Here is a 56,918-nt window from a genome sequence, read left to right as displayed (position 1 = left end):
AAGCTCAACCTGGCGCGCACTGAAGTGCGCAGCCCCAGCGATGGCCACGTCAACGACCGCACCGTGCGTGCCGGTGACTATGTGACTGCCGGGCGCCCGGTGATGGCCGTGCTCGATACCGGCTCGTTCCGCGTGGACGGCTACTTCGAGGAAACCCGCCTGCAGGGCGTGCATGCGGGCCAGAAGGTCGACATCCGCCTGATGGGCGAGGCGCAGCCGCTGCAGGGCCACGTGCAGAGCATCGCCGCCGGCATCGAAGACCGTTACCGCAGCGAAGGCAGCAGCCTGCTGCCGAACGTGACCCCGGCCTTCGACTGGGTGCGGCTGGCCCAGCGCATCCCGGTGCGCATCCATATCGACCGCGTGCCGGCCGGGGTCAACCTGATCGCCGGGCGCACCGCCACCGTTACCATCCAGCCGGACACCGCGCCGGCCACGCCGGCACAACCGGCACGGACGGCGCTGTGAACCGCCCGGCGCTGCACCGCATCGCGCTGGGGCTGGCGCTGACCACGCTGGCCGCGTGCCGCACCGTCGGCCCGGACTACGCGGTGCCGGCCGGCTCCGCGTTCCAGCGGCCGGAGGCCAATGCCGCCTTCCTCGACACCGGCAACCCGCAGGTCGCCGCTGGCGCCACGCTGCCCGCACGCTGGTGGGAGCTGTACCAGGACGACACCCTCAACGCGCTGGTGCAGCAGGCGCTGCGCGACAACGTGGAACTCAAGGTGGCCGATGCCAACCTGCGTCGCGCTGCTGCCGTGTACGAGCAGGCGCTGGATGCCGGTGGGTTCGAATACGAGGCCGAGGCCGGGGTGAGCCGCGCGCAGCTGTCGGCCGAATCATTCCTGCTTGAACACGAACTGCCGCCGATCAACCTGGCCGACGGCAAGTTCGCGGTGTCCTATCAGTTCGATCTGTTCGGCAAGCTCAAGCGCGCCTCCGAAGCCGCGCATGCCGACGAGCAGGCCACCGCCGCCGCGATGGACTTGGCGCGCGTGTCGCTGGTGGCGCAGGTGGCCGGCAGTTACGTCGACATCTGCCACGCCAACCACGAACTGCATGTGGCCGAGCACTCGCTGCAGCTGCAGCAGCGCAGCCGCGAGGTCACTCAGCGCTTGATCACCGCCGGCCGCGGCACCCCGCCGGAGCTGGCGCGTGCCAACGCCCAGGTGGCGATGCTGCAGGCCGCGTTGCCGCCGCTGCGCGCGCACCGGCAGGCCTCCGAATACCAGTTGGCCGCCCTGCTCGGCCGCACCCCGGGCCAGCTGCCCGACGGCGTGAGCGACTGCAGCCAGGCCCCGACCCTGGCCCAGGCGCTGCCGATCGGCGATGGCCGCGCGCTGCTGCAGCGCCGCCCGGACATCCGCCAGGCCGAGCGCAAGCTGGCCGCCGCCACCGCGCGGATCGGCGTGGCCACCGCCGAGCTCTACCCGGACATCCGCCTCGGCGCCTCGGTCGGTGCCGCCGGCCTGCTGGAGGATTTCGGCACGCCGCTGACCCAGCAGTGGTCGATCGGCCCGCTGATCTCCTGGACGCTGCCCTCCTCCGGCACGCATGCACGCATCCACGCCACCGAAGCCGGTGCCGATGCGGCGCTGGCCGAGTTCGACCACAGCGTGCTGCAGGCCCTGCGCGAAACCCAGACCGCGCTGAGCCGCTATGCCCAGGATCTGCAGCGCCTGCAGTTCCTGCAGCAGGCGCAGCAGCAGGCCGACCTGGCCGCCAGCCAGAACCGCCGCCTGTACCAGGGCGGGCGCACGCCCTACCTGGCCAGCCTGGACGCGGACCGCAGCCTGGCCAGCGCCGATGCGACGCTCGCCGAGGCGCAGGCGCAGGTCTCGCGCGACCAGATTCAGTTGTTCCTGGTGCTCGGCGGCGGCTGGAACGCCGACGCCGTCGCCACCGGCACGGCCGCGAGGTAAGCCATGCTGCTGCTGGACAGACAGGCCTGGTTGTTCTCGGTCAAGACCTTCCTGGCGGCGCTGGCCGCGCTGTACATCGGGCTGGCCGGCAATCTCTCGCGCCCGTACTGGGCGATGGCCACGGTCTACATCGTGACCCAGCCGATGCTCGGCCCGACCCGTGCCAAGGGCGCCTACCGCATCCTCGGCACCCTCATCGCCGGTGCGGCCACGCTGTGGATGCTGCCGCACCTGGTGGAAACCCCGCTGCTGCTGAGCGCGGCGATGTCGCTGTGGCTGTCCACCTGCCTGTTCATCGCCCTGCTCAACCGAGGCCCGCGCGGCTACGCGTTCCTGCTGGCCGGGTACACCACCGCCTTCATCGGCTTCCCGGCGGTGACCTCGCCGGACACCATCTTCGACACCGTGGTGGCGCGCAGCGAGGAGATCATCCTCGGCACCGTGGTGGCGGTACTGTTCGCCTCGCTGTTCTTCCCCGCCTCGGTGCGGCCGATGCTGCGCGCGCGGATCGGCAGCTGGATGGGCGATGCCGCCGACTGGTGCCGGCAGATCCTCTCGCGCGGTCACGCGCATGGACCGCGCAACCGCCTGGCCGCCGATCTGGTCCAGTTCGAAGCGCTGATCGAGTTCATGCGTCGCGACGACCCGCGCCACGCCGGGGCGGCGGTCTCGATGGAGCGCCTGCGCGAACGCATGCTGCTGATGCTGCCGGTGCTGTCCTCGATCGCCGACCGGCTCGGTGCGCTGCGCGCGGGTGGCCGCGCGCTGCCACCGGGGCTGGAGCCCTTGATCGCCGATCTGGCGCAGTGGCTGGAGCAGCCGGGCCGCTCCAGTGCCAGCGCCTACGCCACGCTGCGCGCGCGCATCGTCGCGCTCAAGCCGGCGGTGGATGGCGAGCTGGATCACCTGCTGCTGGTCACCCTGCTGCTGCGCCTGGAAGAGCTGGTCGATCTCTGGCAGGACTGCACCACCCTGCACGCCGCCATCGACGCCGGCACCGCGCCGAGCGATACCGCGCACTACCGCGTGCGCACCCAGCGCGTGGACCACGTGCGCCATGTGGACTACGGCATGGCGCTGTTCTCCGCGGCCAGTGCCGGTGTCGCCCTGATGACCTACTGCGTGCTGTGGATCGGGCTGGGCTGGGAAGGTGGTGGCAACGGCGCGATGATGGCCGCGGTGGCCGCCGCGTTCTTCGCCGCGCAGGATGATCCCGCACCGAGCATGCTGTCCTTCCTGCTCTGGGCCATCGTGGCCAGCCTGGTGGCCGGCGTGTACCTGTTCGGGATCTTCCCGGCCGTGCACGACTTCGGCAGCCTGGCTCTGGTGCTGGCGGTGATCTTCCTGCCACTGGGCCTGCTGCTGCACCGGCCCAAGACCGCGTTGATCGGCTTGCCGCTGACGGTGAACCTGGTGGCGCTGCTGAACGTGCAGAACACCTACAGCGCCAACATCCAGAGCTTCATCAACTCCGCCGTGGCGATGTTCATCGGCATCGGCTTTGCGGTGGTGATGACCCGGCTGTTCCGCTCGGTGGGTGCCGAGTGGACCGCGCGCCGGCTGGTGCGCCAGGGCTGGACCACGCTGGCCGATGCGGCCGAGGGCCGCGGCCAGCAGGATCGCCAGCAGTTCGCCGCGCGCATGCTGGATCTGCTCGGCCTGCTCGCACCGCGCCTGGCAGCCACGCCGGAAGGCAGCGACATCGCCTCGGTGGACATGCTCACCGAGGCGCGCATCGGCCTGAACATCCTGCAGCTGCGCCGCTCCCGGCACGGCCTGCCGCCGGCCAGCGTGGCCGCGATCGAGGCCATCCTGGACGACATCGCCGCGTACTACCGCGCGCAGGTGGACAAGCGCCGCCCCCTGCCGGCACCGCCCGGGCTTCAGGCACGGCTGGAGGCCTCGCTCAAGCGCGTGCAGACCGTGGAGGCGGGCAAGGCCCGCGACGAGGCCCTGATGGGGTTGATCGGGCTGCGCTATGCGCTGTTCCCCGAGGCACCGGTCATCGAGGCCGCCGCCGACCCCGCCGCGGCAGCACCGGGCCTGCCGGCGCCGCGCTGAACCGGCCCCGGCGCGCGCCGGCCGGTCCGCGCCGATCAGGGCTATCCTGACGCATGCATTTGCGCATGGATCAAGGTGATTCCCGATGAGTTACGACCTGATGGTGTTCGACCCCGCCGTCGCCCCGCGCGAGGCCGAGGCCTTCCTGCAGTGGTACGACGCGCAGACCGAGTGGAACGAGACGCACGATTACGACGACCCGAAGGTGTCGGTGCCGGCCCTGCAGGCGTTCTTCGCCGCGCTCGCCGAGCATTACCCGCCGATGGACGGTCCGCTGTCCGATGAGGAAGACGACCGCCCGGAAGTGACCGACTACAGCATCGGCCAGCACGTGGTCTACGCCTCGTTCGATGACGAGGTGGCCGAGAACGCGCACGGCCTGGTGCAGGTGCTGGCCAACACCCACCAGCTGGGCTTCTTCGATGTCAGCGGTGACGGCGCCATCGTGTTCCCCGATGGCACCGTGGTGATTCCGGAGTAAGACCGGACACGGGGCTAGAACAACTGCCCCTGCGCCGGCGCCGTCACGACGGCGTCGGCCACTGCGTTCCCCTCGCGGCCCTGCAGGCGAGCAGCCAGACCCGACAGCCGGCTGGCGTGCCGCGCCAATGCGGCCTCCAGCACCTCCGCACTGCCCAGCACATGCAGCGCCTGCCGCGCGCGGGTCATGCCGGTATAGATCAGCTCGCGCGACAGCACGCGATTGTCGCGTCGCGGCAGCTGCAACCAGACCTCATCGAACTCCGAGCCCTGCGCCTTGTGCACGGTCATCGCGAACGCGCTTTCGTGCGCCGGCAATGCACCCGGGTGGAAGCCACGTGGTTGATCCGGCGTTTCGCCGGGGAACCACGCGGTCACGCTGCCGTGGCGATCGATCAGGCAGATGCCGATGTCGCCGTTGAACAGGCGGTGCCGGTAGCTGTTCTCGGTGATCAGCAGCAGCCGGCCGTGGAAGTAACCCGGCGCCATGCCCGGCCGCGGCACACCTGCCAGCAGCGCTTCGATGCGGGCATTGAGCCCGCGCGCGCCCTGTGGGCCTTCGCGCACGGCGGTGAGCAGGCGGATGCGGCCGGCATTGGCCAGCGCAGCGCCGGGATCGGCGGCTTCGCCGAGGCCGCGCCAATGCCCGAGCAGCTGCTCGCGGTGATGCTGCAGCGGATCTCCCTGGTCTTCGTGGAAGTGCACACCGGCCAGCGTGCCCGTCCTCAGCAGTGCCAGCGCGGTGGCGCTGTTGCCGTCGCGCACGGCATGCGCCAGCGGTGCCAGATCGAGCGCGTCGGTCTGCCGGTAGCCCCGCTGCAGCTGCACGCGCCGACCGGCGAACCGGCGTGGCGGTGCCAGCGGTTGCAGGGCATCGGGGGCGAGCAGCGCGCGCAGCGCCTGGGCATCGTCAGCCTGGGTACCCAGGCCATCGCCGCTGGCACGCAGGATCGCGCTGAGCACATCGCCGGCTTCCACCGAGGGCAGCTGGTCCGGATCGCCGAGCAGCACCAGCCGGGTGCCATCGGCGACCGCCTCGACCAGCTTGGTCATCAGCGGCAGGTCGATCATCGAGGCCTCGTCCACCACCACCACGTCGTACGGCAGCGGGTTGTCGGCGTGATGCCGGAAGCGTGGCGAATCCGGGATCACCCCGAGCAGGCGATGCAGGGTGGTGCCGGTGCTCGGCATCGCGTCGCACAGCGCCGGTGCGATGCCCACCAGGCGCAGCCGCTGCACGGCAAGGCGCAGGCTCTCGGCCATGCGCTCGGCGGCGCGGCCGGTGGGCGCGGCCAGCGCGACCCGTGGCAATGCCTGGTCGACCTGCACCGCCTGTGCGGCAAGCAGCACCAGCAGCCGCGCGATGGTGGTGGTCTTGCCGGTGCCGGGGCCGCCGGTCACCAGCACCAGTGGATGGCGCAGCGCGACGGCCGCGGCGCGGGCCTGGTGATCGATCCCATCGTGGGCCTGCGGGAACAGTTGGCCGAACAGCGGGGCCAGGGTGCCGGGATCGGCGTCGGGCAGCGGATGCGTGGCGATGCGCTGCAGGCCCTCGGCAAGCCGACGTTCGTATTCGCGGTAGCGACGCAGATAGAGCAGGCCGTTCTCCAGCACCAGCGGCGCATCGCCAGCGACCACGTCCTCCGCGCCGGGTACCTCCACCCACGGCGACGCCCGCAGCTGCGCCAACCACGCCTCGGGTGCCGGCCAGTCGACATCGACCTCGATCAGGCGCTGCGGCTGGGTCGGATCCAGGCCGGCGTGTCCTTCCGAGACCGCCAGCGAGGCCAGTGCGGCACCGACCAGCACCGCGTCGGGCGTGTCAGGGCGCAGCCTGCGCAGGCTCTGCGCCAGGGCATGGTCCAGCGTGCGAAGCACGTTGCCACGGTACAGCGTGGTGAGCAGGCTCATGCCTCCCCCCGTGCACGCGCGGCCATGCGTGCCTGGGCGTGTTCGCCCCCGGCGAACAGGGCATCCAGGGCATCGACCAGGGCCGGATCGAAGCGATGCGCATACAGGCCCGGGCTGTCGTCGCGGCGGGCATCCAGGCCGCGGCAGAACAGATAGCGGATACCGCCCATGTCGCGCGCATAGTCGTACTGCGCGCCCAGCCGGAAACGCAGCCACCGGTGCAACGCGACGGTGTAGATCAGCGCCTGCAGGTCGTATTCGCTGTGCTGCATGGCGCTGGCCAGCCGGGCCGCGTCGTAGCCGGGCAGGCGATTGGATTTGTAGTCGAGCACGTACCAGCGGTCCGCACGCACGTAGGTGAGATCGATCTTGCCCGTCATCAGCCCCTCCAGCCGCCGGCGGGTGCCGAAGCCATGGCGGTCACGCACCAGCCCGTGCGCGTGCAGCAGGCTCAGCAGCGCTGGAACGGCGGTCGGCTGCATCGCGAAGTGGAACTCGATCTCGGCACGGCGTGCATCGGCCGGCAGGTCGTGCAGTGCGCCGCCTTCCGGCAGGGGCACGGTCAGGGTCTGGCCGACCAGCCCGGTCAGCATGGCCACGCCATCGTCCAGGTCTTCCTCGGCATAGCCTTCCGCGCGCAGCGAGGCGCGCAGGACCTCGGCTTCCTCGCCGGGTGCGGTCTCGCCGGCCTGCCAGCCGCCCCACTGCGCGAAGTCGGTGTTTTCCAGCGCATCGTGCAGCACGTTGCCGAAGCGGCTGCCCATGAAGCGCGGGTCGCTCTCTTCGCTGGCCACGGCCGGTTGTTCTGCTTCCAGGGTGAGGTCCACGCCGGCCGGCTCATCGGCTGCGGGTGCCGGCACTTCGGTCGCGGCCGCATCGGTGTCGTGGCCCGCGTCGGCATGCGCCAGCTGGGTGAAGCTGTACACCCACCAGTCGTGCGGCACGCGGCGGGTCAGCGCGCGGACCGGTGGCAGTTCGCCGTCGCGCTCGAAGGCGAGCTGCGCCGGGCGGGGTTCCACCGGGCCCTCGATCACGGCGATGTCCGGATGCGCACGCAGCGCTTCCAGGTCCGACAGCATCGGTGCCAGGCGGGTCTTCGCCAGCCCGGCCAGATCACCGGCGGCGATCCACAGGGCGTGCTCGGCCCGGGTCAGCCCGACGTAGAGCAGGCGCGCGTCTTCGGCGTCCTGTTCCTGGGTGCTGCGCGTGCTGGCCGCATTCCAGCTGTCGTCCTTGTCCAGTTTCCAGTGCAGCTCGCGGCGGCCGTTGGCGTACACCGTGCAGTTGGCCTCGGTGTTCGGTGCGCCACCCCCGATGCCGACGAACGGCAGGAACACCAGCGGATACTCCAGCCCCTTGCTCTTGTGCAGGGTGATGATCTGCACGCGGCGCGCATCCGATTCCAGGCGCAGCAGCTGCTGTTCGTCGTTCTGGTCGGCATGCGCCATCTGCACCTGCAGCCAGTCGAGCAGGCCGTGCATGCCCAGCGTCTGCCCGGCCGCCTGCTGCAGCAGTTCACCCAGCTGCAGGTAGTTGGTCAGGCGGCGCTCGCCATCCAGCAGGCCCAGGAGGCGCTCGGCGTGTTCGGCGCAGAGATCGGCGATCACCGCGAACGGGCCGCCGCGCTGCCAGCGCTCACGCCATTCCAGCAGCCGCACCTGGAAGGAGCGCTGCGCATCGCCTTCGCGCTCCAGCGCATCGATCGCCTCGGCATCTTCGCCGAGCAGCACGGTCGACAGTGCGGCGCGCAGCCGCCCTTCGTCGGCCGGCTGCAGCAGCGCCAGCAGCAACAGGCGCAGGTCGTGCGCTTCGGGCGTGGCATACAGGCTCTGCTTGCCCGCAGCGACGGCGGGAATGCCTACCGCACCGAGCGCCTGCTGGATGCGCGTGGCCTCCTTGTGCGAGCGCACCAGCACCGCGATGTCGCCGGGCTGCACCGGCACGTCGCGCAGCAGCGCGCGCCCTTGCCGGGCTTCGCTGAGGATCTGGTGGATCGCGGCCACACAGGCATCACTGGCCTGCTGCCGCGAGGGATCGGCCTTGAGGTCGCCGCCCTCGGTGTTGTGCAGCACGCGCACGGTCAGGCCAGGTGCGGGGAGACCGTCGCGCAGGAAATCCGCATCCATCCGGGTGCTGCCGGGGTGCACCGGTTCGAAGGCGATGTCGGCTTCGAGGAAGGCGCGCTCACCGGCGTTGGCGTACAGCGCTTCGATCGCGTGCAGCACCGCCGGACGCGAGCGGAAATTGCGGTCCAGCGCGGGCGCGGCATCGGCCTGGCGCTTGGCCTTGAGATAGGTGTGGATATCGCCGCCGCGGAAGCCGTAGATCGCCTGCTTGGGGTCGCCGATCAGGAACAGCGCCGGTGCCAGGCCCGCGTCCCGGGTCTCCTCCGAGTCGCCAAACACACGCTGGAAAATGCCCCACTGGCGGTCATCGGTATCCTGGAACTCATCCACCAGCGCGATCGCATACTGCGCGCGCAGCTGCTGCACCAGGGTGGCGCGGTGCGGGCCTTCCAGGGCATCGGCAACGCCATCGATCAGGTCATCGTAGGTCTGCACGCGGCCGATCCGCTTGAGCTCGGCCAGCCGCGCACGCGCTTCGTCGCGCAGATCATGCAGGAACGCGGTGGCCTGCTGGCGCAGCCACTGCTCGCGCGCATCGGCGGCATGCCACCAGCGCTGCAGCGCATCGAACAGTGGCGAGGCCGGGCACTGGCCTTCCATGCCGTCCTTGCAGAAGGCCAGCAGCTGCACCGGCAGCAGTTTGCCCAGGTGGCTCTTGTCGCCACGCGGCCAGTGCTGCGCGCTGCGGCCGGCCAACAGCTCGCCGAAGGCCTTGTCGAAACTCGGCCGTTTGGCACGACGGCCGTCGAAGATCTTGCGGTCGAAGGCCACGGCGATCTGCGCCTGGGCGTCTTCGACGTGCGTCTGGATCGCCTCGGCCAACGCAGCCGCGGTGAGCCGCAGTTGCGGGGCGGGATCGTCGAAGGTACGCGTGGGCCGCGCTGGCAGCAGCGGCAACGGCTTGATCAGCGTGGACAGATCGCCTGCCAGCGCCTCGGGCGAGGACCACAGCCAGGTCAGCGCATCGACCGTGGCCGGGTCGTTGGCATGCACGCGCCACAGGTCGGCGGCGAGTTCTTCGTGCAGCTCGCGTTCGCTTGGCAGCAGCGTCGGCGGATCGAAGGTGTGCCCGCTCTCCAGCGCATGTTCGCGCAGTACCCGGGTGCAGAAGCCGTGGATCGTGAAGATCGAGGCGAGGTCGATCTCGTCGGCGGCGGTTTGGAGCCGGCGTGCCAGCGCGGCGGGTGTCTCTTCACCGAGGGCGAGCTGGCGTTGCAGGATCACCCGGGTCAACGCGACATCGGGAGTGTCCTGATCGGTCGGCACCCGCTCGACCAGCTGTGCGGCCAGGGCCAGCCGTTCGCGGATGCGCTTGCGCAGTTCCTGCGTCGCGGCATCGGTGAAGGTGACGGCCAGGATCTGGCCGATGCGCCATCCCTTCTCCACCACCAGCCGGGTGAACAGCGTGGCCAGGGTAAAGGTCTTGCCGGTGCCGGCGCTGGCCTCGATCAGGCGCACGCCGTCCAGCGGCAGCGCCAGGTAGGGATCATTGAGCAGGTCGTGGTCGGTCATCGCAGGGCTCCTTGCTCGTCAAAGCCCGGGAACACCCGGCCTTCGCGCACCGCGGTGAACACCACGAAGCTGTTGTGCAGCAGTTGCCGGTAACTGTCGGCACTGGCGAAGGGGTCGTGGCCGCGCAGCGCGAGCTGGTAGCCGGCGCCGGTGGACTCGCCCCAGGTGCGGTCGCTGCCGTGCCACTTGGCGCGGCCCTCGGCCTCGCGCCTGGCCTCGGCGGCGGTGTACAGCACCCAGCCGGTGGACGGGCCGTACAGCAGCGGCGCGCGCAGCCCTTCGCTGCGCAGCTGCAGCAGGCGACGCAGCACCTGCTGCGCGCGCTCGGCGCCCAGCGGCGGCAGCGTGTGCGGACCCAGCCCGTCATCGCCTGCCTCGTGGAACTGCACCAGCGGCAAGACATCGCCGGCGGCATTGGCCAGCAGCCAGTCCAGGCCCTGGCGGATCGCGGCACGGCCGTTGAGCGGACCCGGGCGCAGGCGCACCAACCCGTGCGGATGTACTCCGTCCACGCGGCCGTGCAGGCGAACCCCGTCGATATCCACTTCGTAGCGGCGGCTGTCGGCCGTGGTACCGGCCTGCCACTGGGCCAGCGCCTGCGCGTAAGGCTCGGTCTGGGCCTGCAGCAGCGCGAACTGCCGTTCGCCCAGGGCGCCGGAGGGCAGCAGCGCCCGCGCACGCAGCCGTGGGTACAGCGGCGTGTCGTCCTGCCCGAGGGTGGCCTCGATCACGGCCTGCTGCAGCAGCACCGTGTCACCGCCGCGCGCGGCCATCACCAGCGGCTCGACGTCGTCGGCGTTGTCCACGTCATCGGGCAGGCGCAGGCCGAGCCGTTGCGAGAGGAACTGGCTGGCCGGATCGGTGAGGAAACGACGCAGCGCATCCACGCTCAGTTCCGGCTTGGCAGCGCTGCTCTCCATCGGCGGCAGCGGCGTGGCGAACCACGGCGCCAGCGCGCGACGTGCACCGCCGAGCGAGCCGGCGGCGGGGTGCCATTGGCGGCGATAGCTGAAACGCCGTGGCTCCTCGCCCCCGCCGAACGCTGCCGGAGCGAACGGCTGCAGTGAATGGCGCACGGTCATCCTGCGCGCCGCCGCCGGGGGATCCAGGTGGTACTCGGCCGCGGCATCGATCAGCTCGCTGACCAGCACCGAGGGTTCGCGCACGCTGCCATCGCGCGGATCGGCGCCCAGATAACTCAGGTAGAACACGTCCTGCGCCGAGGCGAACAGCTGCAGGAACAGGAAGCGATCATCCTCGCGCAGCGAGCGGTCGCCATGCCGGCGCTTGTCGGTGCCCAGCTCGGCGGTGAGCTGGTTGAGGCCGGCGGCCGGGTCGCGGCGCGGGAAGTCGCCATCGTTCAGGCCAAGCACGCAGATCACCCGGAACGGCAGCAGGCGCATCGGCACCATCCGGCCGAAGCTGACGCCACCGGTCAACAGCGGTGCACGCGTATCGGCCTGGGCGAGCACGCCGGCGAAATGGGCGCGCAGCACCTCCGGTGGCACGTCGCCTTCAAAGCCGGCGGTCTCCGCATCGCGGGCGAACTCGTTGATCAGTTTGCGCAGGCGCTCCAGCGCGCGCTGGCTGCTGGCCGCCTGCGGCGGTTCGGGCAGCAGCGCATCGATCAGGGCCAGCAGGCGCTGCCGCCACTGCCCGGGCGACATGGCCTCACCGAGCGCCCGCTGGTAGCGCGCCAGCACGCGCAGCAGGCCGAGCAGGCGGTCCAGCGCGTCCAGCGCACTGCCTTCCAGCTCCGGCCATGGCGCGACCCCGGCGATATCGCCGTCGCTGCCGCTGGCGTGGCCGAGCAGCAGGCGATCCAGCGCGAACTGCCAGGTAAACGCATCGTCCACCGGGGCCTGATGCCGGCCGCGATGGGCCGCATCCAGCCCCCAGCGCGCGCCGGCGGCCTGCAGCCAGTCGTGCAGGCGGTCGAACGCCGCGGCATCGAGGCCGGCGGCGTCCGCCAACGGTGCACTGGCGAGCAGATCGAGCACTTCGTTCAATCCGAAGCGCGAGACCGGCAGCCCGAGCAGGTGCACGAACACATCGGCCAACGGCTCGCCGGCCAGCGGGCTGGTATCGGCCAGCGCATAGGGAATGTGGTCATCGCCGCCGCTGCGGCCGCCGAACACCGCTTCCAGGTATGGCACGTAGGGATCGATGTCCGGTGCCAGCACCGCGATGTCGCGCGCCTGCAGCGGCGGATCGAAGCGCGGATCCTGCAGCAGGCCGCGCAGCTGGTCATGCAGCACCTGCAGTTCGCGCAGGCGGGTGTGGCAGGCATGAACCTGCAGGCTGGGGTCGTCGTAGCGCAGCCCCTCGCGCAGCTCCCCCGCCGGCTGCCCGCGGCGGTGGAACAGATCGCGCTGCAGGCGGTGCAGCAGGCTGTCGGACAGCCCGCCGTCGGCCATGTCCGGGCGCGCATCCTCTTCGGGATCGTCGTACGCGGCGATCTCACCGGAGGGGTGCACGACCTCGTAGCTGCCCAGCACCGCCATGAAATCGCGACCCGCCGCGCCCCAGGCCTGCAGCAGGCGGTTCTCGCCCGCCGCCTCCCCGAACGGATCGGGCGCGCCGCTGCGCAGCTTCTCGCCCAGCGTTTGCAGATCACCCCAATAGGCCTGGGTCGGTGTGGGCAGATAGAAGTGCATCGTGCCGACCCGCGCCTGGGTGGCCAGCACCCGCAGCACGTCCGGGGAGATGTTGAGGGTGGCGAAGGCGAACACGCGCGTCGGCAGGCCCTGCGGCAACGGCTGCCCGGCACCCTCGAAGCGGGCCAGGTAGGCATCGATGCGGCGCGCACGGTACTGCTCGCCGCCGGCGATGCGCCGCCACAGGATCGCCTGCGGGTCGTTCGGCGCTGCGCCCGCGTCCCAGCGCAGCAGCCAATCGCGACGCCACGCCTGGTACTTCTCGAACACCGAGGCCAGTTCGGCCGCCAGCGCCCATGGCTTGAGCGGATCGGCCGCGGAAAGATACGCCTGCAGCGCCGCCATCGGCGGCTGCGCCATCAACACCGGGTCTCGCAGGGCGGCATACAACCGCCAGCGCAGCCCCTCGGCATTGAGATCGTCATGTTCCCCGGGCACGTTGGCATTGAGGGCGCGGGCGACCAGCTCACCCGGCGTGAGGAACTCGAGGTTGGCGGCAATGCCATACTCGGCCGCCAGGGTCGATTGCAGCCAGCGGCGCATCGCAACCTGCGGGATCAGCACCACCTCCGGCACCAGGATGGATTGGCCCGGCACCGGCGTGCGCAGCGTCGTGGCAAGCAGCGCGGCCAGCACATCGAGCGAGTTGGAGTGGTACAGGCGAAAGTCTGAAGCAGCGTCGGTCATCGCAGGAGTGTGCCGTAGCCGACGCACGAACGCAGCGCTGCTGGCGGTGCGGACGGGAAAAGGCGCGGGCCACCACCGGCCCGACACGCTGTGTTGCAGGTGACGGCATGCCCGCCGCGGCACTGCCCTCACCCGCCCGTGCGACAATACTGCACGGTCCAGTTCGGTTATGTTCAGCCGTTCACCACGATCTTACAACGTTGGAATTTTGTTAATGGCGCCCATGACGGTTTCCGAAGAGAGTCTGGTGCAGTTGTCCAACGTCCGCATCGACCGCGGCGGACGTACGATCCTGCGCGACGTTTCGCTGACCGTTCCGCGCGGCAGCATCACCGCCGTGCTTGGCCCGTCGGGCAGTGGCAAGTCCACGCTGCTGGCGGCGCTGACCGGTGAGCTGCGCCCGGTGGCCGGCGAGGTCACCCTGTTCGGCCAGCCCATTCCGACCGGCGCACGCGCGCTGTTGGAGATGCGCAAGAGCGTGGGCGTGCTGCTGCAGGGCAATGGGCTGCTGACCGACCTGACCGTCGCCGAGAACGTGGCCCTGCCACTGCGCACCCATACCCGCCTGCCGAAGCCCGTATTGCGCCGCCTGGTGCAGATGAAGCTGCACGCAGTGGGCCTGCTGGCCGCTGCCGATGCCTGGCCGCGCGAGCTGTCCGGCGGCATGGCGCGGCGTGTGGCCCTGGCCCGTGCGCTTGCGCTCGACCCGCCGCTGATGATCTACGACGAGCCGCTGACCGGGCTGGACCCGATCGCCTCGGGCGTGATCATGAGCCTGATCCAGCGCCTCAACCACAGCCTGGGGCTGACCAGCATCATCGTCAGCCACCACGTGCACGAGACCCTGCCGATCTGCGACCAGGTGATCGCCATCGCCAACGGCGGCATCGTATTCCAGGGCAGCCCGGCCGCACTTGAATCCAGCCAGGACCCGCTGCTGCGGCAGTTCCTGCATGGTGAGCCGGACGGCCCGATCCCCTTCGATGCCGCACCACGTGCGAGGGTTGCCTGATGCCGTTCGTTGACGCTACCCGCTCGCTCGGTCGCGCCGGCCTGTTCTCGCTGACGGTACTGCGCGGCTCGCTGCCGACCGCCGATTTCCTTGCCGAGCTGACCCGCGAGATCTACAAGATCGGTGCACGTTCGCTGCCGATCATTGCCGTAGGCGGCGCGTTCGTGGGCCTGGTGCTGACCCTGCAGGGCTACCGCACGCTCACCACCTTCGGCGCCGCCGATGCGTTGTCCACGCTGCTTGGCCTCTCGCTGTACCGCGAACTGGCCCCGGTGCTGACCGCACTGCTGTTCATCGGCCGCGCCGGCAGCTCGATCGCCGCCGAACTGGGCCTGATGCGCGCCACCGACCAGATCAAGGCGCTGGAGCTGATGGCCATCGACCCGGTGGCCAAGGTCGTCGCCCCGCGCTTCTGGGCGGCGGTGCTGACCGTGCCGCTGCTGACCGGCATCTTCTGCTCGCTGGCGATCAGTGCCAGCTACTTCGAGGCCGTGCATGTGCTCGGCCTGGACAACGGCGTGTTCTGGTCGGCGCTGAGCAACAGCGTGGACTTCTGGGACGACTTCGGTGTGGCGATGCTGAAGTCGGCGATCTTCGGCGGCACCGCGGCCCTGGTCGCTTCCTATGTCGGCTTCCATGCCGAACCCACGATCGAAGGCACGTCGGTCGCCACCACGCGCGCGGTGGTCAACGCCTCGCTGCTGGTGCTGGTCTTCAACTTCGTGCTGTCCGCCATGATGTTCCAGTAGGTACCGACCGTTGGTCGGTACGGCCGTTGTCCCTGGCCAGCACCCCCGCTTGAGTACGCAAAGACTTCCCGCCCGGACACCTGTCCAGGCACCTGACAAAGAACAGTGAGATATCCCATGGCCATCCGCGGTCCCAGACTCGAATTTTCCGTCGGCGCGTTCCTGCTGCTGGCGCTGGCCTCGCTGCTGGTGCTGGCCGTGGCCTCCACCAATCAACGGTGGGGCACCGGCGGCAGCGGCTACGAACTCAAGGCGCGCTTCACCCAGATCGGCCAGCTGCGCAAGCAGGCGCCGGTCAAGATCGGCGGCGTGACCATCGGCCAGGTCTCGGGCATCGAACTGGATCCCCAGAAGTTCGACTCGATCGTGACCCTCAAGCTGGACGGCAAGTTCAAGGATCTGCCGGCCGACACCTCGGCCGGCATATTCACCAGCGGTTTGCTCGGCGAGAGCTATATCGGTCTGCAGCCGGGCGGTGACCCGGATGTGCTCAAGTCCGGCGACGAGATCGTCTTCACCCAGCCGGCGGTGGACCTGCTCCAGCTGGTCGGCAAGTACATGTTCAGCGGTCCGGCCAATACCGGTGGCGCTGACTCCCACGATGGCAACGGCGCGCCTGCGCCTGCAACGGAACCGCAACCATGAAAAAGACCCTGATCCCGGCGCTGCTGGCCTCGGCCCTGCTCGCCGCCACGCCCTCGCTCTCCTTCGCCCAGGCCGCTCCCGCTGCCGCTGCCGCCCAGCAGGGCCAGGCCAGCAAGGCGGTGATGGACGCCAGCACCCGCATCCTGACCTCGCTGCAGCAGCGCCGCACCGAGTTCCGGGCCAACCCGGCGGTGCTGCGTGACTTCATCAACAGCGAGCTCAACAAGACCTTCGACCGCGACTACGCCGCCCGCCTGGTGCTGGGCGTGCACGGCCGCGGCGCCTCCGATGCCGACGTCAAGCTGTTCGCCGATGCGATGGCCGACAACCTGATGCAGCGCTACGGTTCGGCCCTGCTCGAGATCCAGGGCAAGCCGACCTTCCGCCTGAAGAGCGAGTCGCCGCTGCCGGGCAACCGCGGCGTGCGCGTGTCCACCGAGCTGATCCGCGCCGGCAACGAGCCGACCCCGGTCGACTACCTGATGCGCAACGTCAACGGCCAGTGGAAGATCTTCGATGTGATGATCGAAGGCATCTCCTACGTGCAGACCTTCAAGACCCAGTTCGACGCCCCGCTGCGCCAGAAGTCGATCCAGCAGGTCGCCACCGAACTGCGCAACGGCAGCATGCAGGCCGGGCAGGCCCCGCGTGGCAAGTAACAGCGCCAGCGTGCAGCGCAACGGTGCCTCGCTGGTGTTCAGCGGGGTGCTCGACCGCGCGGCGGTGACGGCCCTGTGGCCCTCGCTGGCCGCGCTGGACGGCGTGCAGCAGTTGGATCTGGCGGCGGTGAGCAAGCTGGACAGTGCCGGCCTGGCCCTGCTGGCCGAGCTGGCCGCACGCCTGCGTGCAAACGGGACCGCGCCGACGATCATCGGCAGCCCGGACGGTTTCACCGACCTCAGTGCCGCCTACCGGCTGGCACCCACCCTGGATTTCCATGCCCTTTCTGCGGCGAGCTGACATGAACGTCATACGCACCCTCCCCCTCCTCGTGCTGGCGCTGGCCCTGAGCGCCTGTGCCGGCAAACCCGCACGCGACAGCGCACCGGTCAGCGTCGAGGTCGCCCCTGCGGCGGCACCGGTGGCCGATGTGGCCGACACGCCCGTGGTACCGGCCGACGCCGACGCCGTCGCCGACAGCACGGCCCCGGCCGCGCAGGCCGGTACCGACCCAGCGGCGGCCCCGGCCACGGCCGGCACCGCGCCGACCAACGCCGAGGACGACTTCGCTGCGTTGTACGGCGGGCCCGCCCCGAGCGCGGATGGCACCGAGCCCAGCGGCACCCCGTACGATCCGTGGGAACCGTTCAACCGCAAGGTGCACAGCTTCAACAACGTGGTCGACCGTGCGGTCGCACGCCCGCTGGCGGTGGCCTACACCAATGTGGTGCCGCGCTTCGCCCGCACCGGCGTAAGCAACTTCTTCAGCAACCTGCGCGCACCGGTGACGATCACCAACCAGCTGCTGCAGGGCCGTCCGGACGATGCCTGGGACAGCCTGGGCCGCTTCCTGATGAACTCCACGCTGGGTATCGGCGGGCTGTTCGATCCGGCCAGCAAGGCCATGGTGCCGCGTCGCAAGGAAGACTTCGGTCAGACCCTGGGCACGTGGGGCTGGCGCCGTTCGCGCTACGTGGAGCTGCCGTTCTTCGGCCCGCGTACCGTGCGCGATGTGTTCGGCCTGGCCGGCGACATGCCGCTCTCGCCGATCCGCACGATCGAAGAGGACAAGATCCGCATCGGCCTGCAGGGCCTGCAGCTGGTGGACATGCGTTCGCAGCTGCTGGCGGTCGATGACATGCGCGACAACGCCGTGGACGAGTATTCGCTCGTGCGCGATGCATGGCTGCAGCGCCGCAACTACCAGATCGAGAACGACCTGCGTGGCAAGCATGCGCGCGGCAAGGACGATCCGGACGCCCCGATTCCGGTCGATGCGATGCCGATGCCGAACTGGGGTAACTGATCCCCCACGAGAAAGCCCCGCCGAAGCGGGGCTTTTTTTGTTCCCGCGTCAGCCGATCAGGCCGCCAGCGCGGCGTCGATCGCGGCCACCAGGCGGGCATCGTCAGCCGGCACGTCCGGGGCGAAGCGCGCGATGACCTGGCCATCGCGGCCGATCAGGAACTTCTCGAAGTTCCACAGCACGCCCGGGGCGGCATTGACCACCAGCTCGGGGTACTTGGCCACGGCGCCCTGCAGCTTCTCGCGCATCGGGCCTTCGCCGGTGGCGCTCGGCTGCGCGGCGGTCAGCTGCTGATACAGCGGATGGGTGTCCTCACCGGCCACGCTGATCTTGGCGAACATCGGGAAGCTGACGTTGTATTCGAGCTGGCAGAACTGCTGGATGTCCGCTTCGCTGCCCGGTTCCTGGGCCAGGAAGTTGTTGGCCGGGAAGCCCAGCACTTCCAGGCCGGCGGCCTGCTTGTCGGCGTACAGCGCCTGCAGACCTTCGTACTGCGGGGTCAGGCCGCACTTGGAGGCGACGTTGACTACCAGCAGCACCTTGCCGCGGTAATCGGCCAGCGAGGTCGGCTGACCTTCGATGGTGGTGACGGGGATGTCGTAGACGGTCTGGCTCACGGCAGGTTCCTTGCGTTGGATCAGGGGAGGCACAGCATAGCCGTGCCGCGGGAAGCTCAGTCGACGCAGATCGTGCCCAGTGCCACGCCGCCATCGATGCGCTGGCGGCAGCCGAAGTTCTGGCTGACATCACGCTGGCAGACGCCGCGCGCGGCCGTTCCCGGCGCGACATCGCTCGTGGCCAGGCATTGGCCGCTGCAGTCGGCCTTGGCGCTGCAGACCTTGCCGGCATCGGCGTAGGGCACCACGCACTGCACGCGCTGCAGGCGGCCCAGCGGCTGCAGGCTGCCACCGGCGGCGGTGCATGCGGCGGCGCTCGGTGTGGCGGAGGTGGTCGCCGCGGTGTCGGCAGGTGGCGTACTGCTGCACCCGGCCAGGGCGAGCAGGAGGGACAGCATCAGGGTCAGGCGCATCGGCGTTCCTTGGAAGGCGGAAAAGAGACAGGGCAGAGCGTGTGCCGCGCAGCATGCGTGATCGCCTGCATGCATGGCGTCGGCGCTCACTCCTGCGCGGCGCTGGTCTCGTCGCCGGCCACGTCCTCGTCCTCGCCGCTCATGTCGCCGAGCAGGTCCTGGGTCTGTTCGCTGCCGAGCGTTTCCACGCTGCGCAGGCGGCGCTCGATGGTGCGCGTCTTGCGGCTGGCTTCACCGAGGCTGCGGCCCACCGTGCTGATCTGCTTCTCGGCTTTTTCCAGGATGCCGGCGAACTTGCCGAACTCACTTTTGACCGCACCGAGCAGGCCCCACACTTCGCTGGAGCGCTGTTCGATGGCCAGCGTGCGGAAGCCCATCTGCAGGCTGTTGAGCAGCGCGGTGACGGTGGTCGGGCCGGCCACCACCACGCGGTGGTCGCGCTGCAGCAGGTCGATCAGGCCGGGGCGGCGGATCACTTCGGCGTACAGGCTTTCGGTCGGCAGGAACATCACCGCGAAATCAGTGGTGTGCGGCGGGGCGATGTACTTGTCGCAGATCGATTTGGCCTGGATGCGGATCGCGCGCTCCAGCTGCGCGCCCTGCACGCGCACCCCTTCGACATCGCCCTGTTCCTGCGCATCGAGCAGGCGCTCGTAATCTTCGCGCGGGAACTTGGAATCGATCGGCAGCCACACCGGGGTGTCTTCGTGGCCACGGCCCGGCAGGCGCACCGCGATATCCACGATCTCGTTGCTGTCCGGGCGCACTTTGACGCCGCGCCCGTACTGCTCTTGGGTCAGCGTCTGCTCGAGGATGTTGTCCAGCTGCACTTCGCCCCAGCTCCCACGGTTCTTGACGTTGGTCAGCACCCGCTTGAGGTCGCCCACGCCGGTGGCCAGCTGCTGCATTTCGCCGAGGCCACGCTGGACCTGCTCCAGTCGTTCGGAGACCAGCTGGAACGAAGCACCCAGGCGGGTTTCCAGCGTGGTCTGCAGCTTCTCGTCGACGGTCACGCGCATCTGGTCGAGCTTTTCGGCGTTATCGCTCTGCAGGCTCTTGAGCTGCTGCTCGAGCGTGGCGCGCATCTCGCCGATGCGCTGCTCGTTGCGCTGGGTCATCTCCTGCAGGCGCAGGCCCAGCGATTCGGCCAGGCGCTGCTGCGACTGCCCGGTTTCCTCGCGGCCCAGGCGTGCATCGTCGGCCAAGGCCTGGCGCAGCGCGGCCATGTGGCTGTCGGTGCGGGTGGTGAGTTCCACCAGCTGCTGGCCGAACGCTTCGATGCGCGCCTGCTGCTGGTGCCCGAACGCTTCCAGCTGCGCGCGCACGTCCTGCATGCGCAGCGCCAGCAGCTCGCCGGTGCGCTGCTGGCTGAGCGTGCTTTCCTCGCGGGCCTTGCGCGCGTCTTCACCCAGCGCGTCGCGCAACAGGTCCAGGCGCTGATCGGTACGGGTGGACAGATCGGTCAGCGCGCGCGCGAAGCTTTCCAGCCGGGCATCCTGCTGGCGGCCCAGGCCTTCGAGCTGCTCGCGCAGTTCGCTGCGGCCGACCCGGGCCTCCTCGCGCAGGCTCTGTTCGAGGTCGCCATGGCCGGAACGCCGCAGCAGCGCGAGCAGCTGCAGCACGAGGACGGCACACACCAGGGCGCCGAGAATGAGGAATTCGGTTTGCATGCGGCAAGTGTAGGCCGCGGCGGTCTCATTGGCTGCGTCAGAAACCTTCAAGCACGAGCTTGCCGCGGGCGCGGTGGCTTTCGATCAGGGCATGCGCCTGGCGCAGGTTGGCGGCGTTGATGCGGCCGTAGTGCTCGCCCAGCGTGGTGCGCAGTACGCCGGCATCGATCAGCGCCGCAACGCGTTCGAGCAGCTCGTGCTGGCGCTGCACGTCGGGGGTGTTGAAGCTGGAGCGGGTGAACATCGATTCCCAGTGCAGCGACAGGCTCTTGCGCTTGAGTGCCATCACATCGAGCTGGCCCGGGTCGTCGATCAGCGCCAGCTGGCCCTGCGGGGCGAGCGCGGCGACGATCTGGTCGTAGTGCTGGTCGGTATGGGTCAGGCTGGCGACGTGGCTGACCTCGGCGATCCCCAGGCGCTGCAGGCCTTCGCCCAGCGGCTGGGTATGATCGATCACATGGTGCGCGCCCAGCGCGTAGACCCAGTCCTGGGTGTCCGGGCGCGAGGCGGTGCCGATCACGGTCAGGCGGGTCAGCTGGCGGGCCAGCTGGACCAGGATCGAGCCGACGCCACCGGCCGCGCCGATCACCAGCAGGGTCTGGCCTTCACCGCCGTTCTCGGGGATGCGCAGGCGGTCGAACAGCAGCTCCCAGGCAGTGATCGCGGTGAGCGGCAGCGCCGCGGCGGCAGCGTCATCCAGGCTCGACGGTTTGTGCCCGACGATGCGCTCGTCCACCAGCTGGTACTCGGCGTTGCTGCCGGCACGGCCGATCGCACCGGCATAGAAGACCGCATCGCCGGGCTGGAAAAGCGTCACCTCGTCACCGACCGCATCCACGATGCCGACCGCGTCGAAACCGAGGACGCGCGGCTCGGTCACCGCCACGCCGTTGCGGACCTTGGTATCGACCGGGTTCACCGAGATCGCCCGGACCTGGACCCGCAGGTCGCGTGGGCCAGGCGTGGGGATCGGCAGGGTGAGGTCCACCAGCGCGGCGGGGTCGCTGATCGGCAGGCCATGCTGGGTATAGGCGACGGCTTTCATGGGGGAAGATCCGTTGGGGAAGACGGACAGACTGCGCTTCACGGCCAAGCGGAGAAAGGCGCAAAATCGGGCAGCACTTTCACTCCAGGAATGAAAATGGTCCGGTTTGACGATCTCGCCCTGTTCGTCCGAACGGCGGCGCTGGGCAGCTTCTCCAACGCCGCGCGCGAGGCCGACCTTCTACCCGGCCAGGTCGCGGCGGCGGTGGCGCGGCTGGAGCGCGAGCTGGACCTGCGCCTGTTCGTGCGCTCCACCCGCAGCCTGCGCCTGACCGCCGAGGGCGCGCTGTATCTGCCCTACGCGCAGGAGGTGCTGGCTGCGCTGCGCGAGGGCGAAGCCCGGGTGCGTGGCGAGGATGCCGAGCTGCGCGGCACGCTGCAGGTGGCGGCGCCATCGGACCTGGGCCGCAACCTGCTGCTGCCGTGGCTGACCGAGTTCCGCGCCGCGCACCCTAAGCTGCAGCTGCGCCTGCAGTTGTCCGACCAGGTGGCCGATGTGTTCCGCGATCCGGTCGACATCGCCTTCCGCCTGGGCCGGTTCGACAACGCCAGCTATGTCGCCCTGCCCCTGCTGCCCGGCAACCGGCGGGTGCTGGCCGCCTCACCGGACTACCTGGCCCGGCACGGCACGCCGGACAGCCTGGACGCGTTGAAGGAGCACCACTGCCTGCTCTACCAGCTGGCCGGGCGTGCGTATGACCGCTGGAGCTTCGAGGCCGATGGCCGGCGCACGGTGATCCCGGTGCGCGGCAACATGGTCTGCGACGATGCCGACGTGGTCCGCCGCTGGGCGGTGGCCGGGCAAGGCATCGTGTTCAAGTCATGGCTGGATATCTGCGCCGACGTCCAGGCCGGGCGCCTGCAGGTGCTGCTGGGCGGGGCCGGCGACAGCCTGCCGTTGAACCTGGTGTGCCCGCACCGCAAGCAGTTCTCCCCGGCGATCCGCCAGCTGCATGCGATGTTCGAACAACGGCTGCAGCCCCTGCTGGCCGGCTTGCCGGACGGCGCGCGCTGACGCTATCGCCCGGGGCGCGGCTGCCGGACAATGCCTCTCCCCCGTTGTCGAGTCGCCGCCATGCCGTGGATGGGCATCCAGGATCTGTGGACCTTTGTTGCTGCCGTGCTGGTGTTCCTGGCCCTGCCGGGCCCGGGCACGTTCACCCTGCTCACCGCCACCGGCCGCGGCGGCGCGCGTGGCGGTTACACAGCGTTGTTCGGCCTGCTGCTGGGCGATCAGATCCTGATGTGGCTGGCGGTGGCCGGTGTGGCTGCATTGCTCAAGGCCAACCCGCTGGTGTTCCACGCGGTGCAGTACCTGGGCGCGGCCTACCTGGTATGGATCGGCATCGGCCTGTTGCGCCAGCCGCGCGCCCAGGGCGAGGAAGGCGGGATCCGCCTCACGCCGGGCCACTACTTCCGCCAGGCGGTGCTGATCAACCTGCTCAACCCGAAGGCGATCATCTTCTACATGGCTTTCCTGCCGCTGTTCATCGATCCGGCACGCCACCAGGGCGTGGTGACGTTCGCGACCATGGCACTGATCATCTTCGTCATGGGGCTGGCGTACTGCTCGGTGCTGATCGGGGTGGGCAACCTGCTGCGCCGTCGGATTCTCCAGCACCCGCGTGTGGGGCTTTGGCTGAGGCGGGTGGCGGGGGTGTTCCTGATCGGGTTCGGTGTGCGCTTGGGCGTCAGCGGCTGAGGCCTTGGCCGCCGTCTGTCGGCGTGCCGCGACAGCGCGCGTCGCGTTCGGCTGCAGATAGACGCCGTCATCGCGACGGTTGCGTTTCATTCAAACGTTGAGATTCCCCCGTGTCCCGGGGCAGTGTTCAATCGGCGCCATCGCCGTGTCGCGAGGATCCGATGGCCGCCCCGATCTACTTCGTGCAGCACCTCAGTGGCCATGACGAGCGCCTGCTCGGCATGCACACCCGCCGCATCGATCTGGCCCACCCGGCCGTCACCCGCATCCTCGCCGGCCTGCACCCGGTGGACCGGGTGGAACTGCGCGCCTGCCTGTTCGACTGCCAGGCCAGCCTGATGCTCGCGCTTCGCGATCGCATCGCGCGGGCCGAAGCCGCCGCCCAGGGCTGGCGGGTGTTCGATGCGCGCGGCGTGCTGTGCTGCAAGCGCTTCCCCGAGGATACGCAGGTGATCTATCCACAGGGTCATCCACCGCTGGATGGCTGGGCCGGCGCGCTGCTTTCCCCGGTGCGCTGACCCGCCGGCGTCAGCGCCGCATCGCCTCGCGCAGGTAATCGATGAACACCCGCAGCTTGGGCGCCATCTGCTCGCGCGCCGGGTAGTACAGATGGAAGCCGGCGAACGGCTCCTGCCAGTCCTGCAGAACGCATTGCAGGCGGCCGGCCGCCACGTCGCCGGCGTACAGCGCCTCGAACCCCTGCGCCAGCCCCACCCCTTTGCGCACCGCCGCCTGGATCAGGCCGGCATCGTTGAACACCAGCCGCCCGGCGACCTCGACCTCGAAATCGCGACCGTCGCGGGTGAACTCCCATGCCATCCGCCGGCCCGTGCTGAGCCGGTGCACGATGCACTCATGGGCGACCAGATCCGCCGGGGTCGCGGGCACGCCGTGCGTGGCCAGGTACGCCGGGGTGGCCACCACCACCTGACGCTCCAGTGGCCCGATCGGCACCGCGATCATGCCGCGCGCCAGGCTTTCGCCCAAGCGGATGCCGGCGTCGAAACCGCCGGCGACCAGATCGGTCAGCGCGGTTTCCACGAACAGCTCCACCTCGATCTGCGGGTAACGCGCCAGGAAACCGGGCAGGTGGGGCAGCACCAGCAGTTCGGCGGCGATTCGCGGCACGTTGATGCGCAGCTTCCCGGCGGGCACATCGCGCTGCTGGTCCAGATCCTCGAAGGCCGCATCGATGCGGGCCAGGCCCTCGCGCACCTGCGCCAGGAAACGGGCGCCCTGCTCGGTCAGGCCGACCCGGCGCGTGGTCCGCTGCAGCAGCCGCACGCCAAGGTGCGCCTCCAGCGCGCGGACCGTCTGGGAGAGCGCCGAGGGCGACACCCCCAGCTCATCGGCGGCCCGGGTGAAGCTGGCATGGTGCGCGACGCGGGCGAAGGCGACGACGGCGGGCAGGGGGCGCTGGGCACTCATTGTGAAGGCTGGCTTCAAGGATGATGCAGGAGCGGCCAGTTTATCCACATAGTCCGCAGGAGGATGCTGGTCCTGTTCCTTCCCTTCCCCCGGAGTACTTCATGCAGACCCGCACCCTTGGCCATGATGGCCCCACCGTTTCCGCGCTCGGCCTGGGCTGCATGGGCATGAGCGCCTTCTATGGCGGCCGCGGCAGCGATGCCGACGCCACCGCGGTCATCCACCGCGCGCTGGAGCGCGGCGTCACCCTGCTCGACACCGCCGACATGTACGGCCCACACACCAACGAGGTGCTGGTGGGCAAGGCGATCGCAGACCGCCGCGACCAAGTGTTCCTGGCGACCAAGTTCGGCATCAAGCTGGAGCCGAGCGACACCGCCGCACGCAGCGTCGATGGACGCCCCGAGTACGTGATCGCCGCCTGCGAGGCCAGCCTGCAGCGGCTGGGCGTGGACCACATCGACCTGTACTACCAGCACCGCGTGGACGGCGAGGTACCGATCGAAGACACCGTGGGCGCAATGGCGCGCCTGGTCGAGCAGGGCAAGGTGCGCTTCCTCGGCCTGTCCGAAGCCTCGGCCGGCACGATCCGCCGCGCCCATGCGGTGCATCCGATCACCGCGGTCCAGACCGAGTACTCGCTGTGGTCGCGCGATCCGGAAGACAACGGCGTGCTGGCGACGGTGCGCGAGCTCGGCATCGGCTTCGTGCCGTACTCGCCGCTGGGCCGTGGCTTCCTGACCGGCGCGATCCGCAGCCCGGCCGATTTCGACGCCGATGACTACCGCCGCCAATCGCCGCGCTTCCAGGGCGAGAACTTCGACCGCAACCTGGCGCTGGTCGATGCGGTTACGGCGATGGCCAACGCCAAGGGCGTGAGCCCCGGGCAGCTGGCCCTGGCCTGGGTACTGGCGCAGGGCGAGGACCTGGTACCGATCCCGGGTACCAAGCGCCTGGCGTATCTGGACGAGAACCTGGGCGCGCTGCAGGTGCAGCTCAGCGCCGACGAGCTGGCCCGCATCGACGCCCTCTTCCCGGCCAATGCCGCCGCCGGCCCGCGCTATGCCCCCGCGGCGATGGCGACATTGAACCGCTGAGATCCACCGGCCGGATCGGGAGGCTCGATCCGGCCGATGCGGCCAGCAGCGTGCGCGGCCGCCAGACCGCGTTCGGCGACGATACCGGTGCCGTGGCCGATACCGGATGCCACTGTGATGAGTGCCAGGACTTTGTGCTGGTTTCGTCACCTTCGCCCCAGTCATGGCGACCGTGCGGCCGCTTACGACGCTTGGCAGTAGTAATGCTGCGCCGCGTTCGGTAAAACTCGCAGACTTGTCGTTCACAGTCATCCACCGCGAGGCCCCATGTCATTGCTCCGGCGCAAGTCCCTAGACACTGTCACCGTCCATGAAGCCGGCAGGCAACTGATCCCGACCCTGAGTTGGCCGCACCTGATCGCGCTGGGCATCGGCGCGATCGTCGGCACCGGCATCTACACCCTGATCGGTGTCGGCGCGAACCTGGCCGGGCCGGCGGTGTTGATCTCGTTTGCCATCGCCGGCGCGGTCTGCGCCTGCGCGGCGCTGTCCTATGCCGAACTGGCCACGATGATGCCGGCCGCCGGCAGCGCCTACACCTACAGCTATACCGCGCTCGGCGAGATGGTGGCCTGGGTGGTGGGCTGGAGCCTGATCCTGGAGTACTCGCTGGTGGTCAGCACGGTGGCGGTGGGGTGGTCCGGCTACGCGGTCGGCTTCCTGCACGGCTGGGGCATCGACCTGCCCTTGATGCTCACCGCCGGCCCGCACGTGGAAGGCGGCTTCATCAACCTGCCGGCCGTGCTGATCACCTTCCTGGTGGCCGGCATGCTGATGGCCGGGACCAAGGAGAGTGCGACGCTCAACGCGGTGCTGGTGGTGGTCAAGATCATCGCGCTGACCGTGTTCGTGGCGATCGCCCTGCCGCACTTCGATACCGGCCACATGGAGCCGTTCATGCCGTTCGGCTTCGTCAAGTCGCTGGGCGCCGATGGCGTCGAGCGCGGAGTGATGGCGGCCGCGGCGATCATCTTCTTCGCGTTCTACGGCTTCGATGCGATCTCCACCGCGGCCGAAGAAACCAAGAAACCCGAGCGCGACCTGGCGATCGGCATCATCGGCTCGATGGTCGGCTGCACCATCATCTACGTGCTGGTGGCGCTGGCCGCCGTGGGTGCGATGAGCTACACGATCTTCGGCCAGAGCGCCGAGCCGCTGGCGCTGATCCTGCGCGAACTGGGCAGCCCGGGCGCGGCCAAGTGGATCGGCGCGGCGGCGGTGATCGCCCTGCCGACCGTGCTGCTGGCCTTCCTGTATGGCCAGAGCCGCATCTTCTTCGTCATGTCGCGCGATGGCCTGCTGCCGCGTGGCCTGTCCAAGGTCAGCGCGCGCACCGGCACCCCGATCGCGACCACGCTGTTCACCGCGGTGCTGGTGGCCGCGCTGGCCGGCGTGGCACGCCTGGATGAAATCGCCGCACTGGCCAACGCCGGCACGCTGGCCGCGTTCACCGCGGTGGGCCTGTGCCTGGTGGTGCTGCGCAAGCGCGAGCCCAACCGCGTGCGCAAGTTCCGCACGCCGCTGGCCTACGTGGTCGGCCCGCTGGCGGTGATCGGCTGCGTGTACCTGTTCTTCAGCCTGCCGAGCACCACGCAGTTGTACTTCCTGGCGTGGAACGTCGTGGGCCTGATCGCCTACTTCGCCTATGGCCGCCGCAATGCGGTGCTGGGCAAGGGCTGAGCTATCGCGCCGGCCACCGGGCCGGCGATGAGATGACCGGGTGTGAAAAAGGCAGGCCCAAGGCCTGCCTTTTTCGTTGTTGGCAGCGGTGACGCCGCCCTGCCGGGCAGCGCGCGACGCGCCACTGGCCTCAGGGTTTCGCGGCCGCGGCCTTGGCGGCATGATCCTGCGCCTGCTGCATGACGCGCAGCAGGTTGCCGCCCCAGATGCCGGCGATCTGCTTCTCGGTGTAACCCTTGCGCAGCAGCCAGGCGGTGATCTTGGGCAACTGGCTCACGTCCTGGAGATCGGCCAGGCCACCGCCGCCATCCCAGTCCAGGCCGATGCCTGCGTGTTCGGGGCCGACCACCTTGAGGATGTGCTCGAAGTGGGCGAAGAAATCGTCGAGCGTGGCCTTGCGCAGCGGGATGCGCTGGTCGATTTCCTCCAGCCCCTTCTTCAGCGCGACCCCCTGCTGGATGCTCATGCCGTCGTAATCGGTGCCGAGCTGCGCCATCAGCGCCGTCTCGGCCGCTTTGCGCGCCTCGCTTTTGCCGGTATCGATCAGGTAACCGCCATAGGCGTTGACCTGGATCACGCCGCCGGCCTTGGCCAGCCGCTTCAGGCGCGCATCGTCGAGGTTGCGCGGATGGTTGTAGATCGCCTTGGCCGAGCTGTGCGAGAGCACGAACGGCACCGGCATGCGCTCGATCAGATCATCGAACACCGCATCGGAGGCATGCGATTGATCGATCACGATCCCCAGCCGCACTGCTTCATCCACCAGCGCCTTGCCGGCCGGGCTCAGGCCCTTCCATTCGGCGCCCTTGGGATCGGTGGCCGAATCGGCGAACTCGTTGTTGGCGAAGTGCACGGTGCTGAGCAGGCGCAGGCCGGCCAGGTGGTAGTAGCTGAGCAGCGTGGGATCGTCGACCAGCGGGCTGGCGTTCTCCATGCTGATGTAGACCACGCGCTTGCCGGCGGCCTTGATGCGCGCGGCATCGGCGGCGGTCAGCGCGAGCTGGAAGGTATCCGGATGCGCGGCGAGCATCTCGCGGATTTCCGTCAGCCGCAGCAGGCCGGCATCGCGGTCGTGCTGGTGCGCCTGCGCACTGCGGTCGCCCTGGTCGGTGTAGATGGCCCAGAAACCGCCATCCAGCGCGCCTTCCACCATGCGCGGGTAATCCACCTGCGACAGCGCGTTGTGGTCGTGCCGCTGGGTGATGTCGAAGCCGTCGCGGTGGAAGTTGGCCGGTGTATCGAGGTGGCTGTCCAGGGTCAGCAGCCGCTGCTGCAGCGTGGACGCCCTGGCCAGTTCCTGCGGGGTGAATTCGATCGCGTGGGCGGCCAGTGGCGTGCACAACGCCAGCGAAACCAGCAAAGACAGACTGCGCAACGTCATGACGCCTCACCTTGGATTGTAGAGCCACGCCATGCGTGGCTGGGCTTGATCTGGCCCGCGAAGCCACGCATGGCGTGGCTCTACGGTCCCGGGTTCAACGGGTCTGGCCCGGACAGACCTCAATCCACCACGCGGCAGAACACGGCCTTGAGGTAGCGCGATTCCTGCACGTGCGCCATGAACGGATGGTCCGGACCGGCGCCGGCCACTTTCAGGATCTGGATGGTGCGGCCGGCGTAGAACGCGGCGCGGCGCAGCATGTCCAGGAACTGATCCTCGGCCACCAGGCCGGTGCAGGAGAACGTGGCGAGCAGGCCGCCGGGCTTGACCACGCCGAGCGCCAGCTTGTTCATGTCCAGGTACTTCTTCAGCGCGGTGATGACCTGGTCGCGGTCGCGGGTCATCTTGGCTGGATCGAGGATCACCACGTCGTACTGCTCACCGCGGTTGGAGGCATCGCGCAGCCACGGGAAGATGTCGGACTGGATGAACTTCGGGCGCACGTTGTTGAGCTTGGCGTTGCCCTTGGCGATGGCGATCACGTCTTCATCGATATCGATGCCGACCACTTCGGCCGCACCGCGCGCAGCGGCATACACCGCAAAGCCGCCGGTATTGCAGCACAGATCGAGCACGGTCTTGCCTTCCACCTGCTGGCTCAGCCACTGGCGGTTCTCGCGCTGGTCAGCGAAGAAACCGGTCTTGTGCGCACCAGCCGGGTCGGCGCGGAACTTCACGCCGTACTCGGTGATCACCGACGCTTCGGTGGTGGTGTTGCCGTGGAAGTCGAAGCTTTCCTGCTTCTGCACGTGCTCGTCGGCAAAGCTGTGGAAACGGCAGCCCGGGAACTGTTCGCGCAGGGCCTCGTAGACCCATTCGCGGTGGCGGAACATGCCGGCGGCAAAGAACTCGACCACCACCAGGTCGCCATAGCGGTCCACGACCAGGCCGGACAGACCGTCGCCTTCGCTGTGGACCACGCGCCAGGCATCGGAGATCTGGTCCAGCTTGAGCACCTCACGACGCAGCGACACCGCCTGGGCGATCTTGCGCGAGAACCAGCCGGCGTCGACCGGGATGGCCTGATCGGTCTCCAGGATGCGCACGGCGATGCGCGAGTGACCGTTGTAGAAGCCACGCCCGATCCACTCCCCGTCTACGCCGACGACGTCGACGATGGCACCGGGTTTGGGACGGACGGCCGGCTTTTCTACCAGTTTCTGGAAGATCCACGGGTGGCTGGAGCGCCAGGCGTTCTTGAGGCGGACAACGGGGGCAGGGGTATTCATATGCGCATTGTAAACGGGAAGCCCGCAGCCCTCTGTACTGGCGGTGAGCACCACGACGCTTTGGTAGTGACGGCCGCCGGCCGTCAGCGCGGCAAACCCGGCCACGACGTGCTTCACGGCCAGCGGCCATCACGGCCTGTCGAGGTGTTTCGTTCAGCCGCGCCGGGGCAAGGAAAGGATTTGACGGCGGCCCCGCCACCCCGCAGAATCGGCCCCAGAAGGGGAGTAGCTCCCAGACGTTGTCGCCGTCAATTCGAGCCCGCAGGCTCCGGTGCAACGGCAGTCCCACCCATCGGGACTGCGAGCGAGACCTTCGCCGTATGGCGAAGCTCTGTCCCCGGATCCCCCCGATCCTCCGTTGCAGATCCTCGCCGTCCGGCTTGAGGCATTCTATTTTTCCAACGGACAAACCCAATGCAGACGATCGGTAATGTGTGGTTGTGGGGCGGCTTCGGCGCGGTGGTGATCATCGCGCTGCTGGTCGACCTCGTATTGATGCGACATGGCGGACCGCACAAGGTCACCTTCAAGGAGGCCCTGTGGTGGTCGATCGGCTGGGTCGTGCTGGCCCTGGCCTTCAACGGTGGCCTCTGGTACTACCTCAATGAGACCGCCGGCCAGGTAGTGGCCAACAAGGTTGGGCTGGAGTTCCTGACCGGTTACCTGGTCGAGAAAGCCCTGGCCGTGGACAACATCTTCGTGTTCCTGATGATCATGGGCTACTTCGCGGTGCCCGAGGAACAGCGCCAGAAGGTGTTGATCATCGGCATCCTGGGCGCGATCGTGCTGCGTACGATCATGATCTTCGCCGGCAGCGTGCTGCTGACCAAGTTCCACTGGCTGCTCTATGTGTTCGGCGCGTTCCTGCTCTTCACCGGCTGGAAGATGTGGTTCTCAGCCGGCAGCGAGCCGGATCTGGAGACCAACCCCGCCCTGCGCTGGATGCGCAAGCACCTGCGCCTGCTGCCCGACTACGCCGGTAATGCCATGAGCGTCATGCGCGATGGCAAGCGCTGGTTCACCCCGCTGTTCGTGGTGCTGATCCTGATCGCGGTGACCGACGTGATCTTCGCGGTGGACTCCATCCCGGCGATCTTCGCCATCACCACCGACCCGTTCATCGTGCTGACCTCCAATGTCTTCGCGGTGCTGGGCCTGCGGGCGATGTTCTTCCTGCTGGCCGGCATGGCCGATCGCTTCCACCTGCTGCCGTACGGCCTGGCCCTGGTGCTGGCCTTCATCGGCGTCAAGATGATGCTGATCGACATCTTCAAGATCCCCACCCCGATCTCGCTGGGTGTGGTGGCGGTGATCATCGCCGCGACCGTGGTGCTGAGCCTGAAGAATCCGCCGAAGGAAGGCGGCCACGCCTGACCGACCGTGCCGCCTGCGGGATTGTCCCGCAGGCGGTACCTCTCTCTCCCACGGCGTTGCCCTTGTGTTCATCCGGGGCGGCGCCATCCCTAAGGGTATGAACGCCAACCTGCCCCAGCCCACCGGCGCGCCGCCGGTCCCCTCCCGCAACGACCGTGGTGGTGTACTGCGGGCGTTCAACCTGAGCCTGGCCTTCGTGCTGCTGCTGGTGGCGGTGTATACCGCCCAAGGCCACTTCGACTGGCGCCCGTGGGCGGTTGCCCCGCTGGACAAGGCCGGCCTGCTCGGCATTCTCGGTGCACCGCTGCTGCACGGTTCGATCCAGCACCTGGGTGCCAATGCGGCGGCCCTGCTGATCCTCGGCACCCTGGCCGGCAGCGTCTATCCCAACGCAACGCTGCGCGCGCTGCCCCTGCTGTGGCTCGGTTCGGGGCTCGGTGCCTGGCTGCTCGGCGATCTGGGCAGCCGCCATCTCGGTGCCAGTGGCATCACCCACGGCCTGATGTTCCTGGTGTTCGTACTTGGCCTGCTGCGCCGCGACCGGCCGGCCATCGCCGCCGGGCTGATCGCGTTCCTGTTCTACGGCAGCATGCTGCTGACCATCCTGCCGCACGAGCCGGGCGTGTCCTGGCAATCGCACATGGGCGGTGCCTTCGCCGGCATCATCAGCGCACTGCTGTTCCGCCTCTCCGACCCGATGGCGCCGCGCAAGCGCTACAGCTGGGAGGACGAGGAAGAGGACGAGCTCGAGGCGGCGCGCGATGCCGACCTGGAGCCGCCCTCCCCGACCCGCGTGCCGGTGCTGTGGCAACCGCGCGAGGGCCACGACTTCGTGGTGCTGCCGTTTCGGCGGCGCGATGAAGGGTCATCGCTGGACTGACCGGCAGCGCCATCTGATTGCATGCCACGGTAGAGCCACGCCATGCGTGGCTGCCGTGCGCCGGATACTCCGATATCGCGCCCACCGAGCAAGGTCGGTGCGCGTAGCACCGATCATGATCGTACCGACCAACGGTCGGTACCTACCGGGTCGCCGGTGTCCCGTCCCCATCCACCGCACGCCGGCCCAGCGCCGGGTCATCGGTGAAGAACGCATCGATGCCGGTGGCCAGGTAGGCGCGCATCTCGGCGACCGAGCCGTCGGCATTGCGGGCATTCGGCTCGCCCTTGCGAAACTCCGCCGCCTGGAATTGGTTCTCCGGCCGGAACGTATACGGCACCACCATCAAGCCGGCCGCATGCGCATCGCGCACCAGCGAGGTCGGGGTGCCCAGCTTCCCCTGCGCGTCCAGTGGGATGACCATGCGCAGGCTCGGACCGATGCCATCGGCATAGGTGGCCACCTCGCGCAGCCCGGCCGGGGTGATCAGGTCGGCATAGCGCTGGCGGCCCTTGGCGGCCAGCACGTCACCCGGCTGATGCGTGGGATCGCCGAGCAGCTGCAGCAGGCGGATGTTGCTGTCGCGGCCGAGCTTGCCACGCAGGTAACGCAGGTTGCCGACCTCGAAGGACTGGATCGTCACCGGCGCCACGCGCGTGTAGGCGTTGCCCTGCAGCGCGGCGACCACCTTGTCTTCCATCGGCAGGCCGATGCTGGTGAAGTAGGTGCCGTGCTTGATCTCCGGCACCAGCCCGATGCCGCGGTTGGCGCGGCCGGCCTGCTGCACCAGGAAGGCGATGATCTCGTCCAGCGTGGCGATGCGGAACTGGCCGTCGAAGGCGGTGCTGCGCAGCTGCGGCAGGCGCTCGCGGGCGTACAGCGTTTTCAGCTCGGCCAGGGTGAAGTCTTCGGTGAACCAGCCTTCGATGCGCTCGCCGTCGATGGTCTTGACGGTCCTGCGGCTGGCGAACTCGGGGTGCGCGGCCACATCGGTGGTGCCGCCGATCTCGTTCTCGTGGCGCGATACCAGCACGCCGTCCTTGGTCATCACCAGGTCCGGCTCGATGTAGTCGGCGCCGTCGGCGATGGCCTGCGCATAGGCGGCGAGCGTGTGCTCGGGCAGCAGCGCACTGGCGCCGCGGTGGCCGTAGACGGCGGCCTTGGCCGGCGTAGGGGAAGACGATTCAGCGCTCATGGCCACCGATGGTGCCACGGCCAGCGACACCAGCAACACACACCCCCACAACGGCTTGGACACTTCAGATTCCTGTCGATAAAGAACCGGGTCAGTCTGCTGCAGGGGTGTGACAGCGCGAAGAAAGGCGCCGCCTACTTCCCGATGCAGAAGCTGGAGAAAATGCGCCCGAGCAGATCATCCGCGCTCATCCGCCCGGTGATCTCGCCCAGTGCCTCATGTGCCAGACGCAGTTCCTCCGCCGCCAACTCCAGGTGCTCGTGGACCAGCTCCGCTTCGGCGCGTTCGGCATGGCCGATGGCCTGACCGATCGCCTCTACATGGCGGGCACGCGCGGAGAACTCACCGTCCACGCTGTCACCGGCACTGCCGCTGGCCAGCGCGCGCAGGCGCGCGTGCAACTGATCCAAGCCGAGGCCGGTCGCGGCCGAGACATGCACCACGTCCGCAGGGACGTCGACCGGCATCGCGTCCAGCAGATCACTCTTGTTGTGGATCCACAGCTGCTGCGGCACGTCGGCGATGCTGTCGCCCACCGCGTCGCGGCCGGCCTGCGGATCGCGCGCATCGACCACCACGATGGCCAGGTCGGTGCGCTGCATCTCCGCACGCGCCCGGCGCATGCCTTCGCGCTCGATGGCATCGCCGCCTTCGCGCAGGCCAGCGGTGTCGACCAGGGTCAGTTCCAGGCCATCGATGCGGATGGTTTCGCGCAGGGTGTCGCGGGTGGTGCCGGCGATGTCGGTGACGATCGCCCGCTCGCTGCCGGCCAGTGCATTGAGCAGCGAGCTCTTGCCCGCGTTCGGCGGGCCCACCAGCACCGCGTGCAGACCATCGCGCAGCCTGCGCCCACGTTCGGCATCGTCGCGCAGCCGGATCAGTGCCTGCAGCGCGGTGACCAGGCCACTGCGTACCTGCGCGCCGCCGAGGGTATCGAGCGGTTCGTCGGCGAAATCGATCGCCGCTTCCACGTGGATCCGCAGCAGAACAAGCTGTTCTGCGACCTCGTCCACGCGGCGCGAGAGCACCCCGTCCAGCGAGCGGCGGGCCGCGCGCGCTGCGCGGGTATCACTGGCGGCGATCAGGTCGGCGATCGCCTCGGCCTGGGCCAGGTCGAGCTTGCCGTTGAGGAAGGCGCGCTCGCTGAATTCACCGGGCCGCGCCTGCCGCGCGCCCAAGGCGATGCAGCGCGCGACCAGCTGCTGAAGTACCACCGGGCTGCCATGTCCCTGCAGCTCCACCACTTCTTCGCCGGTGAAGCTGTTCGGGGCCGGGAACCACAGCGCGATGCCGTCGTCGATTACCTCGCCCGCCGCATCGCGGAAGCGCGCGTAGTGCGCGTGCCGCGGCTGCATCGCGCGCACGCCGATCGCCTCGGCGATGGGGCGCGCCTGCGGGCCGGACAGCCGCAGCATGCCCACGCCGCCCGCGCCGGGCGCGGTGGCGATGGCCACGATGGTGTCGGGGGCATGGGTCATGTCGGGCTCACTGCAGCAGGCGGGGAATCAGGGAGCATTCTACGGACCGCACGGATGCGCGGGCCGCAGATGCAGGAAACCCGCCTTGCGGCGGGTCTCCTGTGCAGCTTACTTCTTGGCGGTGACGACCGGCAGCGGGTCGCTGCCGTGGCGCTTGGTCATCCACCACTGCTGGAGCAGGCCCAGGCCACCGTTGACGACCCAGTACAGCACCAGACCGGACGGCATGAAGGCCATCATGACGCCGAACACCAGCGGCATCAGCTGCATCATCTTGGCCTGCATCGGGTCCATGCCCGGCGCCGGGGTCAGCTTCTGCGTGGCCCACATCACCGCCACGTTGATCACCGGCAGGATGAAGTACGGGTCGCGTGCGGTCAGATCCTGGATCCAGCCCAGCCACGGAGCCTGGCGCAGTTCCACCGATTCCACCAGCACCCAGTACAGCGCGAAGAAGATCGGCATCTGGATGAGGATCGGCAGACAGCCGCCCATCGGATTGATCTTCTCTTTCTTGTACAGCTCCATCATCGCGGTCTGGAACTTCTGGCGGTCATCGCCATAGCGTTCCTTGAGCTGCGCGATGCGCGGCTGGAAGCGACGCATCTTGGCGCCGGACTTGTACTGCACGGCCGAGAGCGGATACAGCACCAGCTTCAGCAGCACCACCAGGCCGACGATGGCCCAGCCCCAGTTGTCGACCACCTTGTGGACCTGGTTCAACACCCAGAACAGGCCCTGGCCGATGATCGCCATCAGCGAGAAGCGGCTGTAGTCGACCACGCGGTCCAGGCCCTTCACGTCTTCCTTGGCGATCAGGTTGACCAGCTTCGGGCCGACCCACAGGCGGGCTTCGGTGCTGACCTGCTGGCCCGGGGCCACGGTGAAGGCCGGGCCGCGCGCTTCGATCTGGTCACGGCCGTTGTTCTGCGCCAGCGAGTACTGCGCGGCCTGGTCGGCCTGCGGAATCCACGCGGTGAAGAAGTGGTGCTGCAGCATCGCCAGCCAGCCGCCGGTGATGGTGCGGTTGAGGTGGCCGTCGTCCAGGTAATCCTTGAACGCGCGACGCTCGTAACCGTCCTGCGGGCTGAACCAGGTCGCGCCGTTGAAGCTGAACGAGTCCGGGTTGGTCATGCTGCGCGAGAGGATGGTCGGGGTGCGGTCCAGGGTGCGGAACACGTAGCCGCTCCACGGGGCGCTGCCGCCGTTGACGACTTCATCCTTGACCGTGATCGCGTACTCGTTGCGACCCAGCGAGTAGGTGCGGCGGATGGTCACGCCGTTCGGGCCGGTCCATTCGAACGGCACGGTGACCTCGTCCTGGCCCTTGGCCAGCACGAAGTCGTGGTTGTCGCCGACCAGCTTGAAGCCGTTGGCGGCCGGCACCGGCATGGTCTTGTCTTCACTGATCCAGCCACTGACCGCGCGGTACGGGTGGGTAGCTTCTTCCGTCAGCAGGCGGACCGGCGGGCTGCCTTCTTCCTTGGTCTGGGGGAACTGCAGCAGTTCGGCGTCCAGCACCGTGCCACCGTCCAGCACCAGACGCAGCACGTCGGTGGTGATGGTCACGCGGGCCGGGCCGGCCTCGGTCTGTGCGGCCGGCTGTGCCGCCGGCAGGGAACCGTCAGCCTGGGGCACGGGTGCACCGGGAATGCTGCCGGCAGCCGCACCCGGCACGCTGGCCTGGGTGGTCTGGGCGGCCACGGCCGGGGTCGGCGGCGCGGCTTTGTCGCGGCCCCACTCCATCCACAGCAACACGGCCACCATCAGCCAGGCAAAAATCAGGAAAACGCGGGTCTGGTTCATCAGCGTGCAGGCTCGACGGGGCCGGCACGCAATGCCGGCTCGGACTGGGAAAGGGGTACAACGCCCAGGGGCGGCGGCATTGTGCCGTCCGCGCCCGGCATGGGCAATGCGCCAAGGCGGCGCAGCAGGCGTTCAAAGGCCTGGCGGATATCTGAATTGCTGGCGGTACGGGCGGCGCTGCGGGCAACGACGACGTAATCGCCGGCACTCATCCACGGCCGTAGGTGGCGTGTGGCATCGCGCAGCACACGCTTTACTCGGTTGCGACCCACGGCTCGGGGATCGACTTTGCGCGACACCGCAAGACCCAACCTGGCTGGCGTATCGCTCTTCAGCCAGTGCAGGGTCATCAGCGGATCGGACACACGGCGGGCGCCGTTGAAGACCGTTGTATATTCGGCACGCGTACGAACCCGCGCAGAGCGAGGAAATCGCTTGCGCGGGTCGGAACTGCTCACAGTCAGGATTGCGTCTGCCGCGGGAAGCGGCATTGCAATCAAGCGCTCAGGACTTTACGGCCCTTGGCGCGGCGACGCGACAGGATCTTGCGGCCGTCAGCGGTCTTCATACGGGCACGGAAGCCATGGTCGCGCTTACGCTTGAGGTTGCTGGGTTGGAAAGTGCGCTTGGTGGCCATGCGGGCCTCTATATGAAGGGGACGGAAAGAACCGGAAATTCTATAGACCTCATCGAGGTCCCGTCAAGTGTCTGTCACTACGGGAATTCACCGGGCTGTGCAATAGCTGTGGATCGTTTTGTGAATAACTTTGGGACAACCATTCCCGGCCCCCCTCGTCGGTGGTAGTCTGCGCCATCCATTCTTCCCCCCTTCCGGCCTGCGGTGCGGCGCTTTTGTTCGCCTATCCGCTGGCCCCAGACGATTATTGCCGATGGATGCCTGGTCTCGTTCCCTCGAACGCCTCGAAGCGGAGTTTCCGCCCGAGGATGTTCACACCTGGTTGAAGCCGCTGCAGGCAGATCTGCGCGCGGACAGCCTGGTGCTTTATGCGCCGAACGCCTTCATCGTCGACCAGGTGCGCGAGCTGTATCTGCCGCGCATCAAGGAACTGCTGGCGCACTTCGCCGGTTTCGGCGACGTTTTTCTTGAAATCGGCTCGCGTCCGCGCCCGGTGGAGGCGCAGATCGCGCCGATTCCGGGCCTGTCCGCACCGGCGGCACCGGCCGAGCCCCTGGTGCCGTTCGCCGGCAACATGGATTCGCACTACACCTTCGCCAACTTCGTGGAGGGCCGCAGCAACCAGCTGGGCCTGGCCGCGGCGTTCCAGGCGGCGCAGAAGCCGGGCGACCGGGCCCACAACCCGTTGCTGCTGTACGGCGGAACCGGCCTGGGCAAGACCCACCTGATGTTCGCGGCCGGCAATGCGATGCGTCAGGCCAACCCGGCAGCCAAGGTGCTGTACCTGCGTTCGGAACAGTTCTTCAGCGCGATGATCCGTGCGCTGCAGGAAAAAACCATGGACCAGTTCAAGCGCCAGTTCCAGCAGGTGGACGCGCTGCTGATCGATGACATCCAGTTCTTCGCCGGCAAGGACCGTACCCAGGAAGAGTTCTTCCATACGTTCAACGCCCTGTTCGACGGCAAGCAGCAGATCATCCTGACCTGTGACCGGTACCCGCGCGAAGTCGAAGGCCTGGAAGCACGACTGAAGTCGCGGCTGGCCTGGGGCCTGTCGGTGGCGATCGAGCCGCCGGACTTCGAGACGCGTGCAGCGATCGTGCTGGCCAAGGCCCGCGAGCGTGGCACCGATATCCCCGACGATGTGGCGTTTCTGATTGCCAAGAAGATGCGCTCCAATGTCCGCGACCTCGAAGGTGCGTTGAATACCCTGGCCGCACGCGCCAATTTCACCGGCCGTGCGATCACCACTGATTTCGCCCAGGAAACCCTGCGCGACCTGCTTCGCGCCCAGCAGCAGGCGATCAGCATTCCCAACATCCAGAAAACCGTGGCCGACTACTACGGGCTGCAGATCAAGGATCTGCTGTCCAAGCGTCGGACCCGCTCGCTGGCCCGTCCCCGTCAGGTCGCCATGGCCCTGACCAAGGAACTGACCGAGCACAGCCTGCCGGAAATCGGCGACGCCTTTGCCGGCCGGGACCACACCACGGTGCTGCATGCCTGCCGGCAGATCCGGACGTTGATGGAAGCCGACGGCAAGTTGCGGGAAGACTGGGACAAGCTGATCCGGAAGTTGAGCGAATGATGCATGTACGCCGCTAAGGCGTCATCGCATAAAACGGTGCAGAATCCGGTAGTAAGCGAGGTATAGGTTGTGGATAAAAAAGCCGCTCGATTCGGCGGTAAAGTTATCCACACCTTTCCCCACCCCTTGGGGGCTAGTAATGCAGAGGGTTTCGAGGTCAAAAACCCTTTTGTTTACAAAGGCTTAGTCGTGTTTTCCCGCGATTCTGGCCCTACCAGCACCACCAAGCTTTTGATTTATTCCACATTTTTTTAAAGCATAGGGGCACGGAACCACATGCGTTTCACACTGCAGCGCGAAGCCTTTCTCAAGCCGTTGGCACAAGTCGTCAACGTGGTCGAACGCCGCCAGACCCTGCCGGTTCTGGCTAATTTCCTGGTTCAGGTCCAGAACGGACAGCTGTCGCTGACCGGCACGGACCTGGAAGTGGAAATGGTGTCGCGGATCGCGGTGGAAGATGCCCAGGACGGCGAGACCACCATCCCCGCCCGCAAGCTGTTCGAGATCATCCGTGCCCTGCCCGACGGCAGCCGGATCACCGTCTCGCAGACCGGTGACAAGATCACCGTGCAGGCCGGGCGCAGCCGCTTCACCCTGGCAACGTTGCCGGCCAATGACTTCCCGTCTGTCGACGAAGTCGAAGCCACCGAGCGCGTGGCCATCGGCGAAGCGACCCTGAAGGAACTGATCGAACGCACCGCGTTCGCGATGGCCCAGCAGGACGTGCGCTACTACCTCAACGGCCTGTTGTTCGACCTGCGTGGCGATGCCCTGCGTACCGTGGCGACCGATGGTCACCGCCTGGCGCTGTGCGAAACCGAGCTGGAAAAGGCCAGCGGTGCCAAGCGCCAGATCATCGTGCCGCGCAAGGGCGTGACCGAGCTGCAGCGCCTGCTGGAAAGCGGTGATCGCGAGATCGAGCTGGAAGTCGGCCGCAGCCACGTGCGCGTCAAGCGCGACGATGTGACCTTCACCTCCAAGCTGATCGACGGTCGCTTCCCCGATTACGAGGCTGTCATCCCGATCGGTGCCGATCGCGAAGTGAAGGTCGATCGCGAAGCCCTGCGTGCCTCGCTGCAGCGTGCTGCGATTCTGTCCAACGAGAAGTACCGCGGTATCCGCGTGGAAGTCTCGCCGGGCAACCTGAAAATCAGTGCGCACAACCCGGAGCAGGAAGAAGCCCAGGAAGAGATCGAGGCAGATACCACGGTCAGCGACCTGGCCATCGGCTTCAACGTGAACTACCTGCTCGATGCCCTGTCGGCACTGCGCGACGAGCACGTCGTGATCCAGCTGCGTGATTCGAACTCCTCTGCCCTGGTCCGCGAGGCCAGCAGCGAGAAGTCGCGTCATGTAGTGATGCCGCTGCGTCTCTGACCTGGCGCGCTGGTTCCACGTGGAACCGAGTTGTTTGAGAAGCCCGGCACTGCCGGGTTTCTTTTTGGGCGAAAGAAGCGATGTTCCACGTGGAGCATCGTCGTAGCGTTGAACCTTGGAGATGCTTGGTTCGTCTGCCGGCCTGCCTGCTTGTCTGACCGGGTATCCGCACACGCAGGCCTGCTGCATGGGTAGGGGGTGAAGGCCGATCTCCATGGTTACCGGCCACGTGAACCAAGGTCGCCACCGGCACACGCGATTCGCATCCCCGCTGCGCTCACAAACCAGTGGCGATCTTGCGATGGGGTGATCGTTATCGAACGCAGGTGCAAAAGTGGCTCGGTAGCGCCTGCCCGCAGCCAATCTCGCGAATCCTGTTAAGCCGCCACTGCGAACCAAGACAGATTTCTCTCCAGATCTGGAGCGCCGCGACGAGCCGCTTTTCTGCCGCTGAATCACAGCTCTATGCTTTTAAAAACTGTATATAAATCTAAAGCTAGGTGGTGGTGGTAGGGCCAGATTTGGTTGAAAAGTAGGTTAAGTGGTTGGTTATAAAGGGAATTAGGGCCTCGAAACCCCCGGTAAAACAGGGCCTGAGCCTGGGGGTGATCCTGTGGATATCTTTAAAGGCTCTTCCAGGGCCTCTTTTTATCCACAGATTGCCCTTAGGTTGTGCATAACTCATACATGGGGGGTGTGGACAGTCTCGTTTGGGTCTGCGCGAGCGTCCTTCATTTCTGACGGGGTCCGCTTCGGCGACGCGCGCAGAATTCAAACAATCCAGCTCGGACGTACTGATCGGGCTGCTGGGCGCCCTGGAAAACGCCGCGGATTTCTTGAAATCTGCAGCACCATGGGCCTGGACGAGCCTCAGAATTGAAGAAATTGAGCGCGTTCTCGAGCCTCCGGGTGGAGGTCGACGGGCATGTTCCACGTGGTACAGCAGGCCTGAGTGAGTCCCCTAAGCCGCCTCGTCTGCCTTGCATTGCCCTGCTCCACATCGGACAGTGGGATTCGCCATCGTCCGCCGGGGCCCGGCACTTCCTCCCGCCGCTGGGTGAAACGCCGGGGACTGTACGGCGGCGCACTTCCAGGGCTGCTTGCACCACGTGGAACCAGGGCAATGCAGTAAGCTGATCGATTCCCCGCTACCCCTCCGCCGCCCGGCGCGGCGTCGATCTTCCGCATGCATATCCGCCGTCTCTCCCTGCATCAGGTTCGCCGCTTCGATACCGTCGAACTCGCGCCGAAACCGGGCATCAATCTGATCACCGGCGACAATGGCGCCGGAAAGACCAGTGTCCTGGAGGCGCTGCATGTCATGGCGTACGGGCGCAGTTTCCGTGGCCGGGTGCGGGATGGGCTGGTGCGCCAGGGCCGGGAGGCGCTGGATGTCTTTGTCGAATGGGATGAGCAGCGCGAAGGCGCCGAAACCCCGACGCGGCGCAAGGCCGGGCTCCGCCACAGTGGGCAGGAATGGAAAGGCCGACTGGACGGCGAGGATGTCGCCCAGCTCGGCACCCTCTGCGCAGCGCTGGCGGTGGTGACCTTCGAGCCAGGTAGCCACGCGCTGGTCAGTGGCGGCGGTGAGCCCCGTCGGCGGTTCCTCGATTGGGGTTTGTTCCACGTGGAACCAGACTTCATGGGGCTGTGGCGGCGATACTCGCGCGCCCTTAAGCAGCGCAACGCCCTGCTCAAGCAGGGCGGCCATCCGCACGCCCTGGATGCCTGGGATCGAGAGCTCGCCGAAGCCGGCGAACCGCTGACCACCCGCCGGCAGCACTACCTGGAGCGGTTGCAGGAACGAACCGTGGAACTGGCCGCCGTCCTGGCCCCCAATCTGGGCATCCAGTCGCTGAGCTTGAGCCCAGGGTGGCGCAAGCAGGAGGTTTCACTCTCCGATGCCCTCCTTCTGGCCCGGGAACGTGACCGGATGGCTGGCTATACCTCGGTCGGTCCACACCGGGCCGACTGGAGCGTCGGATTCGAGACCATTCCCGGCCGGGATGCACTCTCGCGGGGGCAGGCGAAACTGACGGCCCTCACCTGCCTGCTGGCACAGGCCGAAGACTACGCCGAGCAGCGCGGCGAATGGCCGGTCATCGCATTGGACGACCTGTCTTCGGAGCTGGATCGGCACCACCAGGCACGGGTGCTGGAGCGCTTGAAGGCCGGCCCGGCGCAGATCTTCATCACCGCCACTGAAGTTCCGGCGGCACTGATCGACGCGACAGATATCACGCGGTTCCACGTGGAACATGGACAGGTCCAGCCTGTGCCATAGTGGTCCCCCAGGGGCCACGGTGCCCGGCTGGTATAATTGCTGTTGCAACCCCTTATTACTCGGCGCCCCGCCTCACCGCGGCGGACCGACCTGCGGAGCCTACGGCAAGCGCAATGACTGAAGAACAGAACATCCCCGCAAACAGCGGCAACTACGACGCCAACAGCATCACCGCCCTGGAAGGCCTCGAGGCTGTCCGCAAGCGTCCTGGTATGTACATCGGCGACGTCCATGACGGCACCGGTCTGCACCACATGGTGTTCGAGGTCGTCGACAACTCCATCGACGAAGCCTTGGCCGGCCACGCCGACCATGTGTCGGTGATGATCCACGCGGACGGTTCGGTCTCGGTGTCGGACAACGGGCGCGGCATCCCGACCGGCAAGCACGAGCAGATGAGCAAGAAGCTCGATCGCGAAGTCTCCGCCGCCGAAGTCGTGATGACGGTCCTGCACGCCGGTGGCAAGTTCGATGACAACAGCTACAAGGTGTCTGGCGGCCTCCACGGCGTGGGCGTCAGCGTGGTCAATGCGCTCTCGCAGAAGTTGCTGCTGGATATCTACCAGGGCGGCTTCCACTACCAGCAGGAATTCGCTGACGGTGCTGCGGTCAACTCGCTCAAGCAGGTTGAAGCCAGCACCAAGCGCGGTACCACCCTGCGCTTCTGGCCGTCGGTGAAGGCGTTCCACGACAACGTCGAGTTCCACTACGACATCCTGGCCCGCCGCCTGCGTGAGCTGTCCTTCCTCAATTCCGGCGTCAAGATCGTGCTGGTGGACGAGCGCGGCGACGGCCGGCGCGACGACTTCCATTACGAAGGCGGCATCCGCAGCTTCGTGGAGCATCTGGCGCAGTTGAAGACGCCGCTGCACCCGAACGTGATCTCCGTCACCGGTGAGTCCAACGGGATCGTCGTGGACGTGGCGCTGCAGTGGACCGATTCCTACCAGGAAACGATGTACTGCTTCACCAACAACATCCCGCAGAAGGATGGCGGTACCCACCTCGCCGGTTTCCGCGGTGCGCTGACCCGTGTGCTCAACAATTACATCGAGCAGAACGGCATCGCCAAGCAGGCCAAGATCAACCTGACCGGCGATGACATGCGCGAAGGCATGATCGCGGTGCTGTCGGTGAAGGTGCCGGACCCGAGCTTCTCCAGCCAGACCAAGGAAAAGCTGGTCAGCTCGGACGTGCGCCCGGCGGTGGAAAGTGCCTTCGGTGCGCGCCTGGAAGAATTCCTGCAGGAAAACCCCAACGAAGCCAAGGCGATCGCCGGCAAGATCGTGGACGCGGCGCGTGCACGTGAAGCGGCCCGCAAGGCGCGCGATCTGACCCGCCGCAAGGGCGCGCTGGATATCGCCGGCCTGCCGGGCAAGCTGGCCGACTGCCAGGAAAAAGATCCGGCGCTGTCCGAACTGTTCATCGTCGAGGGTGACTCGGCAGGTGGCTCGGCCAAGCAGGGCCGCAACCGCAAGAACCAGGCCGTGCTGCCGCTGCGCGGCAAGATCCTCAACGTGGAACGCGCCCGCTTCGACCGCATGCTCGCCTCGGACCAGGTCGGTACGCTGATCACCGCGCTGGGCACCGGCATCGGCCGGGACGAGTACAACCCGGACAAGCTGCGCTACCACCGCATCATCATCATGACCGACGCCGACGTCGACGGCGCGCACATCCGTACGCTGCTGTTGACCTTCTTCTACCGTCAGATGCCGGAGCTGATCGAGCGTGGCCACATCTACATCGGCCTGCCGCCGCTGTACAAGATCAAGCAGGGCAAGCAGGAGCTGTACCTGAAGGATGACCCGGCGCTGGATGCGTACCTGGCCAGCAGCGCGGTGGAAAACGCCTCGTTGATCCCGGCCGAGAGCGAACCCGGCATCGAAGGCGTGGCGCTGGAGAAGCTGCTGCTTTCCTACGCCTCGGCGCAGGAAACCATCGCGCGCAACGGCCATCGTTATGACCGCCAGGTGCTGGAAGCGCTGATCGATTTCACGCCGATGGATCTGGAACACCTGCGCAAGGCCGGCGCCGACGAAGGCCTGGCCGCGCTGGCCACCCGCCTCAACCAGGGCAGCCTCGGTTCGCCGCGTTATACGCTGGAACTGCAGGAACCCACCGACGAACGTCCGGCAGCCGTGCTGGTCACGCGTCGCCACATGGGCGAACAGCTGATCCAGGTGCTGCCGCTGGCCGCATTCGAGACCGGCGAACTGCGTGCCCTTCACCAGTCCTCCCTGCTCCTCCACGGCCTGGTCCGTGCCGGTGCGAAGATCAGCCGCGGTGCCAAATCGGCCGAGGTCGGCAGCTTCGCCGAGGCGCGCAACTGGCTGCTGGATGAAGCCAAGAAGGGTCGCCAGATCCAGCGATTCAAGGGTCTGGGTGAAATGAATCCGGAGCAGCTCTGGGACACCACGGTCAATCCCGACACCCGTCGCCTGCTCCAGGTGCGGATCGAGGATGCCGTGGCTGCCGACCAGATTTTCAGCACGCTGATGGGCGACGTGGTCGAACCGCGCCGCGACTTCATCGAAGACAATGCGCTGAAGGTCGCCAACCTGGATATCTGACACAATCGGGGCAAGGCCGGCCGGGGGCGACCCTGGCCGGCCATCGCCCCCCGATGCCAGGAATCCGATGTCCGTTACCCCCCCGGCGTCCATGACGCCTCCGCTGCCCCCCGCTGTTCCACCATCACCGCGCAGGCCGGGTTCTCCGCTTGCAGGGTTCTTCATCGATCTGGGCATCGGCGTGGCGGTGCTGCTCTCGCTCAGTCTGATCAGCGGTTTGGCCTGGGGGCTCTACCGCGGTGCGATCGTCGGTTACCAGGCGGCGCGCGACGGTGCGGATGCGTCCGCGGTCGCCGGTCTTGCCCAGCAGCTCGGACAACCCGGTGCCCTCGCCCAGATCCTGATGGCGCTGGTCGCCACCGGTGGCGCGGCACTGGTGCTGTATTTCTTCCGTCGTCGGGCCACGCCCGCCGAACGGGCGCTGTCGTTCCAGGCCGCCCGTCGCCCATCCACCTGGGGGTGGACACTGCTGGTCGCCACCGGGGTGATCGTCGGCAGCAATCTGATCGCGTGGCTGGCCAAACAGGGCGGTATCGAGCCGGTGCCGACCAACCTGGCGCTGATGGAACAGGCGATGACGCGCTTCCCCTGGTTCCTGGCGCTGTTTGCCGTGGTGCTTGCTCCGGCCTATGAGGAACTGCTGTTCCGCCGGGTGCTGTTCGGCCGCCTGTGGCAGGCCGGCCGGCCGCTGCTGGGCATGTTGCTGAGCAGCCTGGCCTTCGCCCTGGTGCATGAAATTCCCGGTACCAGCGCCAACGGCCCATGGGAAATCGCCCAGCTGTGGCTGGTCTATGGCGGCATGGGCGCCGCCTTCGCCTGGCTCTACCAGCGCACCGGCACCTTGTGGGCGCCGATCGCCGCGCATGCGTTGAACAACGGCATTGCCCTGGCCGCCCTGATGTTTCTGGGCATCCAATAACGACCATGCGGCTTGACGAAAATTTACGTCGCCACGTTCCACACTGCGCATATGAACACGGGGGATCGCACATGAAACCAGTGCTGTTGGGAATTGCCATCGCCATGCTGGTGAGCGCGTGCGCCACCACCACCTCACCCACCGGCCGCCGCCAGATGGTGGGCGGGGTATCGCAGGCCGAGCTGGACCAGCTGGGCGCGCAGGCGTTTACCGAGACCAAGTCCAAAGGTACGTTGAGCACCGACCCGAAGCAGAACGCCTACGTCCAGTGCGTGGTGAATGCGCTGGTCGCTCAGCTTCCCGCACAGTACCGTGGCGTACGGTGGGAGACGGCCCTGATGGTCGACAAGGAACCCAACGCGTTCGCTTTGCCCGGCGGCAAGGTCGGGGTCAATACCGGCATCTTCACCGTCGCCAAGAACCAGGATCAGCTGGCCGCCGTCATCGGCCACGAGATCGGGCACGTGATCTCCCGCCACCACGAAGAACGCATCACCCGCCAGATGGGTGCGCAGACCGGGCTGTCGGTCCTCGGCGCGCTGGCGGGCGCGGCCTACGGCGAGGGCGCGGCCAGTACCGTCAGCCAGCTCGGCGGCGCCGGTGCCCAGGCGGCCTTCCTCCTGCCAGGCTCGCGGACCCAGGAAAGCGAGGCCGATATCGTCGGCCAGCGCCTGATGGCCGAGGCCGGTTTCAACCCGGCCCAGGCGGTCGATCTGTGGCAGAACATGATGGCTGCCAGCGGCGGCCGGTCACCGCAGTGGCTGTCCACCCACCCCGATCCGGCCAACCGCATCCGGGAATTGCAGCGAGACGCGCCCTCCCTGAGTGGTGTATACCAACAAGCCCAGGCGGCCGGGCGTCGTCCGAAGTGTGGCTGACGCGCCCGTATGCGACCAAAAGATGCTGTATTGCAGCATCGGAAACGATTTCTCACGCCATCAGTTTCTGATACGTTTGGCGGCTCAGATTTTTCTGACAGTCCGTTTTGATGCCGCTGCGGCGGTTCGATCGAGGTGAAAGATGATTTTCAGCAACCACAAGCAAGCCGTCCTTTCCGTCCTCATCGCGACCGCTGTAAGTGGCGCCATGATCACCGATGCCTTCGCCCAGGCCCGCTCGTCGGAGCGTGGCGCGCGTGGTGGGAAGAAGCAGGCCAAGGCCGAAGTGCTCTACCCGAACGCGACCCGCCAGGAGCCGGAGCAGAAGTCCTCGGCCAAGGTCGGCCCGAAGCTGCAGAAAATGATTGACAGCTACAACGACCAGAAGTTCCCGGAGACGCGCGCGCAGGCCGACGAAATCCTGGCCAATCCCGCCGCCAACACCTACGACAAGTCGCTCGCCGCGCAGCTCGCCTCGCAGGCGGCCTACCAGCTGGACGACGTCGCCTCGGCCAAGAAGTACCTCGAGCAGGTGCTGCAGCTCGGCGGCCTGGACAACAACGGCCATTACCAGTCGATGCTGATGCTGGGTCAGCTGCAGCTGCAGGATGACCAGATCAACGAAGGCCTGGCGACCCTGGACAAGTACTTCGCCGAGACCAAGTCGAACAAGCCCGAAGAGCTGATCGCCAAGGGCCAGGCGCTGTACCAGGCCGAGCGCTATGCCGAGGCCATCCCGGTGCTGCAGCAGGCCATCGCCGGCTCGCCCGAGCCGAAGGACAACTGGAACCAGTTGCTGATGGCCGCCATGGCCGAAGCCGGCCAGACCGGCGAAGCGGTCAAGCAGGCTGAAACGCTGGCTGCCAAGAACCCGAACGACAAGAAGGCCCAGCTGAACCTGGCCAGCATGTACATGCAGGCCGACCAGATGGACAAGGCCGGCGCGGTCATGGCCAAGCTGTACGCAGCCGGCCAGCTGACCGACGAGCGCGAGTACAAGCAGCTGTACTCGATCTACGCCAACAGCGAGAACAAAGAAAAGGACGTCATTGCCGTTATCAATGATGGCCTGCAGAAAAACATCCTGAAGCCGGATTATCAGGTATACCTGGCACTGGCCCAGGCGTACTACTACTCCGAGCCGCAGCAGGCGGACAAGGCGATCGAGGCGTGGCAGAAGGCTGCCCCGCTTTCCAAGGATGGCGAGACCTACCTGAATCTGGCACGCGTGCTGCATTCGGAAGGTCGCATTCCGGAGGCCAAGCAGGCCGCCCAGCAAGCGCTGGCGAAGGGTGTGAAGAACCAGGCGGATGCGAAGAAAATCATCAACCTGAAGTAAGTAGGAATAACGCCTGAATGCCTGCACAAGTGATGCGCAGGCGCTCAGGATTGGTATAAGCTTGGAGGTTCCTGCGGTGTCATGCACCGCTGATCATGGGCTACCTGTCCCCGGGTATCCCGGCCCCACTAATGAGCTCTTGGCGCATGACGGAACAACTAGTCGTTCACAGGTACGAACAACGCGATGACACCGGCCTCTCCTGGCCGCGTATCGTGGGTATCGCTTTTGTAATCGCACTGCATCTCGCCGCCTTCATGATGCTTCTGATCCCGGCTGTGGCTCCCAAGGCCGTCGCGGAGAAAGAACGCAACATCATGGTGACCCTGGTCGACGCTCCGCCGCCGCCCCCACCGCCGCCGCCGCCGCCGCCGCCGGATGACACTCCGCCGCCGCCGGTCAAGAACCTGTCGCCGCCGAAGCCGTCCCCGGTTCCGCCGCCGCCGCAGGCTCCTGTGGTCGATATCCCGGACCCGCGTCCGACCGACATCGTCACGCCGCCTTCGCCGCCGTCGCCGCCGCAGCCGCCGAGCACCATTGAGGCAAGCGTCGACATCTCGTCGAAGAACATGAACCCCCCGCGTTACCCGCCGGCCGCGTTCCGTGCTGGTATCCAGGGTGAAGTCATCCTGATCATTGACGTCGATGCCAATGGCAACGTCACCAATGTGTCGGTCGAGAAGTCCAGCCGTAACCGTGACCTTGACCGCGCCGCCATGGAAGCAGCTCGCAAGTGGAGCTTCCGTTCCGCGGAATCGGGCGGGAAGAAGGTCGCAGGTCGCGTTCGCGTCCCGGTCAACTTTGCGCTGAACTGATAGTGGCCGGTGGCCCGCCGGCCACCGCCTCTAGCGGTTATTTCTAGCAATACCCTTTATCACCACACACAACAAAGGTAAGCGTCATGCTGCAGGAACTTTTCATCGCCGCTGCTGCCGGGGGCAACTCCAACGCCCTGTCGCAGATGGGCTTCGAGCACCTGATCCACGAGATGACCACCCAGCCGGGTGACTTCGCCGTCTCCTGGGTCGTGCTGCTGACCCTGATCATCATGTCGGCCATGTCCTGGTACTGGACCGTCATCAACATCTTCCGCGCCACCCGTCTGAAGGCTGCTGCCGACAAGGTCGTGAGCCTGTTCTGGGATACCCCGAACGCCCAGGACGCCATCCGTGCGATGGAAGAACAGCCGGCTTCGGAGCCCTTCTCCAAGATCGCTCTGGACGCTGCACAGGCTGCTGCGCACCACCAGCGTTCGGAAGGCGGCACCTCCGGTGGCCTGGGTGAGAACCTGAGCCGTTCGGAGTTCGTCGATCGCGCCCTGCGTCAGGCCGTGACCCGCGAAAGCAACAACCTGCAGTCGGGCATGACCCTGCTGGCCACCGTCGGCGCAACCGCTCCGTTCGTGGGTCTGCTGGGTACCGTGTGGGGCATCTACGGCGCGCTGATCAAGATCGGTGCCACCGGTTCCGCCTCGATCGACGCCGTTGCCGGCCCGGTGGGTGAAGCACTGATCATGACCGCCATCGGTCTGTTCGTGGCTATCCCGGCCGTGTTCGCCTTCAACTTCTTCAGCAAGATCAACAGCGCCACGATCAGCAAGTTCGATACGTTCGCTCACGACCTGCACGACTTCTTCGCCACCGGTTCGCGCGTTCGCTAATAGCGACGCGCGTCACCCAGCGAGAACGTAGTCAACACGATCTAGACGGAGCCCGTTATGGCTTTCAGTAGTGGTAACAGCGGCGGCCCCATGGCCGACATCAACGTTACGCCCCTCGTGGACGTGATGCTGGTGCTGCTGATCATCTTCATCATCACGGCGCCCCTGATGTCCCACAAGGTCAAGGTGGATCTGCCTGAGGCCAACCTGGTGCAGAATCCGGAAGACGCTGAGAAGCGTTCGAGCCCGATCACCTTGGCAGTCAAGGAAGACGGCTCGATCTACTGGAACGACGAGGAAATCGACAAGCAGACGCTCGAGTCGCGCTTGGCGACCGCCGCCCAGCAGACCCCGCAGCCGCCCCTCAACCTGCGTGGTGATCGCACCACCAAGATGCGCGTCATCAACGAGATGACGAAGATCGCGCAGGAACAGGGCATGCTCGACGTTGGCTTCGTCGCCACCAAAGAGAAGGGGCAGTAAGCCATGGCGTTCAGTACTGGTGGTAACAAAGGCCCCATGGCCGACATCAACGTCACGCCCCTCGTGGACGTGATGCTGGTGCTGCTGATCATCTTCATCGTCACCGCGCCGATCATGACGTACCCGATCGCCGTTGACCTGCCGCAGCGCGTGCTCAACCCACCGCCGGTGACTGTCGAACCGCCGCCGCCGATCGAGCTGAAGGTGGACGCCAGCAACCAGGTGTCGTGGAACAACAGCCCCGTGGCTGTGAGCGAACTGCAGCAGCGTATGGAGCAGGAAGTGCAGCGTGATCCGACCAACCAGCCGGAACTGCGCATCGATGCCAGCCCGGACTCCGAGTACGACGTGATGGCCAAGGTGTTGGCTGCCGCGAAGAATGCTCAGATGAAGAAGATCGGCTTCGTACAGCAGTAATACGCAAGACGCAGTCATGACGCGACTGGAAAACGCCCCTGGAAACAGGGGCGTTTTTTTTGTGCCACCGCCTGTGGATACGCGCCAGCGCCACGCCGCCCGCTATCATCCGGCCATGCTCGCAACCTTCGATCTCTTCGGGGACTGGCTCGACGCCATCCCGCACCTGCGCCCGCTGATGGTGGCGGCCTACATTCTCTATCTGCTGTGGTTGATCGGCTGGATCATGCTGCAGAAGCGCGAGCCGGTCGCCACGCTGAGCTGGATCCTCTCGCTGGCCGCCCTGCCCTACGTGGGGCTGTTCATCTACTACCTGCTCGGCCCGCAGAAGGTGAAACGACAGCGCCTGCGCCGTGGCCGTTCGCGCTCGGGCATGGAGCACTACAGCAGCGTCTGCCCGCCGGATGCGGACTGCACCGAGCTGGCCAAGATCGCCCAGGCCACCACCGGGCTCTCACCGAGCTCGGCCACCGAGGTGGAGTGGCTGGTCGATGGCGCGGCCACCTACAGCGCACTGCTTGCCGCGGTGGCCACGGCCAAGGACCACCTGCACCTGGAGTACTACATCTTCAATCCGGACCACGCCGGCACCGCGCTGCGCGATGCGCTGACCGAGCGTGCGGCGGCCGGCGTGCGCGTGCGCCTGCTGCTCGATGCGGTCGGCTCGTCATCCATCCGCAAGCGCTTCCTGCAACCGCTGCTGGATGCAGGTGCCGAAGTCGTCTGGTTCCATCCGCGGCAGCTGCTCAAGCCGTTCAAGCGGCCCTGGTTGAACCTGCGCACGCACCGCAAGCTCGTCATCATCGACGGCCTGCAGGCCTTTACCGGCGGCATCAACATCACCGATGAGGAAGACGAGAGCGTCCGCCCGGATGCGTATCGCGACCTGCACATGCGGCTGCGTGGCCACGTGGTGCGCAGCCTGCAGCTGGTCTTCATCGAGGATTGGATCTACGCCACCGGCCAGGAGCCGGCGCGCTTCAACATCGCGCAGTTGTGGCCCGAGACCATGCCCAGCCGCAGCGAGGGCAGCATCAATGCGCAGGTGTTGGTGTCCGGTCCGGACTCGTCATGGGAGACCATCCACCGGCTGCACGTGGCGGCGATCCACGAAGCGAAGGAGCGCGTCTGGCTGGTGACGCCCTACTTCGTGCCCGGCGAGGCCGCGCGCATGGCGCTGACCTCGGCCGCACTCGGCGGCCTGGACGTGCGCCTGCTGGTGCCCAAGATGAGCGACTCCTGGTTCGTTACCCAGGCCGCGCGTTCCTACTTCGACGAGTTGCTGCAGGCAGGTGTCAAGATCTACGAGTACGGCCCGCGCATGCTGCACACGAAGGCCTTCATCGCCGATGACGATGTCTGCATCGTCGGCAGTGCCAACTTCGACCACCGCAGCTTCCGGCTCAACTTCGAGCTCTCGATGATGATCAGCGATACCGACCGCGTGGCCGCGCTGGCCGAGATCCTGCTGGCCGAGTACAGCAGCGCCTCGCCGGTCTACAACGATCGCCAGCGTTCGCTGTGGCGGCACCGTGTTCCCGAGGCCTTCGCACGCTTGGCATCGCCGTTGCTGTAGCCGTCACTCCCCGTGGAACCGCACCGGGCGCCAGCGCTACACTGGCCCGGTCAATCGGGGAGAACGACATGTACTGGCTGTTTCTGCTGTTCGCGCTGGCCTGTTTCGGCATGGCGCTCAAGACCCCCCACATGGGGCTGATGGCGCTGTCGCTGCTGGGCACCCTGGTGTTCCTGCTGGCGTGGGTCCGCGGCCTCTACGTGGCCCGCTTCGGCGATGTGCAGCCCACCCGCGCGGCCATCACCGATCCCAACGAACTCCGTCGGCTGCGGGAGCTCGCCCTCCAGGCGCGTACCCCGACCGCTCAGGGTGAGTCCGACCCCTCGTAGTGCCATGACCCAACTCAGCGTCAACGTGAACAAGATCGCCGTCCTGCGCAACTCGCGCGGCGGCACCGACCCGGACGTGCTGCAGGCCGCCCGTGCCTGCCTGGATGCCGGCGCGCACGGCATCACCGTGCACCCGCGCCCTGACCGCCGCCACATCCACGCCGAGGACGTGCTGGCGCTGTCCGCGCTGACGGCCGAGCGCGGCGTGGAGTTCAACATCGAGGGCAACCCGTTCGCGCCCCCGCGTGAGGGTTACCCCGGTCTGCTGCCGCTGTGCGCGCAGACCCGCCCCGCTCAGGCCACCCTGGTGCCGGACGGCGACGGGCAACTCACGTCCGACCACGGCTTCGACTTCGGCCGGGATGCTGAGCGCCTGCGCCCGCTGATCGCCGAGTTGAAGTCGTATGGCTGCCGGGTCAGCCTGTTCGTGGACGCGGGCAATGCCGACATCGCCCAGGCCGCGGCCATCGGGGCCGACCGCGTGGAGCTCTACACCGGCCCCTACGCCGAGGCGCATGCCGCCGGTGACGCCTCGGCCATGCTGGCCGTGTTCGCGGATGCAGCCCGCCGCGCCCAGGCGGCCGGCCTGGGCGTCAACGCCGGGCACGACCTGTCGCAGCACAACCTGGCGGCATTCCTGCAGGCGGTGCCCGACGTGCTGGAGGTCTCCATTGGCCACGCCCTGATCAGCGAGGCGCTGTACGACGGGCTGGATGCCACGGTGAAGGGGTATCTGCGGCTGCTGTAATGCGGCGCGTAACCCTGCCGCGCAATGCGCCCGGGATCCGGTAGGAGCCGACCGTTGGTCGGCTCTGGCACGCGCTCCCCCCTGTGGATAATTTTGGGGATCAATCCGATTCCCTCCCCCGGCAGCCCTTTGCTGCCAAGGGTTTCACTTCCAATTACGCCTGTGGTTAGTAATACTACTAACCATGGATACCTCCCATCCCCGCCGTTCCGACGCCACGACGTCTCATTCCCTGAGACCTCCCGGCGATAGCCTTTGACGATGGGTATTGCGATCAAAGGCCGGGGCTCCCGCACGCACCTGGCGGGCCGCTTCGAGGTCACCGTCAGCGAAGCGATGGACGACGGCTGGGCGCCGGACGAGAGCGAAGAGTTTGCCGCGCCGCGCCTGCGCACCGAAGTACGCGCCGAGACCGCGCGCAGCATCATCAGCCGCAACAAGTCGCCGGACGTCGGCTTCAGCCAGTCGGTCAATCCGTACCGCGGTTGCGAGCATGGTATCAATACCCCCTGATTGTTCACTAGATAAATCCATATAGATCAACAGGTTAGAGAATAATCAGTAAACACATTGCTATCGGCACAATCCCCCGCGCAGTGCCGGCCAAACACGCCCATCCTGGAGAGGTTGGCCAACCTTCGTGGTCTGCAAAGAGTGTTAGAGCCCTGCGGCGCGCAGCAGGGCCGACATCGAGGTACCCATGCCTTTAGCAACTCGCTCCAAGGTAGCGAGAGTGAGGTTCTTTTCGCCACGCTCGATCTTGCTGTAGTAGGCGCGGTGCATCTGGATGTGGTCAGCAAAGGCTTCTTGGCTGACACCCAGATCAATGCGATGCGCGCGGATCACATCTGCAAGTTTCGCTTGGTTCGTATGCTCGACCATACGAAGCAGCTTGTGGTTCCAGTACTTTAAAGACTACGCCTCTAAAGGTAGTCTACTTATAAGTACTAATTGCATCTCCCATGAACTTTTACCTCGTATGTCCGGAACTGGAGTTCACTCTTGAGCTTCCCTTTTCTCCCATGGGCAGGGAGCAGGTCGCTATGCAGATGCGTCGAATGCAAGAAGAGGAAGGGCAAGCAAGAGGCTTTGAGTACCGCCTGGCAGAAGAGCTCTCAAAGCTCATCCCCCAGCTAACGGATTGGGACATCAAGCCGCCCACGGGTGCACAGATGGCATATGCGACTTCGCTCTGCGCACAGTTGGGCATTCCACTGCCTGCAGCAACACGTCGATCGCGGGCATTGATGCAGATCTTCTTGGCGGAAGCCAAAGCGCTCCATGGCCAACGCAGCTGATAAAGGCCTTGCCAGCCGAAGCTGTGGATAAGCCTGGGCAGAACCTACTCGCCAAACGACCGTATGGCCTACAGCTAGCTGAATTTCACGGTGTTGCGGCGCCTGTGGTTAGCAATAATACTAACGGCCCGACCTTCCCAAGTTGTCGCCATGGAACAGGATGCTCGAAAGGCCCAAGTTCCCCTCAAAGGCAGAGGGGCCGCATCGCGTGTCCCAAGCCGTTTCGATACCACTGCAACAGTGGGAGTCGACGACGGCTGGGAGTCGGTCTACCAGGAGATGGAAGACGCGCCACCGCTGAGAACTCAGGTGCAGGAAGAGCGAGCGCGCACAGTGATCAGCCACAACTCATCCCCTGACGTTGGCTTTAGCGCGTCGGTCAACCCGTACCGCGGCTGCGAGCATGGCTGTGTTTACTGTTTTGCTCGCCCTTCTCACTCCTACTTGAGCCTTTCACCAGGCTTAGACTTCGAGACGCGCCTGTTTGCAAAGACAAATGCCCCGGAGCGCCTCAGAGCAGAAATTAGCAAGTCGAACTACAAGTGCACCCCGATTGCGTTGGGGATAAACACAGACGGCTATCAGCCGATTGAAAGGAATTACCAAATTACACGCCAATGCCTTGAGGTGCTTGCTGATGCCAAGCATCCGGTGAGCTTCGTCACCAAGAGTGCCTTGATCACCAGGGACGTCGAACTGCTGGCGTCGATGGCCAAGGATCGGTTGGTTACGGTCTACTTCTCGGTCACCACGCTCGACAGGAAGCTATCTGCAAAACTGGAACCACGAGCTGCTGCTCCCCACGCAAGGCTGCGAGCAATGAATCAGCTGCACGAGGCAGGAGTACCGGTAGGGGTTTTGATCGCGCCGGTCATTCCCATGATCACCGACCATGACCTAGAAGCCATCCTTGAGGCTGCTCACGAACACGGCGCTCGGGCAGCAGGCTACGTGCTTCTCAGGCTACCCAACGAGATTAAGGACATTTGGAGAGAATGGCTCGAGCTGCACTATCCGGACCGCGCTGCGCACGTGCTTAGCTTGATGCGACAGATGCATGGTGGAAAGGAGTATGACGCCAGCTTTGGCACCAGGATGTCCGGAACTGGCCCTGTAGCGGACTTGATCCGGAAGCGCTTTGAAAAGAAGCATCGTGAACTCGGTTTCACTAGGCTGCCAGCGCTGGCCACTCATCTTTTTCAACCTCCCCAAGACAAGTCGCCACAGGGGCAACTTTTCTAGCCGAACGGAAAACGAGGCTAGCATCAGTACAAAGCTATGGATGCAGTCCGAGCGGCGCCTACAGGGACAGAGCGTCCTAGGTTTCTGAGTACTGATACCATCTCCCCGAAAAGGAAATAGCATCTCCTCCGCAGCAAGCTTAGACGGCTTTCCAAACATATTTGGTTATCCCGCTTCCTCATGAAAAGGACCAGCGTATGCCCAAGCAAGTGAGAGGTTAATCAGTCTACCGAAGCACGATTGAGCGGCTGCCACAGTTTCGCATTCTTAGCGGCCCACTCACAGAACACCAAGCGGCGATGCTGGGATTCGACGACCTTCCGCTCGCAGGCGCTTCCATTGTGCCAAGCGCCGAAGGACCCGCGACGTTATTCAATGCCCGAGGCAAAGAGATCATCCGAAAGGACCTTCCGATGGTCACCAAGTCTCGATCAATCAATACCTCGTGGAAGGACTGGCACGGACACACTCACCACGGTACTCAGACAAGATCCTATGAGACCTATCCCAGGGAATACGTTGCACCACCTGGTGAATTCCTCACTGCTGTAGATACAGACAGTGGTATCGCAATGGCTACTAGGATCATTGACCGGACGGAGCCAGAAGAGAGCATTGCAAACCTCCTCAACATCTACCTGGAATGCTTCCAACACTTCGAAATCGTTGACCCGGACCTCGCGGTGCCGGTCAGGGTCGAGAAGATCAACTGGCGCATTCTCCCTCCGGGGAAGTTCCCGTTCGATAGAGCGATGCAGGTATTGGATAGTTATCTGAAGCAGTTGACC

At 66.8% G+C, this 56,918-nt stretch carries 49 protein-coding genes and 2 pseudogenes (2 of these 51 cut by a window edge); 35 read left to right on the top strand and 16 right to left on the bottom strand.

What is annotated here, in order from left to right; genetic code table 11:
• The 4 genes from PV764_RS18870 to PV764_RS18855 all read left to right on the top strand — a co-directional run.
• Positions 1-468, top strand: partial view of an HlyD family secretion protein gene (locus PV764_RS18870; RefSeq protein ID WP_070426259.1) — the 3' portion only. It extends 441 nt beyond the left edge of the window; only the last 468 of its 909 coding nucleotides appear in the window; its start codon lies beyond the left edge, outside the window; it ends in the stop codon at positions 466-468.
• Positions 465-1,922 carry an efflux transporter outer membrane subunit gene (locus tag PV764_RS18865; RefSeq protein WP_284128607.1) on the top strand — a complete coding sequence of 486 codons (1,458 nt, stop codon included), beginning with the start codon at positions 465-467 and terminating at the stop codon, positions 1,920-1,922. The genes PV764_RS18870 and PV764_RS18865 overlap by 4 nt, the downstream gene beginning before the upstream one ends.
• 3 nt (positions 1,923-1,925) lie before the next feature.
• Positions 1,926-3,983 (top strand): FUSC family protein, encoded by a 2,058-nt coding sequence (locus PV764_RS18860; RefSeq protein ID WP_421117272.1) that lies wholly within the window; start codon positions 1,926-1,928, stop codon positions 3,981-3,983.
• An 85-nt stretch (positions 3,984-4,068) separates the two neighbouring features.
• A complete protein-coding gene (locus PV764_RS18855; protein ID WP_088435243.1) occupies positions 4,069-4,464 on the top strand; it encodes a hypothetical protein in 396 nt (131 codons plus the stop codon).
• Positions 4,465-4,478: 14 nt separating this feature from the next.
• Here the strand turns inward: PV764_RS18855 and recD are convergent, their stop codons facing one another.
• The 3 genes from recD to recC are packed head-to-tail and all read right to left on the bottom strand — an operon-like array spanning position 4,479 to position 13,356.
• Positions 4,479-6,374: an exodeoxyribonuclease V subunit alpha gene (gene recD, locus PV764_RS18850; protein WP_421117271.1), complete on the bottom strand. Its 1,896-nt coding sequence runs from the start codon at positions 6,372-6,374 to the stop codon at positions 4,479-4,481.
• Entirely contained in the window at positions 6,371-10,012 is a 3,642-nt protein-coding gene (gene recB, locus PV764_RS18845) for an exodeoxyribonuclease V subunit beta (protein WP_421117270.1), read from the bottom strand. Before recB ends, recD begins: the two co-directional genes overlap by 4 nt.
• On the bottom strand, positions 10,009-13,356 hold the full coding sequence (gene recC / locus PV764_RS18840; protein ID WP_421117269.1) for an exodeoxyribonuclease V subunit gamma: 3,348 nt from the start codon (positions 13,354-13,356) through the stop codon (positions 10,009-10,011). The genes recB and recC overlap by 4 nt, the downstream gene beginning before the upstream one ends.
• A gap of 223 nt (positions 13,357-13,579) precedes the next feature.
• On the opposite strand from recC, the gene PV764_RS18835 reads away from it, so the two are divergent.
• The 6 genes from PV764_RS18835 (at position 13,580) to PV764_RS18810 (ending at position 17,728) form a co-directional block, all read left to right on the top strand.
• Positions 13,580-14,368, top strand: coding sequence for an ABC transporter ATP-binding protein (locus PV764_RS18835; protein WP_019183992.1), 789 nt, complete (start codon positions 13,580-13,582; stop codon positions 14,366-14,368).
• Entirely contained in the window at positions 14,368-15,117 is a 750-nt protein-coding gene (locus PV764_RS18830; protein WP_019183993.1) for an MlaE family lipid ABC transporter permease subunit, read from the top strand. Before PV764_RS18835 ends, PV764_RS18830 begins: the two co-directional genes overlap by 1 nt.
• Before the next feature lie 117 nt (positions 15,118-15,234).
• Complete coding sequence (mlaD, locus tag PV764_RS18825) at positions 15,235-15,762, top strand: outer membrane lipid asymmetry maintenance protein MlaD (RefSeq protein ID WP_019183994.1); 528 nt, start codon at positions 15,235-15,237, stop codon at positions 15,760-15,762.
• Entirely contained in the window at positions 15,759-16,421 is a 663-nt protein-coding gene (locus PV764_RS18820; protein WP_019183995.1) for an MlaC/ttg2D family ABC transporter substrate-binding protein, read from the top strand. Before mlaD ends, PV764_RS18820 begins: the two co-directional genes overlap by 4 nt.
• The gene (locus tag PV764_RS18815) at positions 16,411-16,722 is read left to right on the top strand and encodes an STAS domain-containing protein (protein ID WP_019183996.1); all 312 of its coding nucleotides are present in this window, start codon (positions 16,411-16,413) and stop codon (positions 16,720-16,722) included. Before PV764_RS18820 ends, PV764_RS18815 begins: the two co-directional genes overlap by 11 nt.
• Before the next feature lies 1 nt (position 16,723).
• Entirely contained in the window at positions 16,724-17,728 is a 1,005-nt protein-coding gene (locus PV764_RS18810; protein ID WP_421117268.1) for a VacJ family lipoprotein, read from the top strand.
• A gap of 56 nt (positions 17,729-17,784) precedes the next feature.
• Here the strand turns inward: PV764_RS18810 and PV764_RS18805 are convergent, their stop codons facing one another.
• The 4 genes from PV764_RS18805 to PV764_RS18790 form a co-directional block, all read right to left on the bottom strand.
• Positions 17,785-18,345 (bottom strand): glutathione peroxidase, encoded by a 561-nt coding sequence (locus PV764_RS18805; protein WP_261997932.1) that lies wholly within the window; start codon positions 18,343-18,345, stop codon positions 17,785-17,787.
• Between the two features lie 56 nt (positions 18,346-18,401).
• Positions 18,402-18,758: a hypothetical protein gene (locus PV764_RS18800; protein WP_019184030.1), complete on the bottom strand. Its 357-nt coding sequence runs from the start codon at positions 18,756-18,758 to the stop codon at positions 18,402-18,404.
• Positions 18,759-18,844: 86 nt separating this feature from the next.
• Entirely contained in the window at positions 18,845-20,428 is a 1,584-nt protein-coding gene (rmuC, locus tag PV764_RS18795; RefSeq protein WP_019184031.1) for a DNA recombination protein RmuC, read from the bottom strand.
• 37 nt (positions 20,429-20,465) lie between these two features.
• On the bottom strand, positions 20,466-21,473 hold the full coding sequence (locus tag PV764_RS18790; RefSeq protein WP_019184032.1) for a zinc-binding alcohol dehydrogenase family protein: 1,008 nt from the start codon (positions 21,471-21,473) through the stop codon (positions 20,466-20,468).
• A 90-nt stretch (positions 21,474-21,563) separates the two neighbouring features.
• On the opposite strand from PV764_RS18790, the pseudogene PV764_RS18785 reads away from it, so the two are divergent.
• The 3 genes and pseudogenes from PV764_RS18785 to PV764_RS18775 form a co-directional block, all read left to right on the top strand.
• Positions 21,564-22,531: pseudogene (locus PV764_RS18785) on the top strand (LysR family transcriptional regulator); the annotation flags it as partial.
• 16 nt (positions 22,532-22,547) lie between these two features.
• A complete protein-coding gene (gene leuE / locus PV764_RS18780) occupies positions 22,548-23,174 on the top strand; it encodes a leucine efflux protein LeuE (RefSeq protein ID WP_019184034.1) in 627 nt (208 codons plus the stop codon).
• A gap of 161 nt (positions 23,175-23,335) precedes the next feature.
• Positions 23,336-23,692 (top strand): hypothetical protein, encoded by a 357-nt coding sequence (locus tag PV764_RS18775; RefSeq protein ID WP_019184035.1) that lies wholly within the window; start codon positions 23,336-23,338, stop codon positions 23,690-23,692.
• A gap of 10 nt (positions 23,693-23,702) precedes the next feature.
• On the opposite strand, the gene PV764_RS18770 is transcribed toward PV764_RS18775, so the two are convergent.
• Positions 23,703-24,602 (bottom strand): LysR family transcriptional regulator, encoded by a 900-nt coding sequence (locus tag PV764_RS18770; RefSeq protein WP_421117267.1) that lies wholly within the window; start codon positions 24,600-24,602, stop codon positions 23,703-23,705.
• Between the two features lie 101 nt (positions 24,603-24,703).
• Here PV764_RS18770 and PV764_RS18765 point away from each other — a divergent pair, with 101 nt between their 5' ends.
• Together PV764_RS18765 and PV764_RS18760 are read left to right on the top strand one after the other, a co-directional pair.
• Positions 24,704-25,699, top strand: coding sequence for an aldo/keto reductase (locus PV764_RS18765; protein WP_284128597.1), 996 nt, complete (start codon positions 24,704-24,706; stop codon positions 25,697-25,699).
• A gap of 267 nt (positions 25,700-25,966) precedes the next feature.
• Complete coding sequence (locus PV764_RS18760; protein ID WP_019184038.1) at positions 25,967-27,379, top strand: amino acid permease; 1,413 nt, start codon at positions 25,967-25,969, stop codon at positions 27,377-27,379.
• Between the two features lie 130 nt (positions 27,380-27,509).
• Here PV764_RS18760 and PV764_RS18755 read toward each other — a convergent pair whose 3' ends face one another.
• Both PV764_RS18755 and PV764_RS18750 read right to left on the bottom strand, forming a co-directional pair.
• Positions 27,510-28,760 (bottom strand): dipeptidase, encoded by a 1,251-nt coding sequence (locus PV764_RS18755; RefSeq protein WP_421117265.1) that lies wholly within the window; start codon positions 28,758-28,760, stop codon positions 27,510-27,512.
• Between the two features lie 119 nt (positions 28,761-28,879).
• Positions 28,880-30,049 (bottom strand): class I SAM-dependent rRNA methyltransferase, encoded by a 1,170-nt coding sequence (locus tag PV764_RS18750; RefSeq protein WP_421117264.1) that lies wholly within the window; start codon positions 30,047-30,049, stop codon positions 28,880-28,882.
• Between the two features lie 414 nt (positions 30,050-30,463).
• On the opposite strand from PV764_RS18750, the gene PV764_RS18745 reads away from it, so the two are divergent.
• Positions 30,464-31,423, top strand: a complete 960-nt coding sequence (locus tag PV764_RS18745) for a TerC family protein (RefSeq protein WP_421117263.1) — start codon at positions 30,464-30,466, stop codon at positions 31,421-31,423.
• 97 nt (positions 31,424-31,520) lie between these two features.
• A complete protein-coding gene (locus tag PV764_RS18740; protein ID WP_421117262.1) occupies positions 31,521-32,303 on the top strand; it encodes a rhomboid family intramembrane serine protease in 783 nt (260 codons plus the stop codon).
• 142 nt (positions 32,304-32,445) lie between these two features.
• Here the strand turns inward: PV764_RS18740 and PV764_RS18735 are convergent, their stop codons facing one another.
• The 5 genes from PV764_RS18735 to rpmH all read right to left on the bottom strand — a co-directional run bounded on the left by PV764_RS18735 (position 32,446) and on the right by rpmH (position 37,419).
• Positions 32,446-33,498 (bottom strand): glycerophosphodiester phosphodiesterase, encoded by a 1,053-nt coding sequence (locus tag PV764_RS18735; protein WP_421117280.1) that lies wholly within the window; start codon positions 33,496-33,498, stop codon positions 32,446-32,448.
• A gap of 134 nt (positions 33,499-33,632) precedes the next feature.
• Positions 33,633-34,976 (bottom strand): tRNA uridine-5-carboxymethylaminomethyl(34) synthesis GTPase MnmE, encoded by a 1,344-nt coding sequence (gene mnmE, locus PV764_RS18730; protein WP_421117261.1) that lies wholly within the window; start codon positions 34,974-34,976, stop codon positions 33,633-33,635.
• A 108-nt stretch (positions 34,977-35,084) separates the two neighbouring features.
• Positions 35,085-36,782, bottom strand: coding sequence for a membrane protein insertase YidC (yidC, locus tag PV764_RS18725; protein WP_019184045.1), 1,698 nt, complete (start codon positions 36,780-36,782; stop codon positions 35,085-35,087).
• Positions 36,782-37,273 (bottom strand): ribonuclease P protein component, encoded by a 492-nt coding sequence (gene rnpA, locus PV764_RS18720; protein WP_019184046.1) that lies wholly within the window; start codon positions 37,271-37,273, stop codon positions 36,782-36,784. The genes yidC and rnpA overlap by 1 nt, the downstream gene beginning before the upstream one ends.
• A gap of 5 nt (positions 37,274-37,278) precedes the next feature.
• Positions 37,279-37,419 (bottom strand): 50S ribosomal protein L34, encoded by a 141-nt coding sequence (gene rpmH, locus PV764_RS18715; RefSeq protein ID WP_006404565.1) that lies wholly within the window; start codon positions 37,417-37,419, stop codon positions 37,279-37,281.
• A gap of 253 nt (positions 37,420-37,672) precedes the next feature.
• Between rpmH and dnaA the strand changes: the two genes are divergently transcribed.
• The 15 genes and pseudogenes from dnaA to PV764_RS18640 all read left to right on the top strand — a co-directional run.
• Positions 37,673-39,007 carry a chromosomal replication initiator protein DnaA gene (dnaA, locus tag PV764_RS18710; RefSeq protein WP_046272260.1) on the top strand — a complete coding sequence of 445 codons (1,335 nt, stop codon included), beginning with the start codon at positions 37,673-37,675 and terminating at the stop codon, positions 39,005-39,007.
• A 276-nt stretch (positions 39,008-39,283) separates the two neighbouring features.
• Positions 39,284-40,384 (top strand): DNA polymerase III subunit beta, encoded by a 1,101-nt coding sequence (dnaN, locus tag PV764_RS18705; RefSeq protein WP_019184048.1) that lies wholly within the window; start codon positions 39,284-39,286, stop codon positions 40,382-40,384.
• A 1,186-nt stretch (positions 40,385-41,570) separates the two neighbouring features.
• Entirely contained in the window at positions 41,571-42,668 is a 1,098-nt protein-coding gene (gene recF / locus PV764_RS18700; RefSeq protein WP_019184049.1) for a DNA replication/repair protein RecF, read from the top strand.
• A gap of 113 nt (positions 42,669-42,781) precedes the next feature.
• On the top strand, positions 42,782-45,241 hold the full coding sequence (gene gyrB, locus PV764_RS18695; RefSeq protein ID WP_019184050.1) for a DNA topoisomerase (ATP-hydrolyzing) subunit B: 2,460 nt from the start codon (positions 42,782-42,784) through the stop codon (positions 45,239-45,241).
• 67 nt (positions 45,242-45,308) lie between these two features.
• On the top strand, positions 45,309-46,160 hold the full coding sequence (locus PV764_RS18690) for a CPBP family intramembrane glutamic endopeptidase (protein ID WP_019184051.1): 852 nt from the start codon (positions 45,309-45,311) through the stop codon (positions 46,158-46,160).
• Between the two features lie 71 nt (positions 46,161-46,231).
• Positions 46,232-47,038, top strand: a complete 807-nt coding sequence (locus PV764_RS18685; RefSeq protein ID WP_019184052.1) for a M48 family metallopeptidase — start codon at positions 46,232-46,234, stop codon at positions 47,036-47,038.
• A 142-nt stretch (positions 47,039-47,180) separates the two neighbouring features.
• Positions 47,181-48,377: a tetratricopeptide repeat protein gene (locus PV764_RS18680; protein ID WP_019184053.1), complete on the top strand. Its 1,197-nt coding sequence runs from the start codon at positions 47,181-47,183 to the stop codon at positions 48,375-48,377.
• Between the two features lie 146 nt (positions 48,378-48,523).
• A complete protein-coding gene (locus tag PV764_RS18675) occupies positions 48,524-49,192 on the top strand; it encodes an energy transducer TonB (RefSeq protein WP_019184054.1) in 669 nt (222 codons plus the stop codon).
• Positions 49,193-49,278: 86 nt separating this feature from the next.
• Positions 49,279-50,037 (top strand): TonB-system energizer ExbB, encoded by a 759-nt coding sequence (gene exbB, locus PV764_RS18670; protein ID WP_019184055.1) that lies wholly within the window; start codon positions 49,279-49,281, stop codon positions 50,035-50,037.
• A gap of 57 nt (positions 50,038-50,094) precedes the next feature.
• Complete coding sequence (locus PV764_RS18665; RefSeq protein ID WP_019184056.1) at positions 50,095-50,520, top strand: ExbD/TolR family protein; 426 nt, start codon at positions 50,095-50,097, stop codon at positions 50,518-50,520.
• 3 nt (positions 50,521-50,523) lie between these two features.
• Positions 50,524-50,937 carry an ExbD/TolR family protein gene (locus tag PV764_RS18660; RefSeq protein WP_019184057.1) on the top strand — a complete coding sequence of 138 codons (414 nt, stop codon included), beginning with the start codon at positions 50,524-50,526 and terminating at the stop codon, positions 50,935-50,937.
• A gap of 115 nt (positions 50,938-51,052) precedes the next feature.
• A complete protein-coding gene (gene cls, locus PV764_RS18655; RefSeq protein WP_046272265.1) occupies positions 51,053-52,513 on the top strand; it encodes a cardiolipin synthase in 1,461 nt (486 codons plus the stop codon).
• Between the two features lie 68 nt (positions 52,514-52,581).
• Positions 52,582-52,842 carry a hypothetical protein gene (locus tag PV764_RS18650; RefSeq protein ID WP_019184059.1) on the top strand — a complete coding sequence of 87 codons (261 nt, stop codon included), beginning with the start codon at positions 52,582-52,584 and terminating at the stop codon, positions 52,840-52,842.
• Between the two features lie 4 nt (positions 52,843-52,846).
• Entirely contained in the window at positions 52,847-53,590 is a 744-nt protein-coding gene (locus PV764_RS18645) for a pyridoxine 5'-phosphate synthase (RefSeq protein WP_421117260.1), read from the top strand.
• 261 nt (positions 53,591-53,851) lie between these two features.
• Positions 53,852-54,088, top strand: a pseudogene (locus PV764_RS18640) (radical SAM protein); the annotation flags it as partial.
• Between the two features lie 159 nt (positions 54,089-54,247).
• On the opposite strand, the gene PV764_RS18635 reads toward PV764_RS18640, so the two are convergent.
• The gene (locus PV764_RS18635; protein WP_012478633.1) at positions 54,248-54,472 is read right to left on the bottom strand and encodes a helix-turn-helix domain-containing protein; all 225 of its coding nucleotides are present in this window, start codon (positions 54,470-54,472) and stop codon (positions 54,248-54,250) included.
• Positions 54,473-54,552: 80 nt separating this feature from the next.
• Here PV764_RS18635 and PV764_RS18630 point away from each other — a divergent pair, with 80 nt between their 5' ends.
• The 3 genes from PV764_RS18630 to PV764_RS18620 form a co-directional block, all read left to right on the top strand.
• Entirely contained in the window at positions 54,553-54,888 is a 336-nt protein-coding gene (locus PV764_RS18630) for a hypothetical protein (protein ID WP_012478634.1), read from the top strand.
• 150 nt (positions 54,889-55,038) lie between these two features.
• Positions 55,039-56,130: a PA0069 family radical SAM protein gene (locus tag PV764_RS18625; RefSeq protein WP_021204599.1), complete on the top strand. Its 1,092-nt coding sequence runs from the start codon at positions 55,039-55,041 to the stop codon at positions 56,128-56,130.
• 299 nt (positions 56,131-56,429) lie between these two features.
• A protein-coding gene (locus PV764_RS18620; protein ID WP_232418926.1) for a hypothetical protein crosses the window boundary here: on the top strand, positions 56,430-56,918 show its 5' portion. The gene runs 300 nt beyond the window's last position; 489 of the gene's 789 nt are visible here — the first part of the coding sequence; the start codon lies at positions 56,430-56,432; its stop codon lies beyond the right edge, outside the window.

This window comes from Stenotrophomonas sp. AS1 (assembly GCF_048957655.1).
GTDB lineage: Bacteria > Pseudomonadota > Gammaproteobacteria > Xanthomonadales > Xanthomonadaceae > Stenotrophomonas > Stenotrophomonas bentonitica_A.
The sequence above is the reverse complement of the archived record's forward strand: the minus strand, read 5'-3'. Positions and strand labels throughout refer to the sequence as shown.

What these genes read in the sequence shown, in the direction of transcription:
- PV764_RS18860 (WP_421117272.1), top strand. Translation starts at nt 1,926, where the DNA reads ATGCTGCTGCTGGACAGACAGGCCTGGTTGTTCTCGGTCAAGACCTTC.
- PV764_RS18855 (WP_088435243.1), top strand. Translation starts at nt 4,069, where the DNA reads ATGAGTTACGACCTGATGGTGTTCGACCCCGCCGTCGCCCCGCGCGAG.
- recD (WP_421117271.1), bottom strand. Translation starts at nt 6,374, where the DNA reads ATGAGCCTGCTCACCACGCTGTACCGTGGCAACGTGCTTCGCACGCTG.
- recB (WP_421117270.1), bottom strand. Translation starts at nt 10,012, where the DNA reads ATGACCGACCACGACCTGCTCAATGATCCCTACCTGGCGCTGCCGCTG.
- recC (WP_421117269.1), bottom strand. Translation starts at nt 13,356, where the DNA reads ATGACCGACGCTGCTTCAGACTTTCGCCTGTACCACTCCAACTCGCTC.
- PV764_RS18835 (WP_019183992.1), top strand. Translation starts at nt 13,580, where the DNA reads ATGACGGTTTCCGAAGAGAGTCTGGTGCAGTTGTCCAACGTCCGCATC.
- PV764_RS18830 (WP_019183993.1), top strand. Translation starts at nt 14,368, where the DNA reads ATGCCGTTCGTTGACGCTACCCGCTCGCTCGGTCGCGCCGGCCTGTTC.
- mlaD (WP_019183994.1), top strand. Translation starts at nt 15,235, where the DNA reads ATGGCCATCCGCGGTCCCAGACTCGAATTTTCCGTCGGCGCGTTCCTG.
- PV764_RS18820 (WP_019183995.1), top strand. Translation starts at nt 15,759, where the DNA reads ATGAAAAAGACCCTGATCCCGGCGCTGCTGGCCTCGGCCCTGCTCGCC.
- PV764_RS18810 (WP_421117268.1), top strand. Translation starts at nt 16,724, where the DNA reads ATGAACGTCATACGCACCCTCCCCCTCCTCGTGCTGGCGCTGGCCCTG.
- PV764_RS18800 (WP_019184030.1), bottom strand. Translation starts at nt 18,758, where the DNA reads ATGCGCCTGACCCTGATGCTGTCCCTCCTGCTCGCCCTGGCCGGGTGC.
- rmuC (WP_019184031.1), bottom strand. Translation starts at nt 20,428, where the DNA reads ATGCAAACCGAATTCCTCATTCTCGGCGCCCTGGTGTGTGCCGTCCTC.
- PV764_RS18790 (WP_019184032.1), bottom strand. Translation starts at nt 21,473, where the DNA reads ATGAAAGCCGTCGCCTATACCCAGCATGGCCTGCCGATCAGCGACCCC.
- leuE (WP_019184034.1), top strand. Translation starts at nt 22,548, where the DNA reads ATGCCGTGGATGGGCATCCAGGATCTGTGGACCTTTGTTGCTGCCGTG.
- PV764_RS18775 (WP_019184035.1), top strand. Translation starts at nt 23,336, where the DNA reads ATGGCCGCCCCGATCTACTTCGTGCAGCACCTCAGTGGCCATGACGAG.
- PV764_RS18770 (WP_421117267.1), bottom strand. Translation starts at nt 24,602, where the DNA reads ATGAGTGCCCAGCGCCCCCTGCCCGCCGTCGTCGCCTTCGCCCGCGTC.
- PV764_RS18765 (WP_284128597.1), top strand. Translation starts at nt 24,704, where the DNA reads ATGCAGACCCGCACCCTTGGCCATGATGGCCCCACCGTTTCCGCGCTC.
- PV764_RS18760 (WP_019184038.1), top strand. Translation starts at nt 25,967, where the DNA reads ATGTCATTGCTCCGGCGCAAGTCCCTAGACACTGTCACCGTCCATGAA.
- PV764_RS18755 (WP_421117265.1), bottom strand. Translation starts at nt 28,760, where the DNA reads ATGACGTTGCGCAGTCTGTCTTTGCTGGTTTCGCTGGCGTTGTGCACG.
- PV764_RS18750 (WP_421117264.1), bottom strand. Translation starts at nt 30,049, where the DNA reads ATGAATACCCCTGCCCCCGTTGTCCGCCTCAAGAACGCCTGGCGCTCC.
- PV764_RS18745 (WP_421117263.1), top strand. Translation starts at nt 30,464, where the DNA reads ATGCAGACGATCGGTAATGTGTGGTTGTGGGGCGGCTTCGGCGCGGTG.
- PV764_RS18740 (WP_421117262.1), top strand. Translation starts at nt 31,521, where the DNA reads ATGAACGCCAACCTGCCCCAGCCCACCGGCGCGCCGCCGGTCCCCTCC.
- PV764_RS18735 (WP_421117280.1), bottom strand. Translation starts at nt 33,498, where the DNA reads ATGAGCGCTGAATCGTCTTCCCCTACGCCGGCCAAGGCCGCCGTCTAC.
- mnmE (WP_421117261.1), bottom strand. Translation starts at nt 34,976, where the DNA reads ATGACCCATGCCCCCGACACCATCGTGGCCATCGCCACCGCGCCCGGC.
- yidC (WP_019184045.1), bottom strand. Translation starts at nt 36,782, where the DNA reads ATGAACCAGACCCGCGTTTTCCTGATTTTTGCCTGGCTGATGGTGGCC.
- rnpA (WP_019184046.1), bottom strand. Translation starts at nt 37,273, where the DNA reads ATGCCGCTTCCCGCGGCAGACGCAATCCTGACTGTGAGCAGTTCCGAC.
- rpmH (WP_006404565.1), bottom strand. Translation starts at nt 37,419, where the DNA reads ATGGCCACCAAGCGCACTTTCCAACCCAGCAACCTCAAGCGTAAGCGC.
- dnaA (WP_046272260.1), top strand. Translation starts at nt 37,673, where the DNA reads ATGGATGCCTGGTCTCGTTCCCTCGAACGCCTCGAAGCGGAGTTTCCG.
- dnaN (WP_019184048.1), top strand. Translation starts at nt 39,284, where the DNA reads ATGCGTTTCACACTGCAGCGCGAAGCCTTTCTCAAGCCGTTGGCACAA.
- recF (WP_019184049.1), top strand. Translation starts at nt 41,571, where the DNA reads ATGCATATCCGCCGTCTCTCCCTGCATCAGGTTCGCCGCTTCGATACC.
- gyrB (WP_019184050.1), top strand. Translation starts at nt 42,782, where the DNA reads ATGACTGAAGAACAGAACATCCCCGCAAACAGCGGCAACTACGACGCC.
- PV764_RS18690 (WP_019184051.1), top strand. Translation starts at nt 45,309, where the DNA reads ATGTCCGTTACCCCCCCGGCGTCCATGACGCCTCCGCTGCCCCCCGCT.
- PV764_RS18685 (WP_019184052.1), top strand. Translation starts at nt 46,232, where the DNA reads ATGAAACCAGTGCTGTTGGGAATTGCCATCGCCATGCTGGTGAGCGCG.
- PV764_RS18680 (WP_019184053.1), top strand. Translation starts at nt 47,181, where the DNA reads ATGATTTTCAGCAACCACAAGCAAGCCGTCCTTTCCGTCCTCATCGCG.
- PV764_RS18675 (WP_019184054.1), top strand. Translation starts at nt 48,524, where the DNA reads ATGACGGAACAACTAGTCGTTCACAGGTACGAACAACGCGATGACACC.
- exbB (WP_019184055.1), top strand. Translation starts at nt 49,279, where the DNA reads ATGCTGCAGGAACTTTTCATCGCCGCTGCTGCCGGGGGCAACTCCAAC.
- PV764_RS18665 (WP_019184056.1), top strand. Translation starts at nt 50,095, where the DNA reads ATGGCTTTCAGTAGTGGTAACAGCGGCGGCCCCATGGCCGACATCAAC.
- PV764_RS18660 (WP_019184057.1), top strand. Translation starts at nt 50,524, where the DNA reads ATGGCGTTCAGTACTGGTGGTAACAAAGGCCCCATGGCCGACATCAAC.
- cls (WP_046272265.1), top strand. Translation starts at nt 51,053, where the DNA reads ATGCTCGCAACCTTCGATCTCTTCGGGGACTGGCTCGACGCCATCCCG.
- PV764_RS18650 (WP_019184059.1), top strand. Translation starts at nt 52,582, where the DNA reads ATGTACTGGCTGTTTCTGCTGTTCGCGCTGGCCTGTTTCGGCATGGCG.
- PV764_RS18645 (WP_421117260.1), top strand. Translation starts at nt 52,847, where the DNA reads ATGACCCAACTCAGCGTCAACGTGAACAAGATCGCCGTCCTGCGCAAC.
- PV764_RS18635 (WP_012478633.1), bottom strand. Translation starts at nt 54,472, where the DNA reads ATGGTCGAGCATACGAACCAAGCGAAACTTGCAGATGTGATCCGCGCG.
- PV764_RS18630 (WP_012478634.1), top strand. Translation starts at nt 54,553, where the DNA reads ATGAACTTTTACCTCGTATGTCCGGAACTGGAGTTCACTCTTGAGCTT.
- PV764_RS18625 (WP_021204599.1), top strand. Translation starts at nt 55,039, where the DNA reads ATGGAACAGGATGCTCGAAAGGCCCAAGTTCCCCTCAAAGGCAGAGGG.